The following is a 56673-nucleotide window of genomic DNA, read 5'->3' as shown; positions in this document are numbered from 1 at the left end:
GGCCGCGAAGAAGATCGTGCCGAAGCGGTGTGCCAATTCTGCGATACCGATTTCGTCGGCACGGACGGCGAGAACGGCGGCAAGTACCGCACGGCGGAAGATCTGGTGCAGATGATCGCGTCGCAATGGCCGCAAGGCGAGGGCGAGCGTTTCGTCGTGTGCACGGGCGGCGAACCGATGCTGCAGATCGATCAGCCGCTGGTCGACGCGCTGCATGCCGCCGGCTTTGAAATAGCGATTGAAACCAACGGCTCGCTGCCGGTGCTTGAGACGATCGACTGGATCTGCGTGAGCCCGAAGGCCGACGCGCCGCTCGTCGTGACGAAAGGCAACGAACTGAAGGTCGTGATCCCGCAGGACAACCAGCGCTTGTCCGAATATGCGAAGCTCGACTTCGAGTATTTCCTCGTCCAGCCCATGGACGGTCCGTCGCGCGACATCAACACCAAGCTCGCGATCGACTGGTGCAAACGCCATCCGCAATGGCGCCTGTCGATGCAGACCCACAAGTATCTGAACATTCCCTGATTTGCCGTGCTGACGATTACACGAAAACTCGAATTCGACGCGGGTCACCGCATTCCTGATCACCGCAGCCAGTGCCGTAATCTGCACGGTCATCGCTACGTGCTCGAAATCACGCTGCAAGGCGATCTGGTCGACACCGAAGGCGCGCCCGATCGCGGCATGGTGATGGACTTCGCCGACGTGAAGTCGCTCGCCGTCGAGCATCTGGTCGACAAGTGGGACCACGCGTTTCTCGTCTATGAAGGCGACGCGCAGGTGCGTGGTTTCCTGGAAACGATGGCTGGCCACAAGACGGTCGTGCTCGATCGCATTCCCACGGTCGAAAACCTTGCCGCCGTGGCGTTCGAGATTCTCGCGAACGTCTACGACGCGCACTACGGCGTGAATCTGCGTTTGCACAAGCTGCGTCTGTACGAGACGCCGAATTGCTGGGCCGACGTAGTCCGCGACTAAACCGAACGCCGCCGCGCGGCTCGCGAAAAGTCCCCTTGGGGACCGTCCAACCCTCGCGTTATTGTCACGGTATGATCGCTCCGATAACCACACGGAGCGAGACATGCCGGTCACCGCATTGCGTCGCAGCAGGCATCCAGGCCGCCTCGGCCAGAGCCAATCTCTTTGTCTTTTCCCCGCCCATCACGCCGGCATTGCGCACTGCGGTTCAGGCGATGCATTTCATCGCCGCCACGGAGCGCGGCGATGAGCAGCCTGACCAATCCCCTCAAGTCACGCCTCAAGGAACCCGATCCGCTGTTCGGCCTGTGGCTTTCGCTCGGCAGCGACGCTGCGGCCGAAGCGCTCGCGCACGCCGGCTACGACTGGCTGCTGATCGACATGGAGCACGCGCCGAACGATAGCGGCGACGTCGCATCGCAATTGCGCGCGATCGCCGCCGCGCATCTGCCGACCGAGCCGGTGGTGCGCGTGCCGGCTAGCGAGGCGTGGCTCGTCAAGCGCGTGCTGGATGCCGGCGCGCGTACGCTGATGTTCCCGAATATCGAGTCCGCGGAAGAGGCGGCGCGCGCCGTGCGTCTCACGCAATATCCGAGCGCCGGAGCGCTCGACGGTGAGCGCGGTGTCGCCGGCGTGGTGCGGGCCGCGGCCTACGGCATGCGGCGCGACTACGTGCAGACGGCCAACGCGCAGATCGCGACCATCGTGCAGATCGAGTCGGCGCGCGGCTTGCAGGAGGTGGAAAAGATCGCGGCGACGCCGGGTGTCGATTGCCTGTTCGTCGGGCCGGCCGACCTTGCCGCGAGCCTCGGTCATCTCGGCGATTCGAAACATGCCGACGTGCAGGCCGCGATGGCGCGCATCGTCAGCGCGGCGGACAAGGCGGGCATTGCCGCCGGTATTTTTGCCATGGATGTCGCGAGCGCCAAACAGCATCGCGACGCCGGATTTCGTTTTATCGCTCTGGCCGCGGACGTCATGTGGATGTTGCGCGCGACTCGCCAGGCGTTGCAGGAGGTGAGGTCATGAAAGGGATGGTGCAGTGCGTCGTGGTGCGTCTGGCGGTCACGGCGGCGTTGATGGCGAATGTGGCGGCGTATGCGCAGGACCGCGTGGCGAAGTCGAACGATCCGCAGACGCAAACCGCGGTCGCCGACTACAACGCCGGCAATCTCGGCGCGGCGCTGGCCGAGTTCCGCAAGGCCGCGGAGCGCGGCAGCCGGCTCGCCGAGTTCAACTACGCCATGATGCTGCTCAACGGCGAAGGCGGCCCGGCCAATGTGGATGAAGGCAAGAAATGGCTGCGCAAGGCCGCCGACGCCAACATGTCGCACGCGCAATACGTGTACGGCAAGATGTACGACGATGGCGAGTTCGTCGGGCGCGATCCGGTCGAAGCGCACCGCTGGTTCCTGAAAGCGGCGCAGCAAGGGCACGTGCAGGCGGAGTTGGCGCTCGCCAATCAGTTCCTCGACGGACGCGGCACCGAGCGCGACAACAAGCAGGCGTTCTTCTGGTACAAGAAGGCGGCGGAAGGCGGCGACATGACCGCGCAGTACGTGGCGGGCTCGTTTTACGAGCGCGGCGGTGACGGCGTAGACAGGAATCTCAACGTGGCGCGCGCTTATTACGCTGCCGCAGCGGCGCAGGGCGATCCGGCGGCGCGGCTCAAGTATCAGCAACTCAGCGCGCAGTTGCGGGATCAGAAGGAAGTGAAGCCGCAATAAATAAAGAAGGGGCGCTCCGTGATGATGGTGCGCCCCTTCTTCGATTTGCAGCCTTTGTTCTGCGGCCTTGTTCGCTGACAGCCTCGCCGCGCTAACTCTGCATCAACCGCTTTTGCCGCGCGACGCTCATGATGAGCCCAATGGCCACACCCAGCGTGGTCAGTGCGGTGCCGCCGTAGCTCATGAACGGCAACGGCACGCCGACCACCGGCAAGATGCCGCTCACCATGCCGATATTGACGAATGCGTAGGTGAAGAACGCCATGGTCAGCGAGCCGGCCAGCAAGCGTCCGAACAGCGTCGCACCATTGGCCGCGATATACAGCCCGCGCGCGATCAACAGCATGTATAGCGTGAGCAGCACGACGCCGCCAGCCAGTCCGAACTCTTCAGAGAACACCGCAAAAATGAAGTCGGTGTGCTTCTCGGGGATAAACTCCAGATGCGCCTGCGTGCCCTTCAGCCAGCCTTTGCCAAGCGGACCACCGGAGCCGATCGCGATGACCGCCTGGATCGTGTGGAAGCCCTTGCCGAGCGGATCGGAGGTCGGGTCGAGCAGCGTGCAGATACGGTGTTTCTGATAATCGTGCATCAGCGGCCATTGCACTTCGGGCTGACAGATCTTGTCCTGAAAGGCGGCGATCGAAGCGACCGCTATGACGCCTGCAATCAGCACCGGCACGATCAGCTTGAAACTCAGGCCCGCAAAGTAAATCACGAAGAAGCCGGCCGCGAACACCAGCACGGCCGTACCGAGGTCGGGCTGCTTGGCGATCAGGCCGACCGGCACTGCGAGAATCAGCAGACCGACCAGATAGTCGTACCAGCGCATCACGCCTTCGCGGCGCTGGTAGTACCACGCGAGCATGAGCGGCGTGGCGATCTTCAGGATTTCCGACGGCTGGATCACCACCCCGACATTGATCCAGCGCTTCGCGCCCTTGCGCGTGAGGCCGAATAGCGCCACCGCGACCAGTAACGCGATCCCGAACGTGTAGAGCGGGACCGCGAAGCGCATCAGCGTGGTGGGTGGAACATTGGCGAGCGCCCACATCAGCACGAACGTGAGCATGATGTTGCGCAACTGGTCTTCCACGCGGCCGGGGACGTCCAGACTCGCGCTGTACAGCGTGACGATGCCGACGCACAGCAGCAGAAACACGATCAGTGCGAGCGGGCGGTCGAAGCCCGCGAACATCCGCTTGATGCGGTCGAGCCAGGCGCGCTTGTCGAATTGCATGCCTTTCTCCTTACTCGTCGATGCCGCCGGAAACCGGCTGGCGTGGCGACGTGCCCTGAGTGCCGTCTTCGCGCGACGGTGCCGCGGCGGTCGGCACCGGCTCGCTAGCCGGGCGGGGTTTATGCGGGACGCCGGATTTACGCGACGCTGAATTCTTTGCGGCAGAAGTCGCGGACGTCGAGGCGGCCACCGGTGCCGATGCAGCCGCCGGCACGGAAGCCGCGGCCGCCGCAGATGCCGCCTTCGCGGCCGCCGCAGCGGAGGCCGCCGCTGCCGCCGAAGCCGCACCGGGAATCGGCAGGGCAGTGAAGCCCGCCGCGACCTTGACCGGCTGCGCCGCATCCTGTGGCGACGGTGCATCGCCGACTTCGGGCGCGGACGCATCCTGGGTCGCCGACGCCGCCGCTTCGATGGCCGCCGCCTGAGCGCCCGGCTTGTTCTTGCCGACGAGGTAGTAGTCGAGCACCTTCCGCGCGATCGGACCCGCCGATTCCGCACCCCAGCCGCCGTTTTCGACGATCAGCGCGAGCGCGATCTTCGGCTGCTCGACCGGCGCGAACGCGATGAAGAGCGCGTGGTCGCGCAAATGCTCGGCGATTGCGTGGCCCTTATAGTTCGCGCCTTGCAGCGAGTAGACCTGCGCTGTACCGGTTTTGCCGGCCGCCTGATAGGGGGCGCCGATGAACAGTTTCGACGCCGTCCCATTGGTCACGACGCCTTCCATTGCGCGCTTGATGATGTCGATATCCGATTGCTTGACCGCGATCTTGTCGCTCGGATCGCGCACGACCGCGCGAGTGTCTTTCGTGATCGGGTTTTCGATGTCACGCACGAGGTGCGGCTTCATCACGACGCCGTTGTTCGCGAGCGTGGCCGTAGCGTGAGCGAGCTGGAGAATCGTGAACGAGTTGTAGCCCTGGCCGATGCCGAGACTGATCGTTTCGCCCTCATACCAGCGCTGCTGTTCGGGCTTGCGGTATGCCTTGCGCTTCCATTCGGTGGACGGCAGGATGCCGCGCGCCTCGCCCGAGATGTCGATACCGGTGATCTGGCCGAAGCCCCACGGCTTCATGAAGTTGGCGATATTGTTGACGCCGAGATCGTGCGCGAGCATGTAGAAATACGTGTCGTTCGACACCACGATCGCGCGGTTCATGTCGACCCAGCCTTGGCCCGAACGCACGTCGTTGCGGAACGTGTGGCCGCCGAAGGTATACGAGCCCGGATCCTGGAAGCCCCAGCCCGGCGTGCGCTTATGCAGTGTGAGCGCGGCGAGCGCCATGAACGGCTTGTAGGTCGAGCCCGGCGGATAAGTGCCGTGCAGCGGCCGATTGAGCAGCGGGTGGTCGGGCGAATTGTTGAGATCGTCCCACGTCTGCTGATCGATACCGTCGACGAACGAATTCGGATCGAAACTCGGCGCGGACACGAACGCAAGCACGTCGCCCGACGATGGTTCGATCGCGACCAGCGCACCGCGGCGGCCGGCGAACGCCTGCTCGGCGACCTGCTGCAAGCCGATATCCAAAGACAGCACAAGGTTGTTGCCAGGCGTTGCCTGCGTACGCGACAAGGTGCGCACGGGGCGGCCGCCGGCCGTCACTTCCACTTCCTCGAAACCGGTCTGGCCATGCAGCTCGGTTTCGTAGCTCTGCTCGACGCCGATCTTGCCGATGTAGTCGGTGCCCTTGTAGTTGTTCGCGTCCAGCCGCGGATCGTAGTGGTCCGGATCGCTGTCGTTCTGGTCGCTGGCGTCGTCGATACGGTCCTGATCGCGCTGCGAAATCCGCCCGATGTAGCCGATCACGTGCGCCGCCGTCGGCCCGAGCGGATATTGGCGGAACAGGCGCGCGCGCACTTCCACGCCGGGAAAACGGAAGCGCTGCGCGGTGAAACGCGCGACTTCGTCGTCGGTCAGGCGGGTGCGGATCGGCAGGCTCTCGAAGTTCTTCGAGTCTTCCTGCAGCTTCTTGAAGCGGCGGCGGTCGCGCGCGTCGATCGAAACGACCGTGGCCAGGTTGTCGATCACGTTTTCGAGCGAGTCGTTCAGCTTCGAGGGCGTAATTTCGAGCGTGTAGGCGGAGTAGTTCTTCGCCAGCACGACGCCGTTGCGATCGGTGATGATGCCGCGGTTCGGCACGATCGGCGCGACGGAAATGCGGTTTTCATCGGCCTGCAGCGAATATTTGCTGTAGTGCCAGACCTGCAGGAACAGGAAGCGGAAACCGATCAGCCCGAAGCACACGAACACGAACAGACCCGCCGCCGCGACGCGCAGGCGGAACTTCGAGAGCTGTTGCTGAGTGTCCTTGAATTCGGTCATGCGATTCTGCAAAAGGCCGGTTGACGGCCATCATGAGTGTGCGCCTTTTCCGGCCGGAACCGGAAGGCATGAACAGCGATGCGCGTCGAGCGGGCCGGCAAAGCGGGTTCCATCAGAACGGCCGGCGGGCCCGATGCGTGATCAAATTGGCCGGGTATCGTCCGGGTCGGCCGGGCGGCGCTGCGGCATCAGCAGCAGCACGCTGGTGACCGGCCACAGCGCGGCTTCGACGAAACCGTCGATCAGATAACCCCAACCCGGAAACGCCGCGCCCGTCAGCAGACGGATCACGAACGGCACCAGTTGCGCGACCACCAGCAGCGGCATGACGGCGAAGGTCTGCACGCCGAGCGACATCCACAGCACGCGGCGATGGATGGTGATCGCGCCGTACGACAACAGCGTGTACGCCAGCGCGTGCTCGCCGAGCAGGCTGGCGTTGTGCACGTCCATCAGCAAACCGAGCGAAAACGCGATACCCATGCCGACTTTGCGCGGCTGGTGCACGTTCCAGAACAGCAGCACGAGCGCCACGAAATCCGGCACGCCGACAAGGCGCCCCCACGGCATCAGATTCAGCAGGAACGCTGCAGCGAGACTGAACGAGATGAAGTACGGGTTGACCGGCTGCAGAATGTATTGCGGACGGTTCATGGCTGTGCCCCCGGCGTGGCTTGCGGCTTCGCGTTCTTCTCAGCGGCCGGTTTCTTTTCGGTGGCGGACTTCTTGTCCGCGGCTGCCGGTTTGGCGGGCGCCTTTTCGGCGGGCTTGGCCGCTGCGGGCTTCTCGGCCGCGGGTTTTTCACCCGCGGATTTTTCCCCCACCTTTGCCGGCGATTTGTCCGCCGCAGCTTTACCGTCTGCCGGCTTGGCGCCCTTCTTCGCTTTCGCCTCCTTCGCGGCCGTGGCTGCGTCGGGTACTTCGGCGGGACGCGGCGGCACATTGTTCACGTAGTGCAGCACCAGCAACTGACGGGCGCCGCGCACCGGAGCGATCGGCAGGCAGATCACGCGCGCGAACGCCGTATCGGCCTGTTTGTCGACCCGCACCACCTTGGCGACCGGCAACCCCGGCGGATAGACGCCGTCGAGTCCGCTCGTGACGAGTTCGTCGCCGGACTGGATGTCGGCGCTGATCGGCACGAAGCGCAGATCGAGCGTGTCGCCCTTCGGCGTGCCGTAAATCACACTGCGCAAGCCGGTGCGCACGATCTGCACGGGCACCGCCTGGTCCTTGTCCGTGAGCAGCGTCACTTCGGCTTGCAGCGGAAAGACGCGCGTCACCTGACCGATCACGCCGTCTTCGTTGACGACCGGCGAACCATTCTGAATGCCTTGCTGTGCACCGCGGCCGATCACCACCTTCTGCGTGAAAGGATCGCGCGTGTCGTACTGGATCTCGGCGGGCAGCGATTCCGTGGTGGAACGCTGCGACAGTTGCAGCAGCGCGCGCAAATGCGCGTTTTCGGCGGCCAGCCCGGCTGCCGTATTGGCTTGCTGCGAAAGCTGCAGGTCTTTGGTGCGCAGCTTGTCGTTTTCGCTGCGCAGCGTGGCGCTGGTCACGGCCAGGTCGGCGGCGCCCACGAACATGTCGCGAGGCACGAGTGCCGCGCGTTGCAACGGATAAAGACCCGCGCCGAGCACGCCACGCACGATTTCGAGCGTTTTGAAGCGAGCGTCGGAGATCAGCAGGGCGAGCGCCAGCACGACGAAAAACACGAGTCGTGCGAGAGCGGACGGTCCTTGCTTGAACAGGGGCGGCGGACTGTATTCCATGGTCGGCGCCGGGGGCGTGAGCGGTTGGGTGAGACGGCGGCGCGCGAGGAACGCGCGTTCAGCGAGCGGAGGCTGGCAGGTCCAGCCAACGGCAAACCGGCCCGCAAGGGGCCGTTTGCCAGATCCGCGCTACTGACATGGAGACGGGCTCGCTTACTCGTACGAGAAGATGCTGCCCAGCTTGTCCATGCGTTCGAGCGCCATGCCCGAGCCGCGCACAACGCAGGTCAGCGGGTCTTCGGCGACGAGCACCGGCAGGCCGGTTTCTTCGGCGAGCAGGCGGTCCAGATCGCGCAGCAATGCGCCACCGCCCGTGAGCATCATGCCGCGCTCGGCGATGTCGGCGCCCAGTTCCGGCGGCGTTTGTTCGAGCGCGATCTTTACCGACGACACGATCTGGTTCAGCGGATCGGTGAGGGCTTCGAGAATTTCGTTGCTGGAGATCGTAAAGCTGCGCGGAATGCCTTCCGACAGATTACGGCCCTTCACTTCCATTTCCTTGACTTCGGAACCCGGGAAGGCGGAGCCGATTTCCTTCTTGATGGCTTCGGCGGTTTGCTCGCCGATCAGCATGCCGTAGTTGCGGCGGATGTAGTTGACGATGGCTTCGTCGAACTTGTCGCCGCCCACGCGCACCGAGCCTTTGTACACGATGCCGCCGAGCGAGATCACGCCGACTTCGGTCGTGCCGCCGCCGATGTCGACGACCATCGAGCCGGTCGCTTCCGACACCGGCAGGCCGGCGCCGATCGCAGCAGCCATGGGTTCTTCAATGAGGTAGACCTGCGAAGCGCCCGCACCGTGCGCGGCTTCCTTGATCGCGCGGCGTTCGACCTGGGTCGAACCACAGGGCACGCAGATGATGATGCGCGGCGACGGCGAGAACATGCGCGATTCGTGAGCAGTTTTGATGAACTGCTTGATCATCTGCTCGGTGACGGTGAAGTCGGCGATCACGCCGTCTTTCATGGGGCGGATCGCTTCGATGTTGCCCGGCACCTTGCCGAGCATCTGCTTGGCTTCCTTGCCGACTGCCTGGATGGTTTTCTTACCGTTGGGACCGCCTTCCTGGCGGATCGAGACCACCGACGGTTCATCAAGAACGATACCCTTGCCACGCATGTAGATGAGCGTGTTGGCCGTGCCGAGGTCAATGGCCAGATCGTTGGAGAAGTAGCTGCGCAAAAAACCGAACATTCAAAATCCTGTCTCGCTTGGGGCCGGGCCTCGCAACGTATGCGCAGGGCGGCAGCGGAAAAAATAACAGCTTCAACCGGGCGGAAGCGGCGCCACAGGAACTTGAAGCTGCGAGGGAGTCTACCGGAGGCCGGCGCAAAGCCAGGTCAGAAAAATCCGAACGATCTTGGGGAATAGTTCAGAAAGGCCTTGGTAAGTCGGTCCGGGTTTGGGTCGAACGCGTAATGATACCTTATAATTTTGGATGTTTTGAAGGAAACGGACGGCACTTTTTGCCGCCGCTGGCCCCTTTTTCGAGGGCTTCCTCCAGCGTCGTAACTCGCTGTCGCAGCGCTGTTTTTTTGGCGTGCTGCGGCGGTCCACCACATTTTCCGGTGACTGCATGGCTCTGACCCTGACCGATGTAAAACGTATCGCGCATCTTGCGCGGCTCGAACTGGCCGACGCCGACGCTGAGCACACGCTCGTTCAGCTCAACGATTTTTTCGGCCTCGTCGAGCAGATGCAGGCGGTCGATACCACCGGCATCGCCCCGCTTGCCCACCCGATCGAGCAGATCGAAGACGTCGCGCTGCGTTTGCGCGACGACGCGGTGACCGAAACGGTCGACCGCGAAGCTTTCCAGCGCCCGGCGCCGGCCGTGCAGGAAGGCCTGTACCTCGTGCCCAAGGTGATCGAGTAACACCCGCTTTGCGAGCTTGGCGCGGCGTGCGCGCCAGGCGGCTGCCGATATGCCGGCTTGCGGCATATCGACTCGTGGCCCCGGTGCTCGCACGACCGTCGTCGCCGGCTTTCTCGGCTCGGCTTGCCGGCGGGCAGCCGAATGCCTCCACGGCAGCGTGACTGCGCTGCCGCGCTCTTCAGGATAAAACGCAATGCATGAAAAAAGTTTGACCGAACTGCGCGCCGCATTGACGGCCAAGGAATGCTCCGCAGTCGAACTGGCTCAGCTCTATCTGAAGCGGATCGACGCGGCCAACAGCCTGAACGCATTCATCCAGGTCGACCCCGATCTGACGCTCGCGCAGGCAAAAGCCGCGGACGCGCTGCTTCATACCGGGCACGCCGGTCCGCTGGTCGGCCTGCCGATCGCGCACAAGGACGTGTTCGTCACCAAGGGCTGGCGCTCCACGGCCGGCTCGAAAATGCTGTCGAACTACGAGAGCCCGTTCGACGCGACCGTGGTCGCGCGTCTGCAGAACGCCGGCATGGTGTGCGTGGGCAAGACCAATATGGACGAGTTCGCGATGGGCTCGTCCAACGAGAATTCGTACTTTGGTCCCGTGCAGAATCCGTGGGACGTCAAGGCTGTGCCGGGTGGTTCGTCGGGCGGCTCGGCCGCGGCCGTGGCCGCGCGCCTCGCGCCCGCCGCGACCGGCACGGACACCGGCGGCTCGATCCGTCAGCCGGCGTCGTTCTCCGGCATCACGGGCATCAAGCCGACGTATGGCCGCGTGTCGCGTTACGGCATGATCGCGTTCGCCTCGTCGCTGGATCAGGGCGGTCCGATGGCGCAAAGCGCCGCCGATTGCGCCACGCTGCTCAACGCCATGGCGGGTTTCGACGAGCGCGATTCGACCAGCCTCGTGCGTGACGACGAAGACTACACGCGCTACCTCGGCAAGCCGTGGAAAGAAGACGGTGCAGACAAACCGCTCGCCGGCCTGCGCATCGGCCTGCCGAAAGAGTATTTCGGCGCCGGTCTCGCCGACGACGTGCGCGCCTCGATCGACGCCGCGCTCAAGCAATACGAAGCGCTCGGCGCCACGCTGGTCGAGGTCTCGCTGCCGAAAACCGAGTTGTCGATCCCGGTGTACTACGTGATCGCGCCGGCGGAAGCTTCGTCGAACCTGTCGCGTTTCGACGGCGTGCGCTTCGGCCATCGCGCCGCGGAGTATCGCGATCTCCTCGACATGTACAAGAAGTCGCGCGCCGAAGGTTTCGGTCCGGAAGTAAAGCGCCGCATTCTGGTCGGCGCTTATGTGCTGTCGCATGGCTATTACGACGCGTACTACCTGCAAGCGCAGAAGATCCGCCGCATCATCGCGCAGGACTTCCAGGAAGCGTTCAGGCAGTGCGACGTGATCATGGGACCGGTCGCGCCTTCAGTGGCATGGGATCTGGGCGCGAAGGGCGACGATCCGGTGCAGATGTATCTGGCCGACATCTACACGCTGTCGGTGAGCCTCGCCGGTTTGCCGGGCATGAGCGTGCCGTGCGGCTTCGGCGCGGGCGCGAATGCGCAGCGTCCGGTTGGTTTGCAGATCATCGGCAACTATTTCAATGAAGCCCGGATGCTGCAGGTGGCCGACGCGTTCCAGCGCGCGACCGAGTGGCACCGTCAGGCACCGGCAGGAGTGTGAGCACCATGACCAAGCAATGGGAAGTCGTGATCGGTCTGGAGACCCACGCGCAACTGTCGACCCAGTCGAAGATTTTTTCGGGCGCCTCGACGCAATTCGGCGCTGCGCCGAACACGCAAGCGTGCCCCGTCGATCTGGCCTTGCCGGGCACGTTGCCGGTAATGAACCGCGGCGCTGTGGAGCGCGCTATCCAGTTCGGTCTCGCGATCGGCGCGACGGTGGCGCCGCGCAGCATCTTCGCGCGCAAGAATTATTTCTACCCCGATCTGCCGAAGGGCTATCAGATCAGCCAGTACGAAATCCCCGTCGTGCAAGGCGGCCAGGTGACGATTCAGGTGCCGGCCAACGAAAAGGCGGGTAAGGAAGCGTACGAGAAGGTCGTCAACCTCACGCGCGCCCACCTCGAAGAAGACGCGGGCAAGTCGCTGCACGAAGACTTCGCGGGCATGACCGGCATCGACTTGAATCGCGCCGGCACGCCGCTGCTCGAAATCGTCACCGAGCCGGAAATGCGCAGCGCGGCGGAAGCGGTGGCCTACGCCAAGACGCTGCATACGCTCGTCACGTGGCTCGGCATCTGCGACGGCAACATGCAGGAAGGCTCGTTCCGTTGCGACGCGAACGTGTCGGTGCGCCCGGTCGGTCAGGCCGAATTCGGCACGCGCGCCGAGATCAAGAACCTGAACTCGTTCCGCTTCCTCGAAGAAGCGATCCAGTACGAAGTGCGCCGTCAGATCGAACTGATCGAAGACGGCGGCACGGTGGTGCAGGAAACGCGTCTGTACGATCCGGACAAGCGCGAAACGCGTTCCATGCGCAGTAAGGAAGACGCGCACGATTACCGCTATTTCCCCGATCCGGATCTGATGCCGCTCGTGATCGACGCGGCGTGGGTCGAGCGCGTAAAGAGCGAGATGCCGGAACTGCCGGTCGCGATTCAACAACGCTTCGTCACGCAATACGGTTTGACGCCTTACGACGCCAACGTGCTGACCTCGAGCAAGGCGATGGCGGCGTACTACGAAGCGGTGGTGAGCAAAGTCGGCTCGTCCAATGCGAAGGCTGCGGCTAACTGGCTGATGGGTGAAGTGTCGTCGCAGTTGAATCGCGAAGGCCTCGACTTTGCAGCAAGCCCGGTGTCGTCAGCGCAACTCGCATTGCTGCTGCAACGTATCGCCGACGGCACGATCTCCAACAAGATCGCCAAGGAAATTTTCCTCGCGATCTGGGAAGAGAAAGCCACCGACGAAGCCGCTGCCGATCGCATCATCGAAGCGAAGGGCCTGAAGCAGATTTCGGATACCGGCGCGCTCGAAGCGATCATCGACGAAGTGCTCGCTGCGAATCAGAAGTCGGTCGAGGAATTCCGCGCCGGCAAGGAAAAGGCGTTCAACGCGCTGATCGGTCAGGCAATGAAAGCGACCAAGGGCAAGGCGAATCCGGCGCAGGTAAACGAACTGCTCAAGAAAAAGCTGTCCTGAGTTGAAGCTGAGTTAAAAAAGCACGGCCGAAGCGTTCGCGCTTTGGCCACCGCGGGCTGTTGCCGGAAACGAAAGTGGGGCAGCGGCCCGTTTCATTTGCGGGACCGTTTAAACGCAGATCACGGAGTGTGTGGATGGCCAGGCAACCTGAACTCGACGACTTCCGCGTGCCGTATTTCGACGACGGCAAGAAGAAAAACAAATTCTCGCTCGACGGTTTCGATCCGGCTGCAAAACCCTTGTCGGCCGGTTCGAAAGACGCCGACAAAGCCCGCCTCCTGGAGATCGGCGAGAAGCTCGACTCCCAGCAGGAACGCCTGCATGCGCAGCAGACGCGCCGCGTCCTGCTGGTGCTGCAGGGCATGGACACGAGCGGCAAGGACGGCACGATCCGCGCGGTGTTTCACGACGTCGATCCGCTGGGTTTGCGCATCGTGCCGTTCAAGGCGCCGACGCCCGTCGAACTCGCGCACGACTTTCTCTGGCGCGTGCATGCACAAGCGCCTGCGGCGGGCGAACTGACGATCTTCAACCGCAGTCATTACGAAGATCTGCTGGTGCCCACGGTGCTCGGCAACCTGGACGCGCCAACCTTCGCGCAACGCTGCCGCCACATCCGCCAGTTCGAAGCATTGCTGGCAGATAGCGGCACGACCATCATCAAGTGCATGCTGCACATTTCGAAAGAAGAGCAACGTGTGCGTTTGCAGGCGCGTATCGACGATTCGACCAAGCATTGGAAATTCGACGTCGCGGATCTCGAAGCGCGCAAGCAGTGGGACAAATATCAGGTGGCCTATGGCGAGGCGCTCGCCGCGACATCGACCGAATACGCGCCGTGGTACGTGATTCCGGCGGACTCGAAGACGCATCGCAATGTGATGGTGGCTGAGTTGCTGTTGCGCGCATTCGAGACGCTGAAGCTCGAATTTCCGCCTGCCAAAGAATCGCTGAAGGGCATCAAGATCGCGTGAGCGTGCCCCTTTGCTTCAGAAACGAATCGACCATATAAGGAACGACATGTTGCGTGTGATTACCGCCAACCTGAACGGCATCCGTTCAGCGGCGAAGAAGGGCTTCTTCGACTGGTTCGGCGAACAGAAAGCCGACGTGCTGTGCGTGCAGGAAATCAAATGCTCGCAAGACGACATGACGCCGGAATTCATGGCGCCGCACAACTTCACCGGCTATTTCCAGCACGCCGTGAAGAAGGGGTATAGCGGCGCGGGCGTGTATACGCGTCACGAACCGGACGAAGTGGTAATCGGCTTCGGCAGCGAGGAGTTCGACCCGGAAGGGCGCTATGTCGAACTGCGTTTCGGCAAGCTGTCGGTGATTTCGGTGTACGTGCCGTCGGGCTCGAGCGGCGACGAACGCCAGCAGGCCAAATACCGTTTCATGGACGAGTTCATGCCGCATCTCGCGGAACTGGCTCAGGAGCGCGAAGTGATCGTGTGCGGCGACGTGAACATCGTCCACAAGGAAATCGACATCAAGAACTGGAAGAGCAATCAGAAGAACTCGGGTTGCCTGCCGGAAGAGCGCGCATGGCTCACCAAACTGTTCGACGAAGTGGGTTACGTCGACGTGTTCCGCACGCTCGACCAGCGGCCGGAGCAGTACACGTGGTGGAGCAATCGCGGTCAGGCGTATGCGAAGAACGTCGGGTGGCGGATCGATTATCAGATCGCGACGCAAGGTATCGCGAGCAAGGCGAAACGCACTGACGTGTTTCGCGATATCAAGTTCAGCGACCATGCGCCGTTGACGGTCGATTACGACCACAAGGTGAAGAAGTAAGCAGGGCCCGCGTTCTGGCAGAAGGCGAGGCCAAAGTAGCCTTCCTGCAGGGGCGCGCTTCGACGGACAAGAGCCGCGCCGCGCTCAGCCCACGCCGCTCAGTTGCGGGCCGGTGTGCGGCGCGGGCGGCCCATGCCGCCGTAGTCCGGCAGCGCATCCACCGTTTTGCCGATCGCTTTCGCGTAGAGCGGCAGCATGTCGGGCAGACGTTTGATGATGTCCTGGCGGCGCGCCGGCGTGTACGGATGCACGTAGATGAAGCCCTGATCGCGATTGCCGCGCGTGGCCTGCGCGAGCTTGTCCCAGAGCGTGACCGCCGCGCGCGGATCGAAGCCGGCGCGCGACGCGATATCACTGCCGATCACGTCGGCTTCGGTTTCATCGGTATTCTCGTATTTCATTTCCAGGAGGCGCGAGCCGATGCCGAGCGGCGCCGCACCGAGGTCGGCGAGTCCGAACAGTTGCGGGATCGTACCCGACGAGTCGAGCTGGCTCGCCTGCAGTTGGCCGAGCCGCTCGCGCGCATGTTCGCGAAGCGCGTGCGCGATCTCGTGGCCGATCAGCATGCCGAGTTCGTTGTCGTTCAAACGCGCGCGGTCGAGCAGCCCGCCATACACGACGATCTTGCCGCCCGGCAGACAGTACATGCGGATATCGGGCGAGCGCACCGCCGCCACATCCCACTTCCAGTTCTTGGCCCGCTCGTTCCATTTCAGCGAGTACGGGATCAGCTTGTCGACGATCGAGCGCACGCGCGTGACGTGCGCGTCCGCGTCGCCATACAGCCGGTTCGCGTGCTCGGCGCCGTAGGCGATCTGGTTGAACTCTTCGGCGGCTTGCGCCTCGAGCATCGGCGAAGGAATCAGGTTGCGGAACACCAGATAGCCGCCGTAGCGCAGCTGCGTGTTCGTCGGACTGTACGGTGCGGACGCCGCGGCAGGCATTGATGTGCCGGCGGGCGCTTTGGCGGCTGCGGACGGCGCCGGCGTCCTCGCCGTGACCGGAGCCGGCGGCGATGGCGTCGACGGCGCCGCCGAGGGCGGTGTGGCAATGGCGGGCGCACTGCCGGCGCCCACGGCGCTGCCGGCGTTGGTCGTGCCTTGCACCGCCGATGTCGCGCTTTCCGTGCTCGCGGCGGCCGCTGCGGCCTTCGCTGTTGGCGCGGCCGACGTGGCGGGTGCGGTCGCCGCTGCGGGTGCGGCCGTGCTGGTAGCAGTGGCCGGCATGGCGGTCGCGTAGGCGCTCAAGGGCGCGGCCAACGTCAGGCTCACACAGCCGAGCGACCATACCGTGTGCAGAGCCGCGCGTCTTGCGTTGCGCGCAGGACGCCTGGATGTAATCGGGCGCAGTACGGCCTTCGGGAGAAGCGCCTTCACGACTGCGTCCTCCACGGCGCGATACGCAGCAGAAGCACCATGCCGGGCAACGCCAGCGCGGTGCAAACGATGAAGTAATCGAACCAGCCGATCTGCGCGACCACATAGCCGCTTGCTGCCGAAGCCAGCGTGCGCGGCACGGAAGCGAGGCTCGTGAAGAGCGCGAACTGGGTGGCCGTGTAGCGGGGATCGGTGGTGCTGGCGATATAGGCGGTGAAAGCCGCCATCGTCAGGCCAGTGGCGAAGGTTTCGAAGCCGTAGACGAGCGCTAGCGCAACGGAGCGCGGTTCGAGCTGTACGGCCCAATCGATGCCCACCAGCGCCAGCAGCTTCGTCGTGCCTTGGCTCAGCCAGACGGCGATGTCGTAAATCGCCGCGAGACCGGGCGAAGCCGGCCCGAGATGCGCGAGCCACGCGAAGCCGAGCGTGGACACCATCTGCAGGATGCCGAAGATCCACAAGCCCCGGCCAATGCCGATTTTCATCAGCCAGATTCCGCCGACGATCCCGCCCGCCAGACTCGCGCCGAATGCAGTGGTCTTCGCGATCACGCCGATCTGCGTGCGCGAAAAACCGATGTCGAGAAAGAATGACGTGGACAGCGTGGTCGCCATCGTGTCGCCGAGCTTGTACAGAAAGATGAAGCCGAGCACGAACAGCGCGCCACGCCAGCCGTCGCGCTGAACGAATTCCTTGAACGGCTGCACGATCGCGTCGCGCAGGTTCTTGGGCGGCGTGCCGTGCACTTCGGGCTCGCGCACTACCAATGTCATCACCATGCCGGGCAGCATGAACGCGGCGGTGACGATAAAAACGGTGCTCCACGGCAAATGGTCGGACAGGATCAACGCGAGCGAACCGGGCACGAGCGCCGCGATCTTGTAGGCGTTCACATGCACCGCATTGCCGAGCCCCTGCTGCGTGTCGCTCAGCAACTCGCGCCGGTAGGCGTCGATCACGATGTCCTGACTCGCGCCGAAGAACGCGACCAGCGCCGTCAACGCCGCCACCGTCCAGATCGAGTCTTTCGGCGACACGAACCCCAACGTTCCGATCGCGCCGGCCACCAGAATCTGCGTGACCAGCATCCAGCCGCGCCGTCTGCCGGGACGCCAGCCCGGAAAACGCGGGACATAGCGGTCCATTAGCGGGGCCCAGATGAATTTCCAGGTGTACGGGAACTGGATCAGCGCAAAGAGGCCGATCTCCTTCAGATTGACGCCTTCTGAGCGTAACCACGCCTGCACCAGATAGACGAGCGTGAACAGCGGCAATCCCGACGTAAAGCCGAGAAAGACGCAGATCAGCATGCGCGTATTCAGGAACGCGCGCCAGCCGGGGTGTTCTTCGTGAGCGGTAAGTGCAGGCGCCTCGTGCGGCGGGTTCGACATGTGGATAACTTGCGTTAGCTTTTCTTGACGCGATAGACCGCAAGACTACCACGCCAGTTCACGCCCCAACGCACGACCTGGCCCTCGTGGAGCACGACCCGGTCGAGAATCTCGATGCCCACTTCCGGCGCGAGCGCCTCGAAATCCTTGATGGTCAGCACGCGCACGTTCGGCGTGTTGTGCCATTGATAAGGCAGCGACTTCGACACCGGCATGCGGCCCCGCAGCACCGAAAGCCGATGCGCCCAGTAGCCGAAGTTCGGGAACGACACGATGCATTCCTTGCCGACCCGCACGGTCTCGCGCAGGATCGCGGCCGTCTGGTGAATGGTTTGCAGCGTCTGCGACAGAATTGCGAAATCGAAACTGCCGTCTTCGAACAGGCGCAGGCCGTCTTCCAGATTCTGCTGGATCACGTTGACGCCGTTTTGCGTCGACGCCAGCACGCCCGCGTCGTTGATCTCGATGCCGTAGCCCAGCACGTCCAGTTCTTCGGTCAGGAGCGAGAGCAGCGAGCCGTCGCCACAGCCCAGATCCAGCACGGTGGCGCGTGGTTCGACCCAGCGGGCGATCGCGCGGAAGTCCGGGCGCAGCGCCAGATAATCGAGTGCTCGCTGGTTCATGCGTTCACCTCGTTCGCAATACGTTCGTAGTAGGCGCGCATCAGGTTGTGATAGCGCGCGTCGTCGAGCAGGAAGGCGTCGTGGCCGTGCGGCGCGTCGATTTCCGCGTAGGTGACCGTGCGCTTGTGATCGAGTAGCGCCTTCACCAGTTCGCGCGAGCGGGCCGGCGCGAAGCGCCAGTCGGTCGTGAAGCTGGCGATCAGATATTTCGCCGTGGTGTGCGCGACCGCCTTCGTCAGGTCGCCGTCGAAGGCCTTGGCCGGATCGAAATAGTCGAGCGCGCGGGTGATCAGCAGGTACGTGTTCGCATCGAAGTAGTCGGCGAATTTGTCTCCCTGGTAGCGCAGGTACGACTCCACCTCGAACTCCACGTCGAAGTTGAAGTTGTATGCATCCAGCGCGCCTTCCGCGCGACGCAGCGAGCGGCCGAATTTCTCGGCCATGTCGTCGTCCGACAGATACGTGATGTGGCCGATCATGCGCGCAACGCGCAAGCCGCGCTTGGGCTTCACGTTGTGCGCGTAGTAGTTGCCGCCGTGGAAGTCCGGGTCCGAGAGGATCGCCGAGCGCGCGACCTCGTTGAAGGCGATGTTCTGCGCCGACAGCTTCGGCGTGGACGCCACCACGATGCAATGCGCAACGCGCTCCGGGTACATCATGCTCCACGCGAGCGCCTGCATGCCGCCGAGGCTGCCGCCCATCACCGCCGCGAAGCGCGTAATGCCGAACTGATCGGCGACTCGCGCCTGGGCGTTGACCCAGTCTTCCACCGTCACGACGGGAAACGTCGCGCCGTACGGATTGCCGGTAGACGGATCGATACTCATCGGCCCGGTCGAGCCAAAACACGATCCCAGGTTGTTCACGCCGATCACGAAAAACCTGTCGGTGTCGAGCGGCTTGCCCGGGCCGACCATGTTGTCCCACCAGCCGATGTCCTTGGGATTGTCGGCGTACACGCCCGCCACGTGGTGCGAGGCGTTGAGCGCGTGGCACACCAGCACCGCATTGCTACGCGCGGCGTTGAGCGTGCCGTAGGTCTCGACCATCAGGTCGTAACCGGCCAGCGAGCTGCCGTTCTGCAACTGCAGCGGCTCGGTGAAATGCATTTTTTGGGGAGCGACGATACCGATCGATTCCATTCATTCCGCCATTTAACAAAACAGGGCGGCTAGATGGCGTCGGCGAAGCACGGGACTATGACTGTGTGCGCGGCTGACGACCTCTTTAGCCGCATTTATAGTGAACCGCGGGAGTCATTCCCGGCAGTTCGCGCGCCCGCAATCGAGTCAGCAAATCGGCGCGTAACAGGTTGTCAAGCAGGTGTTCGGGGTGTTGCGGACAGCGGTCCTTGATGGTTCGAGGTGCCGCGGTCAGGCGCAAAGTATAGCGGAAATTTTCGCGCGGCAACGTCGCGGGCGCATGCCGCGCGGACTACTGAAGAATCAGCAGCAATTGCGCGTCGGCCTGTTCGGCGGGCGGCCGCGCGAAGCCGCTACGCACATAACGGTGCCAGCGGCCGATGATATAGCTCAGCAGCAGACTCGCGCGGATCGCGGGATCGTAGCCGGCGGGCAGCGGGGCGGCGGCGTGCTGCTCGCTGGCGTTGTCGCCCGAACTCGCGCCAGTGTTGGCCTCCATTTGCGCGAGGCGCAGACATTGTTTCAGCGACACCTCGACGCGTTCCAGCATCTGATTCACGCGCTCGGTCAGCCGTTCATGTTCGCCGACCAGCGCCTCGCAGGTCAGCACGCGCGTCATGCCGGGGTTCTTCGCGGGAAAGTTGAGCAGCATCAACGCGATCAAACGCGCCTGCAGCACGCCATTGCTTTCCTTGTCGGCAATCTGGTTGATCAGCCCGAAGATGGTTTGCTCGATGAACTCGATAAGCCCTTCGAACATTTGCGCCTTGCTGGCGAAATGCCGGTACAGCGCGGCTTCCGATACGCCGAGCCGTGCTGCCAGCGCCGCGGTGGTGATCTTTTCGCTCTTGGGCGCTTCCAGCATCTCGGCGAGCGTCTGGAGGATGTGCACGCGGCGCTCGCCCGGTTTCAGGCGCGGCGCGCGCGGGGCGGCGAGCGTGGCGGTCGGTTCGTGTTCGGCTAAGACTTCGTCAGGCTTGTCGATCGGCTGCATGGCTGTCGTCCCGTCTGCTGTCTCTTCAATCGAACCGAGCGGGTGCTCAGTCGTAGCGATTTTAACGAACGAATGCTCCGGTCGACATAGTGCGGCCGGCCGGTGCCCGGCAGGCGCGTCGGCACGCCGTCCGCGTGCAACTTGCGCGGCAGATGGCCGGTGATCCACACCGTGCGGATGCCGAGACGCCGGTAGTTTTTCAGATGCGAGCGCGTGTCTTCGACGAGGATCACATCCTTGAGCGACACGTGAGCGTCGCGCATGGCTTTGCGCAGCATTGCGTGGTCGGGTTTGGCGCGCCAGTGGCGGCGATCGCGCATGTGTTCGATGGCGATCACCTGCTCGAACAGGCGCTCGATGCGCAGTTCGGCGAGCACCGCGCGCGCATAGGCTTCGGGCGCGTTGGTCAGCACGATCTTGCGGCCCGGCAGCGCGGCCACGAGGCGCGCGACACCGCGTTCATGACGGATCATCGAGCCGAGATCCGGGAAGGTGTGGACGACCTTCAGGAAGTCGTTCGGATCGAGCGGATGGTGGCGCGTGAGGCCGAGCAACGCCGCGCCGTAACGCTGCGTGTAGCCGGTGCGCAGCCGGTTTGCTTCGTCGATGTCCACTTGCAAGGCGTCGATGATGTACTGCGTCATGCCCTGATTGATCGCCGGAAAGATCGCGTGCGACGCGTGGTGCAGCGTGTTGTCGAGATCGAACAGCCAGACCGGACGGCCACCTGCGATATGCGGACGACGGCGTCGGGAAGTTGGGGTGCGCATGATGGAGAACGCCGTTCAGGCGCGAACAGTCGCCTCGCGCGGCGAACGCGAACGGTTCACGGTGCGGGCGGTGGGTGAAGAGGGGAGCGTGGGCTGGTGCGCCGAGGCGGCGCGTTGGCAGCCGTAGTTGGCGCTGTACGAACTGTGCTCGCTGGAAGAGCGGTATGGGCGGTACGAGGGGTACGAGCGGTACGACGGGGACAGGCAACTGCACGGCACACGCGGCACGCCATGCTGACGTGCCGTGGGTGCCGGGTTTGAGGCAGGAATCAATGCGAGCGGATCATCGTGCCGAACGGCTGCTCGGTGAGAATTTCCAGCAGGACCGAGTGCTCGATGCGGCCGTCGATGATGTGCACCGAACGCACGCCGCTCTTGGCCGCGTCCAGCGCCGACGAGATTTTCGGCAGCATGCCGCCGGAGATGGTGCCGTCGGCAAACAGGCCGTCGATTTCGCGCGCCGACAGATCGGTCAGCAGATTGCCTTCCTTGTCCATCACGCCGGGGATGTTGGTCATCATCACGAGCTTTTCGGCATTCAGCACAACCGCCAGCTTGCCCGCGACCAGATCCGCGTTGATGTTGTACGACAGGCCGTCTTCGCCGAAACCGATCGGCGAGATCACCGGAATGAACGCGTCGTCCTGCAACGCTTTCACGACTGCCGGGTTGATCGCCTCGACTTCGCCCACCTGGCCGATATCGACATACTGGCCGGGATTGTCGCGATCCGGCATCAGCATCTTGCGGGCGTGGATCAGGCCGCCGTCTTTGCCCGTCAGGCCGACCGCGTGGCCGCCGAAGTGGTTGATCAGCGTGACGATGTCCTGCTGCACTTCGCCGCCGAGCACCCATTCGACGACTTCCATCGTCTCTTCGTCGGTGACGCGCATGCCTTGGATGAAGGTGCCCTGTTTGCCGATCTTCTTCAGCGCCTGGTCGATTTGCGGACCACCGCCGTGCACGATGACCGGATTGATGCCGACCAGCTTCAGCAGGATCACGTCGCGCGCGAAGCCCTGCTTCAGGCGCTCTTCGGTCATGGCGTTGCCGCCGTATTTGATGACCACGGTCTTACCGTGATACTGGCGGATGTAGGGCAGCGCCTCGGCCAGGATTTCAGCCTTCAGGGTGGGCGCGATCTGCGAAAGGTCAGGAAGCTCGGACATGGCGGCAGGCTCAGGCACGGAACAGTTGAATCAGGGCGAATTGTACAGGACTGGCGCGCTGCAACAGGGTTTTCGATACCTGTGCGGGCGGCGGGCGCCGCAAGCTTTGCGCACCGCGCAATGACAGCCCGTGCCCACCAGTCAACGGCGAAGCGTAACGCGGTTCGGCGGCACCCGTAAATTAGCCGGATGGACGACTCACCGCGGCTCGCCAGTCGTGGCATCATTTCCTGATCCAGGCTGAAGCGAGACCATCCGGCCCGTCATGAAACCGTCCGTTTCCCGCTCCCAAAGCAGCGCGCGCTGCCCGCGCTGTGGCAGCGTGTTCGATTGCGGCATGCATACGCAACCGCTCGACTGCTGGTGCCGAAAAATGCCGGCGTTGCCGGCGGACAGGCTCGATCCGACAGGACGCTGCCTGTGTCCCGAATGTCTTGCTGCCGAGATTGCGCGGGCGGCTCAAGCGTCGCCTGCGCGTGATTGATGCGTGTGGTGACGAAAAGATCGCCGCAAGCATCGCTGTTTGACGGAATTGCCAGGGCGCGCCTACGCCGCGCGGTGCCCGGCCGCCAACGCCTTCAGATCACGCGCGACGGCCTCCAGCGCCGGCTCCCATTGACCAAACCGCGGCTGCCGGTACAGCGTGGCGCTCGGATACCACGGGCTGTCACGACGGTCGAGCAGCCAGACCCAGTGCGGGTTGACGTCGAGCAGTACCCAGGTGCGCTGGCCGAGCGCGCCGCTCAAATGCGCAGCCGATGTGCAAACGGTGATGACGAGATCGAGCGCGCCCACGAACGCGGCGGTATCGTCGAAGCTCGCGAATTCGGCGGTGTAGTCGGTCATTGGCAGGCCGGCCGCGCGTGCCGCCGCGACGTCTGCGTCCGCGCCTGGCTGCAACGAATAAAACGCCACGTCCTGCATGCCGCCGAAATGAGCCGCATAGCGTTCCCAACCCACGCGGCGAAATGGATTGCGCTGATGGCCGTGGCTGCCGGTCCATGTCAGGCCGACTTTAAGCCTGGCTTCGCCCGCAAGCCTTTTTTGCCACGACGCCGTGGCGGCCGGGTCGGCGTGCAAATAGGGCACTGCAGCCGGAATCGTTTCTTCCCGCGTCTCGAATCTCAGCGGCAGGCTGAGCAACGGAATCTCGTAGTCGAATGCGGGAAGCGATTCGACGCCGCCGCCGGCTGAAAACTCGTCCGCGTGAGCGCCCAGGCTGCGTGCGAGCAGCGCGCCCATTTGCGGGAACGAGTTCCAACTGAGCCGGCCGCCTTCGCGATGGACACGCTCGGCCAGCATCGGGATATAGCGGCAGAACTGCAAAACGTCGCCCATGCCTTGCTCGCCCCACACGAGCAAGGTTTTGCCGGCGAGCGATTCGCCGCGCCAAAGCGGTGCGGGCATGACCGGGCGGTTCCCGCCCAACTCCGCGGAGCCGTCCCAGCGCGCCTCGTGCGATGCCCAGCCGTGCGCATAATCGGCCCGAACCAGTTGCAGCATGGACAGATTGGAGCGCAGGGTGGCGTCGTCGGGTCCCAATGCGCAAGCGGTTTGGGCGGCTTGCTCCGCGTCGTCCCAGCGTTGCGCCTCACGCAGCGTCAGCGCATAGTTGTTGTGCGCCAGCGAGCTGTGCGGCGCACATTGCACGGCCCGGGCGCCGGCTTCGAGCGCTCGCGGCAGATCCATATTCGTGCGGTACGCGTTCGTCAAATTGGTCCAGCCGTCGCCCTCACCAGGCTCGTCCCGGACCGCGCTTTCCAGAAGCGCGATCTGCTCGTTCGCGTCGCCACCCGCACGCGCCAGTGCGCCGGCGAGATTGCTGCGCAGGCACGGCAATCCTGGATCGATGGCGAGTGCGCGTCGGTAGGGTGCAATGGCCTCGCCATGCCGGTTTGCTATCTGCAACGCATAGCCATGACGAAAGTGCGCAAGAGCGCGGTGCGGATCGAGTTGGGCAATAATGGCAGCGAGTTCGATCGCCTCGCCGACACGGTGTTGTTTGAGCAGTGCGGTAGTGAGCGATGCGAGTGACGCGTCGTCCAGTGGATGGAGTCGCGCCGCGGCGTCGAGGCAAACGGCCTCGGCTTGCGCCGTGCCATTGTGCCGGGCTGCTGAGGCTTGTCGCAAAAAAGTCAGGAAAGCTGAAGAGGCATCAGCCTCGCAGTCAGAAGTAGGTAGCATGGATAGGGGCGCGACTGAGGAACCGATGACGAGAGATCGGTTCGTGCGCGCTGTCGCAAAAAATTTCCATGTTACCGGCGCAAGGTCGCGAGGTAAGTCGGACGAGTCCGAACAGGTAAACTAAAGTCATGCATCGTATAACCAACACCGGCCGCGTCAATCTCGGGCATCTGTTCTGGCTGCGCAGTCTCGCGATCATCGGCCAGTTGATGACGATTGCATTCGTGCAGACCTTCATCGGCGTGCATCTGCCGTTGCCCGCCATGCTGCTCGTGATCGCGCTGGAAGTGATCTTCAACGGAATCACGTGGTGGCGCGTTTCGCAGCAGCGGCCCGAATCCAACATGGAATTGTTCGGTCAGATCTGGGTCGATCTGGGCGCGTTGTCCGCGTTGCTGTTTCTCTCCGGCGGCACCACCAATCCATTCGTTTCGCTCTACCTGCCTTCGCTCGCCATCGCCGCGGCCGTGCTGCCGTGGCATCTGATGGCCTGGCTCGCGGCGTTCGCGGTAGCCTGCTACGCAGTGCTGGGTTTCGATTCCGTGCCGCTGAATCTCGACAATCCCGCGAACCTGTTCGACTACTATCGCGCGGGCATGTGGGTGAACTTCATGGTCAGCGTCGGGCTCATTGCATGGTTCGTTGCACGCATGTCGAGAGCACTGCGGCTACGTGACGCAGCGCTCGGAGAAGCGCAGCAGCGCTTGCTTCACGATGAACGGGCAGTCGCGCTCGGTGTGCAGGCCGCCACCGTCGCTCACGAAATTGGTACGCCTCTGTCTACAATTGCGATGTTGTCCGAAGAATTGCGCGACGCCGCGCGTTCCGACAAGGGTCTCGCGCCCTATGCGGCCGACCTCGAACTGCTCGAACAGCAGATGACGCTATGTACATCGGCGCTTGCCCGTTTGCGCAGCCGGGCGTCGACCAGCGCCAGCCGCCAACCGGTCGGTGAGTGGCTCGAATCCTTCGCTGAGCAGTGGCGCTTGCGTCATCCGCATGTGAAGTTCGAGCGGATCGGCGTGCCGCCTGCGGATGTCAGTCTTGACGACACCGTGGCTGTGAGTCAGATTCTCACGATTCTGCTCGACAACGCCGCGCGTGCAAGCCGCGATCACGTCACGCTGTCCTGCGCGCTTGCGGCGCGTGGCGATCAGATCGTCTTCGAGGTCTGTGACGCAGGCCCTGGCATTCCGGCCGCGTTGCGCGGCTCGTTGGGCGCGATGCCGGTCGAGAGTACTCAAGGCGGGCACGGCGTGGGTCTCTATCTGGCTTTTTCGGCGGCGGCGCGTCTGAAAGGATCGATCGAGCTGACCGATGTCAGCACGATCAAGCCGCGTGGTACGCGTGCGGTCCTGAAACTGCCGCTCGCCGCGCGCAAATTTTTTGGCTCGGGCCGTCAAGGCGCCGCACCATCCAACACGGAGAAACAAGTATGAGCGAAATGAATTTTCTGGTGATCGACGACGACGAGGTGTTCTCCGGCATCCTCGCGCGTGGTCTCACCCGGCGCGGCTACACGGTGAGCGAAGCGCACAACGCGGATGAGGCAATCAAGCTGGCGAATCAGCAGAAGTTCAGCCAGATCACGGTGGATCTGCATCTCGGCAATGACTCCGGCCTCACGCTCGTCGCGCCATTGCGCGATCTGCAGCCCGACGCGCGCATGCTGGTGCTGACCGGTTACGCGAGTATCGCCACGGCGGTGCAGGCGGTGAAAGACGGCGCGGATAACTACCTGGCCAAGCCTGCCAATGTGGAGACGATCTTGTCGGCACTGCAAAGTGAAGCAAGCGCGTTGCAAGCGGAAGAGGCGATCGAGCATCCCACGCCGTTGTCGGTGGCGCGTCTGGAGTGGGAGCATATTCAACGCGTGCTGGCCGAACACGGCGGCAATATCTCGGCTACCGCGCGTGCGTTGAATATGCATCGGCGAACGCTGCAACGCAAACTGGCGAAGCGGCCGGTCAAGCAGTAGAACGGCAGACTTCGCACCGCTTTTGCCGTAAGCAAATGAAAACGGGCTGCCTTATCAAAAAGGCAACCCGTTTTTTATGCGCTCACATGTGATCTGATCTGTCTCAAGCGGCGAACATCACAGCTTGGGGCAATCTCAGTATCGACATCACAGCACGTAACGCGACAGATCTTCGTCTTCCGCCACTTCGTTCAGCGCGCGGTCTACATAAGCCGCGTCGATCTGCACCGCGCGGCCCGAGTGGTTGCCGGCCGCGAACGAGACTTCCTCGAGCAGTTTTTCGATCACCGTGTACAGGCGGCGCGCGCCGATGTTCTCGGTTTTCTCGTTCACCGAGTACGCGATTTCGGCCAGGCGGCGAATGCCGTCGTCCGCGAATTCGAGGTGCACATCTTCGGTGGCGAGCAGTGCCTGGTATTGCTTGACGAGGCTCGCGTCCGTGGACACCAGAATCGACTCGAAGTCGTTGACCGACAGCGAATCCAGTTCGACGCGAATCGGGAAGCGGCCTTGCAGTTCCGGAATCAGATCGCTCGGCTTGGCGAGGTGAAATGCACCGCTGGCAATGAACAGAATATGATCGGTTTTCACCATGCCGTACTTGGTGTTGATCGTGGTGCCTTCGACCAGCGGCAACAGATCGCGCTGCACACCTTGACGCGAGACTTCCCCGCCGCCGGCTTCGTTGCGCGACGCGATCTTGTCGATTTCGTCGAGGAACACAATGCCGTTCTGCTCGACGTTCTGCACCGCTTTGGCTTTCACCTCTTCGTCGTTCAGCATCTTGGCGGCTTCTTCGTCGGTCAGCGCCTTCAGCGCTTCCTTCACCTTCATCTTGCGACGCGTTTTCTTGCCGCCGCCGATGTTCGCGAACATCGAACGGATCTGCTCGGTCATGTCTTCCATGCCCGGCGGCCCCATGATGTCCATGCCGACTTGCGGCTGTTCCACGTCGAGTTCGACTTCCTTGTCGTCGAGCAGGCCCTCGCGCAGACGCTTGCGGAATGTCTGACGCGTGGTGCTGCCTTCGTCCACGGTATCAGCGGCGCTCGAGCTTGCGCCGAAGCCGACCGGGCGCGCGCTCGGCAGCAAAATGTCGAGGATGCGGTCTTCGGCCTGATCTTCGGCCTTGGTCCGCACTTTGCGCATTTCGGTTTCGCGGGTCTGCTTGACCGAGATTTCGATCAGGTCGCGCACGATGCTGTCCACATCGCGGCCTACGTAGCCGACCTCGGTGAACTTGGTCGCTTCGATCTTGATGAACGGCGCGTCGGCCAGTTTCGCCAGACGCCGCGCGATTTCGGTCTTGCCGACGCCGGTCGGTCCGATCATCAGAATGTTCTTCGGCGTGATTTCCTGGCGCAGCGGTTCTTCAACCTGCTGACGGCGCCAGCGATTGCGCAGCGCCACGGCCACCGCTTTTTTCGCGCGGCCTTGGCCAATGATGTGTTTGTCGAGTTCCGAGACGATCTCGGCAGGGGTCATGGTGCTCATCGTGGGTCCTTACTCGATCGTCTCGATGACGCGGTTATGGTTCGTGTAGATGCACATGTCGCCGGCAATCTCCAGCGACTTTTCCACGATTTCGCGGGGCGACATCTCGGTGTTGTCGGCGAGCGCTTTCGCCGCGGCTTGCGCATAGGCGCCGCCCGAACCGATTGCGCAGATGCCACCTTCCGGATCGAGCACGTCGCCGTTGCCGGTAATGACGAGCGTGGTGGTGGCGTCCGCGGCGATCAGCATGGCTTCGAGACGGCGCAGCATGCGGTCGGTGCGCCAGTCTTTGGCGAGTTCGACGGCGGCGCGCGTGAGATTGCCCTGATGTTTTTCCAGCTTGGCTTCGAAACGGTCGAGCAGCGAGAAAGCGTCGGCCGTGCCGCCGGCGAAGCCGACCAGCACCTTGCCGTTATAGATGCGCCGGACTTTCTTCGCACCGCCTTTCATGACGATATTGCCCAGCGTCACCTGGCCGTCGCCGCCGAGCGCGACCTTGTCGCCGCGCCGCACGGAGACGATCGTCGTGCCGTGAAATTGCTCCATATGCGTTCCTCTTTGCAAAACGGGTAGGACGCGGCAGCGCGATGCGCCACCGCATGAATCCTGAAAGCGGACGACGCGCGACGCTAAAACAGAACCGGCGGGCGCGCGCTCGTGCAGCGCATGTCCGGTTTATTTTAGGGCGTGCGCGGTCATATCAAGAGCCGGCAAATGGCATAGGACAAAAAACACGCGATTCGGTGCGGGGAACGCGCCCGCGCGGCATCGGACGGCGCGGGGCTGGGATGACGAGAATCCTGGTCCCTAGCCGGCAAATGGCATAGGGCAAATACAGACGGTTCGGAAGCGAACGCGGCGGTTACGCCGACAAGAGGGGCGAGGCGAGGTGAGTAGCAGCCTGCACCACGGCAATGCCTCAAATAGGCGTCACGCAAAAGAAAAAAGGCGCACGGACCACCGTGCGCCTCTCGACGAAGCAGCGTTTTCGGGCGCGGAGCCGAAGCCGCGCCGCAAGCGTTCAGTCGCCGAACAGCTTCTGGCGCAGTTCGCGGCGTTCCTGCGCTTCGAGCGACAGGGTGGCCGTGGGCCGTGCGAGCAGACGCGGAATGCCGATCGGCTCACCGGTTTCTTCGCACCAGCCGTAGTCGCCCGAGTCGATACGCGCGATCGACTGCTGAACCTTCTTCAGCAGCTTGCGCTCGCGGTCGCGCGTGCGCAGTTCGAGCGCATGCTCTTCCTCGATCGTTGCGCGGTCGGCCGGATCCGGCACGATTACGGTCTCGCGCAGGTTCTCGGTCGTCTGGCCGGCATTGCGGAGAATATCCGCCTGCAGCTGTTCGAGCTTGTTCTTGAAGAAGGCGAGCTGATCCTCATTCATGTAATCCTTGTCGCTCATCTTCAGGATTTCGGCTTCGGTCAAGAGTCGTTTCGTCGTCATCTGGCTAACTTCTTCAATGTGAGGCAAAACTCTTACGTCGTGCCCGCACTTTCGTATTGCCCGCAAAGGCACCTCGAGGACGCGGAGCGCCAAGGCGGGCACGGACGGTGGACTGTCGTGACGCCGAAGCGCCTGGCGCCCACACGCCGGGCGTCGCAACGCCAATGCGGGGCCGAACTCCTCTGGAAACCGATTCTCAAATGCTCCTGAGGCATTGCTTGCCGGCAGCGCGTCTTTTCAGACCGTGCCGGCCGGCATTGTCGGCGTATTGTCCGGATTAGATTTTCCGGCGCCGTTTCAGGCCCGGCGCGGATACGCGCTGACCGGGCAATTCGTTCTCATTCTCCAGTGGGCACGTATTGTAACTGAATCACAATCTAGCACCGCAACTGGTGAAAATCCCCCTGCGGTACGCCGATATCCCGAAAATATAACGCGCGCACGGCTAAAAAGCGATGGTCGTGCACGCTTTAATACAGCAGGGTTTTCACGCGCTTTTCATACGCGTGTCTTTTCAACCCGCTTACGGCGGCCGCCGGTAATATTCAGCAGATGTTTATCTCGGGGCGCGTCGCCGAATCGCGCATTGACGCGCAACAGCACGACGCTACCAGCAAAACCGGTGCCTGCCGGAAAGACAGGCAGCCCCGGCGAGGCCGGGGCGCGCCGCGCTTAGACGAGGCAGGCGTCCAGACCGTCGGTGATCAGGTCTTGCGGCAGTTCGATGCCGATAAACACCATCTTGTTGGTCTTTTTCTCGATCGGCTGCCATTTCGCGGCCAGATCGCTGCCCATCATCTGATGCACGCCCTGGAACACGACTTTGCGGTCGACGCCCTTCATATACAGCACGCCCTTGTAGCGCAGCAGGCGTTCGCCGTAAATCTGCAGAATGCCGCCGAGGAAGTCTTCGAGCTTGTTCGGATCGAACGGACGGTCGTTGCGGTAGACGAACGACTTGATCTTGTCGTCGTGGTGCGCGTGGTGGTGATGACCATGATCGTGGCCTTCGTGATCGCACTGGCCGTGGTCGTGATCGCAGTTGGCGTGATCGTCATGCGTATGGCCGTGCTCGTCATGCGCGTGAGCGTGGCTGTGCGCATGCTCGTCTTCCACGAGAAAATCCGGGTCGATCTCGAGCTTCGAATTCAGGTTGAAGCCGCGCAGGTCGAAGATTTCCTTGATGTCCGCTTCGCCGAAATTGACGACCTTGATCGCCGCCCGCGGGTTCATGTGCAGCAGGCGGTGGCGCAGATCGGCAAGGTGCTTTTCATCGACCAGGTCGGACTTGGTGATGAACAGGCGGTCGGCGAAACCGACCTGGCGCTGCACGACTTCGTGCTCGTCCAGTTGGTGGTTCGCGTGCTTCGCGTCGACCAGGGTGATGATGGCGTCCAGCAGGAATTCGCTGGCGATCTGGTCGTCCATGAAGAACGTCTGCGCGACGGGGCCCGGATTGGCCAGGCCCGTGGTTTCGATCACGACGCGGTCGAAGTCCAGCTTGCCGGACTGCTTCTGCGCCGCCAGATCGCCCAGCACGCGCGAGAGGTCGCCGCGGATCGTGCAGCAGATGCAGCCGTTGCTCATCTGGATGATCTGCTCGCCGGTGTCCTGCACGAGAATTTCGTTGTCGATGTTTTCTTCGCCGAACTCGTTCTCGATCACGGCGATCTTCATGCCGTGCTTTTCATTCAGGATGCGCTTGAGCAGGGTGGTTTTGCCGCTGCCGAGAAAGCCGGTCAGGATGGTGACTGGAATCATAGGGGTCGCCTGTATTGTCGTGAAACGGTGCGTACTCGAAGCCTGAAACGGGCGCGGCAGCCTCCTGGCGCGCTGCCCGGTCCAGCCGGTTATTGAAACATATTCGCCAGGCCGGCGCTGGCGCACGGGTTCGAGCCCGCTTTCGCCCGTGCCGGCGGCGCCGGGAAATAATCCCCAAATTATGGGCGATCAGGCGATTTGCAACAGCAGGCCCTTCAGATACTCGCCTTCCGGGAACGCCGTCAGCAACGGATGATCCACCCCGGCGCCAAGCCGCTTGAGAATCCGGGCGTCCACGCGCGCGTCGGCGGCCGCGCCGGAGACGATCTTCTGGAACAGTTCAGAGTCGATCGCGCCGGAGCACGAGTAGGTGAAGAGCAGGCCGCCTGGGCGCAGCAATTTCAGCCCGGTCAGGTTGATGTCCTTGTAAGCACGCGACGCGCGGTCCACATGTTCACGCGACGGCGCGAATTTCGGCGGGTCGAGCACGACCAGGTCGAAGCGCTCGCCCTCGTCGTAGAGACGGCGCAGCGTTTTGAAGGCGTCGGCGTCGAGCCAGGTCGCGCGTTCGGCGTCGAACCCGTTGGCCGCCACGTTCTGCTGGGCGATCGCGAGCGCGTCGCCCGACGAATCGATCGACACGACACGCTTGGCGCCGCCTTTCAAGGCTGCCAGCGAGAAACCGCCGGTGTAGCAGAAGCAGTTCAGCACGTCGCGATCCTGCGCGAGTTGCTGCACCAGCAGGCGGTTGTCGCGCTGGTCGACGTAGAAGCCGGTCTTGTGACCGTTGCGCACGTCGACGTGATAGCGCACGCCGTTTTCGCTCGCAATCAGTGTCTCCGACGGCGCTTCGCCCGCCAGCACGCCGGTGATCTGTTCGAGTCCTTCCTTCTGACGAATCGACACGTCCGAGCGTTCGTAGACATTCGGGCAGCCGGTCGCGCCGGTCAACGCCGCGACGATCGCTTCCTTCCACGCCTCGACGCCCGCCGCCATGAACTGGCAAACCAGCTGACTGCGCTGGCCTTCGTCCTCGGCGACGTAGTGATCGACGATCAAGCCCGGCAGGCCGTCCGCCTCGCCGAAGATCAGCCGCACTGCGCCGGTGTCGTGAACCATCGTTTGACGATGCGCGATCGCGCGCTGCACGCGGCGCTTGAAGAACGCGTGATCGATCGGCTCAGTTTCGTCGAAGCTCCACACGCGGGCGCGGATCTGCGAATGCGGGCTGTACGCCGCGCGCGCGAGGAAACGGCCGTCATGCGCGCGCACCAGCACGGTGGCGCCGGGTGCGGGATTGCCGTCGATCCGGTCGATCGCGTTGGCATAGACCCACGGATGGCGGCGCAGCAGCGATTTTTCTTTCGACGGTTTGAGCGTAACGGTATTCATCAGGTGTCAGAGAGAGCAATGGGCCGCGCGGCACAACGCACGCGGCGGGTAAAGCGAAGGCGGAGACTGCCTGCCGCGGGTCGCGGCGTCAGTCGCGTTTTTTAGCGCGCGGATGCGCCTGATCGTAGACGTGCGCGAGATGCTGGAAATCGAGCGCGGTGTAGACCTGCGTGGCGGTGATGCTGGCGTGGCCGAGCAGTTCCTGCACCGCGCGCAGATCGCCGCTCGACTGCAGCACGTGCGTGGCGAACGAATGCCGCAGCACGTGTGGATGCACGTTGGCGGGAATGCCGGCGACCAGCGCCGCGCGCTTCACGCGCTCACGCACCACGTTCGGCGACAGGCGATTGCCGCGCGCCGACAGAAAGAGCGGATGCGGATCGTGCCTCACCATCTGGTCGCGCACGGCGAGCCAGGCGTTCAAGGCCTCCAGCGCCTTGCTGCCGACCGGTACGACGCGGCGCCGGTTGCCCTTGCCGAGCACTTCGACTTCGGCCGAGTCGAGCTTGAGCCAGCCGGCCGAGCGGTAGCCGTCGGCATCGGCGAAACGGGCGTCGAGGCCGACCAGCTCGGCGAGGCGCAGCCCCGACGAGTAGAACAGTTCGAGCATGGCGTGATCGCGCAAACCTTCGGGCGATGCGGTGGGCGGACTTTCCATCAGTCGCGTGGCGTCGTCGACGGAAAGCGCTTTGGGCAGCGTTTTGGCCTGCTTCGGCGCGCGCACGGTCGCGACCGGATTGGCCGGCAGATCGACACGGCCGGCGAGCCAGCGGTAAAACGCACGCCATGCCGAGAGCCGGTGGCTGATCGAGCGCGCCGTCAGGCCGCCCGCGTGCGCGCGCGAAACGGCGCCGCGAATGTCCACGGCGGTGAGGCTTTCGAGCGGCCGGCCTTTGGCCAGCTGCTTGAGTTCTTCCAGTTCGTGGGTGTAGCCGCGCAGCGTATGTGCCGACAGCCGCCGCTCGTGTTCGAGATTCGACAGATAGGCGGCGATCGGGTCGGTGGCGGTCACGGTGATTTTCTGGCGGCTTTGGCAGCGCTCAGCGCGGCAGCAGACGGCTCAGCGCGGCGCTTGCGAGCGCGCCGATCTGCGTGAGGAAGTCGGTTGCCATGCCGTCGTGGAAGCGGCGCGCGTCGGGCGAACCCATCACGAGGAGGCCGAAGGTCGGCGCTTCTTCGTTGCCTTCCGGGTCGCGCAGCGCGAGCAAGGCGATCGATTCGGTGGCGTGCGCCGACTCGGACGCCGCGTGGCCCGCGCTGTCGTCGCTGACAGCCGCGACGGACGGCGCCAGCCACTGCGCGGCTTCGAAGCCGGTGTTCGCGCCGCAATACGGCGTGGTCAGGCTATTGGCGAAGATGCGTACTTCCTCGCCGACATGGCGCGCGAAGTCGGCCTGCGCATAAGGCTCGGCAATATCCCACACGCGCAGCGCCGCCTGCGGCACGTCGAAAATATCGCGCAGACCGGTGGCGATCGTGCGCGGCAGCGCATAGGGATCGCGTTCGGCCATCACGCGGATGGTCCAGCGGTTGAATTTCGACGCGATGCTGTCGTTCTCATGGCCGTAGCGCAGAAGTTCGGCGAGGCGGCGTTCGAGGTGTTTGTTCTTGTCGCGCAGCATTTCCATCTGCCGTTCCTGCAGCGACACCGCGGCTTTGCCGTGCGGATTCGCGAGCCGGATCGTCGCGAGCATTTCCGCGTGTTCGGCGAAGAATTCAGGGTTGGCGAGCAGGTATTCGGCGACTTCGCGATCGTTCATGGTTTCGGCTAATGGACTACGGGGCGACGCCTTGAGGCGGCGCATCGGTCAATGAGTTTATGCGGCCTGTGAATCCGCCAGGGCGTCGGCCAGTTCAATTTCGCCTTCGAAGACGGTCGCGGCAGGTCCGGCCATCAGCAGCGGCTCGTCGGCTTGCGTGCTGTTCCATGTGATGGTCAGTTTGCCGCCGTGCGTGTGCACCAGCACCGGCGCGTCGAGCAACCCGCGCCGGATGCCGGCCGCGACCGCCGCGCATGCGCCCGTGCCGCACGCGAGCGTTTCGCCCGCGCCGCGCTCGTACACGCGCAGCTTGATCTCGCTGCGACCGACGATCTGCATGAAGCCTGCGTTCACCCGCTGCGGAAAACGCGCATGGCGCTCGATCACCGGGCCTTCGACCAGCACCGGGAACGCTTCGACGTCGTCGACCACCTGCACGGCGTGCGGATTGCCCATCGACACCACGGAAATCCAGCGCGTCGTGCCGTTCACGTCGAGCGGCCAAAGCGTATCCGCGCCTTCGCGGCGGCCTTCGAGGCCTTTGGTGGCGAACGGCACGCGCTCCGGGTCGAACACGGGCGTGCCCATGTCGACCAGCACTTCGCCGTTTTCCTGCATGGTCAGCGTGATGGTGCCCTTTTGCACCTGCACGCGCACGCTGCGTTGATCCGTGAGGCCGCTATCGCGCACGAACTTGACGAAGCAGCGCGCGCCGTTGCCGCAATGCTCGACTTCGCCGCCGTCGCAATTGAAGATGCGATATCTGAAATCGACGCCGTCGACGGTGGGCTTTTCGACCAGCAGCAACTGATCCGCGCCGACGCCGAAATGCCGGTCCGCGAGCGCGCGCACCTGCGCCGGTGTCAGGTTGACCGGCTGGGTGTAGCCGTCGAGCACGACGAAGTCGTTGCCCGCGCCGTGCATTTTGGTGAATTTCAGTTTCATCACGCTATTGTAAGTGACGCGCCCGCAGGTGAGCCGAACCCCGCGTCATTTCCACATTCGGGCGCTTTTTTGCGGACCGCGTGGGCGGCGGTTCAATACACGCTCGGATCGCCCGGCGGCCGGGTCTTGAAACGCTTGTGCACCCAGTAGTACTGCTCCGGCATCAACGGAATCTGTTCTTCGAGGAACGCGTTCATGCGGCGGGCGTCTGCGTCGTCGTCGCCGGTCGGGTAGTTCTCCCACGGCTTGAATACCTTGAGCCGGTAGCCCTTATAGTTCGGCAGCACCTCGCCGATGAACGGCACCACTTGCGCGTGGCCGACCTTGGCGAGACGCCCCACCGCGGTCAGCGTACAGGTCGGCACGCCGAAAAACGGTACGAAGGTCGAATTGCGCGCGCCGTAGTCCATGTCGGCGCCGAGCATGACCGGTTTGCGCTCGCGCAGCCAGCGCAGCACGATGCGCGCACTGTCGGCGCGGCTCGCCATGTCCGCGCCGAAACGCGCGCGTGCCGCTTTGGCGACCTCTTCCAGCTCCGGGTTCGACATTGGCTGATAGAGCGAGCCGCAGCGGCGCTTGAGCGAATAGTTCAGGAAGATCGAGCCCGCCTCGATGCCGACGAAGTGAAAGCCGAGAAACAGCGTGGGCGGGAGGTTCGGGTCCGTCAGATCGATCGCGCTGTCGAGCTGGATCAATTTTTCGAGTTTCTTCGCCGAGCCGAACCATTGCACGCTGCGCTCCAGGTAGCTCCGGATCGCGTGGCGGAAATGCTTCTGCGCGACGTCTTCGCGGCGTTCGTCGCTCCATTCGGGGAAGCACAGCTTCAGGTTGATATGGACGATGCGCTTGCGACGGCTCGGGATCTGATACAGCAACCAGCCCAGCCCGTCGCCGAGACGCGCGATCAGGCCATACGGCAACAGTGCAAACAGTTTCAGCAGCCCGATCGCGAGTTTGGCGCCATAGCGGCTCAGCATGCCGCCTCCTGAAAAGAGGCGCTGCACGGGACGGGCTTCAGGAAAGCGGAAGAATTGACGTAATACCGCACTCGTAGACACTCTGTGACAATCAAAGGAAGTCGCTATAATAAGGGCTTCGCCGAGTTAATAGACAACTTGCGGGGCGAAGCCGGTGGCTGCAAACCATGTGATTTGCGCCTGTCGGTAAGGTAATCCGCTAAAGCGTCGCCGCTTCAAGGCTCCCGAAGCTGGCTACGTGAAACTCAACCGTAACCACAAAACAGGAGTCTGCAACGTGGCAAACGACTATCTCTTCACTTCCGAATCCGTCTCCGAAGGCCATCCCGACAAGGTCGCGGATCAGATTTCGGACGCCATTCTCGACGCCATTCTGGCGCAGGACAAATACTCGCGTGTCGCCGCGGAAACGCTGTGCAACACGGGTCTCGTCGTGCTCGCCGGTGAAATCACCACCACGGCGAACGTCGATTACATTCAGGTTGCGCGCAACACGATCAAGCGTATCGGCTACGACAATACCGACTACGGTATCGACTATCGCGGCTGCGCGGTGCTCGTCGCTTACGACAAACAATCGCCGGACATCGCGCAAGGTGTGGACCGCGCGCACGACAACAACCTCGATCAAGGCGCCGGCGACCAGGGCCTGATGTTCGGTTACGCGTGCGAAGAAACGCCGGAACTGATGCCGCTGCCGATTCACCTGTCGCACCGTCTGGTGGAGCGTCAGGCAAATCTGCGCCGTGACGGCCGTCTGCCGTGGCTGCGTCCGGACGCGAAGTCGCAAGTCACCGTGCGTTATGTCGACGGCAAGCCGCATTCCATCGACACCGTGGTGCTGTCCACGCAGCATTCGCCGGACATCGATCTGGGCACGCTGCGCGAAGCGGTGATCGAAGAAGTCATCAAGCCGACGCTGCCGGCCGAGCTGATCAAGGGCGACATCAAGTTCCTCGTGAACCCGACCGGCCGTTTCGTGATCGGCGGTCCGCAAGGCGATTGCGGTTTGACCGGCCGCAAGATCATCGTCGATACGTACGGCGGTGCTGCACCGCACGGCGGTGGCGCGTTCTCGGGCAAGGACCCGTCGAAGGTTGACCGTTCGGCGGCCTACGCCGGCCGTTATGTCGCGAAGAATATCGTGGCCGCGGGTCTCGCTTCGCGCTGCCTGATTCAGGTGTCGTACGCGATTGGCGTTGCCCAGCCGACTTCGGTGATGGTCAACACGTTCGGCACGGGCCGCGTGTCGGATGCGACCATCACGCGTCTAGTGCAGGAGCATTTCGACCTGCGTCCGAAGGGCATCATCCAGATGCTCGACCTGCTGCGCCCGATCTACGAGAAGAGCGCGGCCTACGGTCACTTCGGCCGCGAAGAGCCGGAATTCACGTGGGAATCCACGGACAAGGCTCTGGCGCTTGCCGAAGCCGCCGGCACGGAACCGGTTGCCGCGCTCGCCGAATAAGCGCGCGCCGTCCGTATCAGCAAAAAACCCCGCCAGCGCGAGCCTGCGGGGTTTTTTATTGCCTTTGCCAATCGATAAACCGCGTTGCCACGCGATCGGCCGAAGGCTTCACCGGCGACGAAGCCTTCGTGTCGTCAATGCGGCGCATGAGTCGCGCCGGTTCAGCAAAGCGTTCTGAATCGCCTCAACGGCTCGCAAACGCGAACGCGAACCAGGCGGTGCTGCCGTTCGTCGACATGCGACGCGGACGGCGGCTCGTGTTCTGCGGCACGGCGACCGCTGCGCGCGGCGCGGCGAGGCGCAGCGGCGTCGGTTTGCGCAGCAGCGTACGCAGCGAGAAGCGGCGCGAGCTGCCTTGCAGGCGCAGCGCGGAGAAGAACGTATTGAACCAGGTGCGAATGCCGTCGACGGCTTTGGCATCGCGCCATTGTTCGCCCAGCGCGCGAGTGCGCGTGGCATGGTGACGCAGCGCGCGCACGACATGGCGACGCGCCGGACGTGCCGCCTTGAGTGCGGCGCGGGTAAGACGGGTGCTCAGGAGAGTATGCATGGCTTCACTGGTAGGCAACGTGTCGCGCGACGGAATGTGCGCCATGAGGAGCACCAAATGTGCCAATGGCGGCGTCGCAATGAACGGCGCGAAAGCCTGGAATTCGATGGAAAAGTGCACGGAATACAGCGGAGTCGGCCTTGGCGGCCTCGACGCGGCGCAATAGTGCGGGAATGACGATCAACATGCAGCGCAGGTTACACGCGATTCATGACGTCAGAAAGTCGGTTTTTACCCTGCGAATAGGGGTTTTTACGGAGCAAATCCCGATTTGCCGCAGCGCCGGTCGCGCCCTTTGAGGGCGATTATCGTGCGTGCTTGCCCATTCAATGTGCCGCTCGGTTGCGCACCCGCATGAAAGTAGTGCGTAAGACTGCCGCTTCCGGATAGTGAAACAGCACACTGCGCGATCGCGCCCGTTTTACAATCGAGCATCAGCTAGTCGACAGTAACGGAACACCATGTCATTCCATTCCAAGAAAGAGCAGATTCAAACGTTGCGGGAGCAGGGTTTTGTCGTGGTGCCCGGATTGGTGTCGCCCGAGCGCTGCGAAGAACTGAAACAGATCGCGCAGCGTCAGTTGGATGAAGCGGCTGCTCCGATCGAGTTCGAAGCGGATCTGCAGTATCCCGGCGCGCCCACGTCCAAGCAGGCACCTGGCGGCCATACGGTGCGGCGGCTGCTGGATGCGTACGGACGCGATCCAAGCTTTGCGCAGTGGGCGACCGCGCCGGAAATTCGCGGCTGGATGGAATTGTATTTCGGCGAAGAGCCGCGCCTGTCGCGCGCGCACCATAACTGCATGATGACCAAGCATCCTGCGTACGGCAGTTTGACCGGCTGGCATCGCGACGTGCGGTATTGGTCGTTCGAGCGCGACGATCTGGTTTCGGTGTGGCTCGCGGTCGGTTCGGAGACGGTGGATAACGGCGCGCTGTGGATGGTGCCGAAGTCGCACAGCGCCGCATTCACATCCGACCGGTTCGATCAGGCCAAATTCTTCCGCTCCGATCTGGAAGAGAATCAGGAATGGATTCGCACTGCGGTCTCACCTGAACTCAAAGCCGGCGACGTGGTGTTCTTCCACTGCAATACGCTTCATTCGGCCGGCAAGAACATCACCGATCAGGTGAAGTTCTCGCTGGTGTACACCTATCACGGTGCGAGCAATGTACCGTTGCCGGGAACCCGTTCGGCAGCGAAGCCCGAGGTAGCGTTCTAGTTTTTTGGGTTCCTGACGGCGCCTTGGGTTTTCGTTCGCGAAACCCGAAGCGCCGCGTGGCCGCGCAGGCGGTTATCGCTTGCGGCCCGACAAAGCCATGCCGGTCAATCCGGCGATCGTGGCGATAACGCCGCCCACGATCAGCATGATCGCCTTGTTGCTCGGCGAACCGGTAAAGACGCGCGAGACGTCGCTGCTCACCGAATTGAACGCCTGCCCGCCGAAATACAGCAGCACGATACCGCCGACAATCAACGCGATGGAAATCGCCTTTGTCATCTACCTCTCCCATGAGCCTGAATCGGGCAAAGTGTAGGGGAGCCGCAAGCAATCGTCCATCCCGCATACTGGGCGTCTGCATGCTTCACTTCGATTCGCTACCATAGCGGTCTGGCCGCATCCCCACTTACAAAAACAGAGCGGCACGCCTCCCGCAGCATGCAATTGCCCATGCCCGCACTGGTCGGGCGCCTTCAACATCAAGGACACTAGCAATGGCTTACGAAGCAGCTTCAGAACGCTATTCGGACATGCAGTACCGCGTCTGCGGCAAGTCGGGTCTCAAACTGCCGGCGCTGTCGCTCGGTTTGTGGCACAACTTCGGCGACACTACGCCGATCTCCACGCAGCGCGACATCCTGCGCACGGCTTTCGACCTGGGTATCACGCACTTTGACCTCGCCAACAACTACGGGCCGCCGTACGGTAGCGCCGAGACCAATTTCGGCCGCCTCTTCAAGGACGACTTCAAGCCGTATCGCGATGAACTGCTGATTTCGTCGAAGGCCGGTTGGGACATGTGGCCGGGTCCGTATGGGCAAGGCGGCGGTTCGCGCAAGTACGTGCTCGCGAGTCTCGATCAGAGCCTGCAACGCATGGGCCTCGATTACGTCGATATTTTCTACTCGCATCGTTTCGATGCCGATACGCCGCTCGAAGAAACCGCGGGTGCGTTGGCGAGCGCCGTGCAGCAGGGCAAGGCGCTGTACATCGGTATCTCGTCGTACTCGGCCAGCAAGACGCTTGAAATGACGAAGCTGCTCGCCGAATACAAGGTGCCGCTGCTGATTCATCAGCCCGCGTACAACATGCTCAACCGCTGGATCGAACACGAGCTGCTGGATACGCTGGAGAAGGTCGGCGCGGGCTCGATCGCGTTCACGCCGTTGGCTCAGGGTCTGCTCACCGGTAAATACCTGAACGGCGTGCCGGAAGACGCGCGCGTCAACAAGCCGGGCGGCGGCTCATTGAAGCAGGAGCATTTGAGCGCGCAGAACATCGAGCACGTGCGCAAGCTCAACGACATCGCGCAACGTCGCGGTCAGAGCCTCGCTCAGATGGCGCTCGCGTGGGCATTGCGCGATCCGCGCGTGACTTCCGTGCTGATCGGCGCGAGCCGCGCGGAGCAGGTGCGTGAGAACGTAGGCGCATTGAAGAACCTCGCGTTCTCGAAGGACGAGCTCGCTGAGATCGACCGCTACGCGACCGAAGGTGGCATCAACTTGTGGGAAAAGCCCTCCACGGATCAGGCGATCTGATCCCCGCGCCTTTGTCGTTCACGCCATAGAAACAGTCAAGCCGCCCACGGGCGGCTTTCTTCATCTAGACGAGCGCCGGCAAACCTTCGACCAGCACGACCGCGAACACCACGCCGAGCAGCGCGCCAAGCACGCGCAGCGCGTTGTGCCGGAATTCCGTCTTGCAGGGAAGCGCACCGACAAACAAAGCCCCGGCCAACGCCATCGGAATGACCAGGATGAAATCGCCGATCGTGAAGTAGGTCGTCATTCTCGTCTCCTTATAATTACCGGCGAAGACGGCGGCTCGATTTATGGAGTCATGCACCGCCCACGCTCGATTTGAGTATAGGAGACAGTCAGGTCGCCGTAGCGATGCTTTGCGGCGCTGCAGCGGCTATTCGCAAGCCGCTGAACCCTGTGCCGCTTAGGCCGCGACGATTGCCGCGTCGCAGCAAATACGCTGAAAAAAATGAAGTGTTTGCTTACGACGGCCTTACTTTTCGGCGTCTTTCAATGCGAGTCGGGTCACCAAGCGGTCATGCGCGAGCTTGTTCGTGTGCGCGCAAACGTGCCGCTGCAACGAGGCCGACGACGAGCAAAGCGCCGACCAATCCGACGACGCCGTTCCATCCGTAATTTGCCCACACGTGGCCGCCATACGAGCCGACCACGCTCGAACCGATGTAATACGCGAGCAGATACAGCGCGGCGGCCTGGCCTTTGGCCTCTTTGGCAAGACGTCCGACCCACCCGCTCGCCACCGAGTGTCCGGCGAAAAAGCCGAACGTCACACACGCGATGCCGGCCGCAATCGCCGTCAGCGGATGCAGCATGGTGAGCGCGACACCGAGCGCCATCAACAGCAAGCTGCCGGTGAGCACGCGCGCGCGGCCGAAGGCGTCGGCCATGCGTCCCGACCACGGCGAGGCGACCACGCCCGTCAGATACACGATAAAGATCGCGCCGATCTCCGTCTGATCCAGCCGGTAGGGCGGCGCCAGCAAGCGGTAACCAAGGTAGTTGTAGAGCGTGACGAAGCTGCCCATCAGCACGAAGCCGAGCAGGAACAGCAAAGGCAAGCCGGGTCGCCTGAATTGCTTGAAGAGGGCGGTTCGGTGGTGCGTGAAACCGAGTCCGCGCCGCGGCACGAAATGACGCGACGGCGGCAACAGCGTGCGAAACGCGAGCATCGACAGAAGGCCGAGTACGCCGATCGTGCCGATCGCGACGCGCCACGAAAACAGATCCGCGACGACGCCGGTAATCACACGCCCGGCCATCCCGCCGATCGCCGTGCCGCCGACGTAGAGCCCCATCGCGAGGCCGAGACCGTCGGGGTGCACTTCTTCCGCGAGATAGGCCATCGCGACGGCGGGCACACCGCCGAGCGCGAGACCTTCGAGCGTGCGCAGCACGAGCAATTGATGCCAATGCGGCGCGATCGACACGCCGATAGTCGCGAGCGCGGAAAGGGTGAGCGACAGCGTCATCAGTTTGTGACGGCTCCAGCCTTCCGAAATGAAGCCGGCCGCGAACACGGCGACCGCGAGCGCCGCCGTGGTCAGCGAAAGCGACAGGCTGCTCTGTGCCGGCGTCACGTTGAACGCCGTCGAAAATGACGGCAGCAGGGGCTGCACGCAATAAAGGAGTGAGAAGGTCGCGTAGCCGGCGAACAGCAGCGCGATGCTGGCGCGCCAGTACGCGCGTGTGCCGCGTTCGAGGTAGGGGATGTTGGACAAAGCGGAAGCGGTTGAAGAAATGGACGAAGCGGAAGCCGCCGAAGCAGAGGTGTGGGGAGAGTCCGGAAGCGGAGTCACGAAACAATCTCCTCAGGCATGCAGCTGACACAAAAGAGTTAAGGATACGCTGAAAAATCCGTGCGCGTCGCGTCGCCGTGTTCGAGCAACTGCTCGCGCGCGAAGCTGATGACGAGAATCGAGTTGGCGGTCGTGATGCCGATACACGGTCTGCACCTGACCGCGCACTTCGATGGTCGAGCTCTTCGGCAGATTGGCCTTGACGTCGTCGATGATCTTGCTCATGTCGTTGGACACGCCGCCGAGATCGCGGCCGTCGGCGGTGCCGAAAATATCGATGGTGGTCTGCGCGTTGTAGCGCGTGAGCGTCGCGTTGCCCGCTTCGCGCTTCATGGTGGCAAGCGAACCGAGACCATTGTTGCGTCCGTTCGCGGTCAGTGGAATGTTCGCGAGCGATTGCAGCGAATCGATCGTGTATTGCGGCGCTTCGATGATCACGTTATCGCTCCCGCCGTTGCGCGGATTGAGCCAGAACGTCGGCGTGCTTTGCTGGCTGCCGGACAACGTGATCAGCAGATTGCTCGCGACGTCGCGTTGCGAGAAGCCGGCTTGCTGTGCACGCGTGCGGTCTTGATGCCTGAAACCAGCAAGCCGATGCTGTCGATGATCGACTGCAACTCGCCGGCCGCTATCAACCGACGGATGCGCGTATCGACACGCGAGGAACACCAGAATGCGCACCGAGCGCAAGGCCGCCGAGCGTCGTGATGTTGATGGTTTCGCCGAGCATGGAGAGCGCGATGATCGACGTGATCATCGACAGCGGAATCGACACGGTGATGATCGGCGTGGCGCGCCAATTGCCGAGAAGCAGCAGAATCATCAGACCTGTCAGGCATGCTGCAATTAGCGCCTCGCGCAGCACGCCTTGCACCGAAGCGCGCACGAATACCTATCGACCATGATCGGCCGCTACCTGCCGCCATATGGAGCGGCGCGTGGCGGGCGTGACGTGTGCCGCCGTGGCCCGAGCCGGCTGGCTCGGCGGGCCGATCGAACAAATGGTCCAGTTGGTGCACGATTTTGATATCTCACCCCAGCAGGGTTTATGATGGTCTCGTTGCGACGCGTTACGCTCCGAATCATCGGTCGGTCGCGCCGTAATGGGAATAGGGCGAAACGACGGCTAAAGACCCTCGAGTTCGCGCTTTCCCCGGCCCCGCAAAACGGGAACAATGACTCGAACCTCTCACGCGTATCACGCGCAGCAGATTGGGTGCGTACGCAACGTTATCGGCGGAGCGACGCTTTTATCATCACCTTGACCGGCATGGAAACCATAAAGCCGGCTATGGGAGAAACGGGGAAACATCATGCAAATCGGTTCCATTGTCCGATCGGTGCATATCGCCGTGCCGCAAGGCGCGCGCGGGATCGTCATGCGCATTCTCGGCGACATGGCCATGGTGGCGTGGTATGCCGGCGAGCCCGGCGCTTCGCTGCAACTGAACACTGAACCCTTTTTCCTTGAAGACCTGATCGATACGGGCGAGTTGGTGCGACCGTCGAGCGCGCAGATGCATTGAAGGCAGTTTGAGTGCACGCCGTGTGCAAGTTGTAAGCCGCGGGTGGTTCCGCGTTGTGTGCTGTCGCTCTCGTCTTTGACGGCGGCGCGGCGCACAATGCGGGCATGAACGACGACATCCTCGATCCACAGGACAGCGCTAGCAGCGCTGTACCTTTCGCCCGGCTCAAGCCGGAAATCGTGCTCGACGCGCTCGACAGCGTGCTCAGCACGGTCGGTGTGCGCACCGACGGTCGCATGCTGCCGCTCAACAGCTACGAGAACCGCGTGTACCAAGTCGGCGTGGAAGACGGCCCGCCCGTGGTCGCGAAGTTCTACCGCCCCGAGCGCTGGAGCGACGCCGCCATTCTCGAAGAACATGCCTTTGTTGCCGATCTCGCCGCGCGCGAGATTCCGGCAGTGCCCGCGCGCGCTTTCGAGGGCCGCACACTGCATACCTTCGACGGTTTTCGCTTCTCCATCTTCGAGCGTCGCGGCGGCCGCGCACCGGATCTCGACAGGCCCGACACGCTCGAATGGCTCGGGCGGTTCATCGGCCGCATTCATGCGGTCGGCCAGACGCAGAACTATATCGAGCGACCTACGCTCGATATCAACACGTTTGGTTACGAGCCGCGCGACTTCCTGCTCGCCCACCGTTTCGTGCCGGACGACGTGCGCACTGCGTGGGAAACCGTGGTGAATCTCGCGCTCGAAGGTGTCGAGCGTGCGTTCGAACGAGCGGGCGACATCCGCATGTTGCGAATGCATGGCGACTGCCATCCGAGCAATGTGCTGTGGACCGACGCGGGGCCGCATTTCGTCGACTTCGACGACAGTCGCATGGGACCGGCGGTGCAGGATTTGTGGCTGTTGCTGCCGGGCGAGCGCGCCGAAGCGTCGCGCGCGCTGGCGGATCTGCTCGCCGGCTATGAAGACTTCTGTGACTTCGAGCCGCGCGAACTCTATCTCGTCGAAGCGTTGCGCACGCTGCGGCTGATTCACTATCAGGCCTGGCTCGCGCGGCGCTGGGACGACCCGGCATTCCCCGCGGCGTTTCCGTGGTTCAACACGCAGCGTTACTGGGAAGAGCGCATCCTCGAGTTGCGCGAGCAACTCGGTGCGATGCAGGAAGGGCCGCTCTGGCCCGTTTGAACGCAGCGCCGCTTCATGGCATGCGCTAGCTGTCGCGGGCGCTCAGGGCGCCTGCGACGCAACGCTCGACGACTCCACCAGCGTCGATCTGACAATCACTTCCGCCCGCACGTCGCGCCCGATTGCTTCGATCGCGGGGCGCATCTGCGCAAAGTCGTCGGGCGTGCAGACGTCGCTATCGAAATGCGTGGCGCCGTCGCGCGTCATCGTGACGACGTTGCTGGGCTGATCGAATGTGTACTGCGACTGGAAATCGACAAAGCGGCCTTGGGTGCGTTTTGCTTCCGGCATGTCGAGCACGCGAAAATTGGCGGGTAACTCGATGCGCGCGCGTTCATGCAACGCCAGGTTATGGCAAACGAACGGCTGCGTGCGCTGGCGCTCGCCGAGCCAGTAACGCGTATCCGCCGCGAAGCCGCCTGCGAGACTCGTCAGCGCCGGAATCGATGCCGCCGCGCCAGGCACCACGAGATTTTCCAGCGTGCCTTTCATCGTGATGATGAGCGGGCCGTCGGCGACGGTGAGGTCGTTCGTGGTGAGCGTGGCGGCGCCGCGCAGATTGGCGCCGCGCAATTCGGCCTGGATCGACTCCTCGCGTTGCGCGGGCGTCTGCGTGCGCAACATGGCGCGCGTCTGTTCGGTGGAAGCGCCGGCCGCTTTCAGCCGATAGATGAAGCTCGCCGAGCCATCCGGTTCGACCTTGATCGATAGATCGGTGCTGCGCGTCATGGTTGCGGTGGCGGGCGTACGCGAGAGCACGCCCTCGCCGACGAGCACGGTCGGCCGGTTCATATCGGACGACGGCAGGAAACCGAACTCGACATTCGACGCGGTCGAGTCCGCGTATTGCTGCAAATCCGGCAGCCACGTGATGACGTGATTGATGACGCCGTAGCCCGGCACGCTCGGCAGCGTGTAGATCGTGCCGCTGCTGATCAAGGCCGGTTCGTTGCGCACGCCGGCCGCGTCGAGCAGCGCGCCGTAGAGCGCCACGTGATCCTTGCAATCGCCGTAGCGGTTCGCGAGCACCGCGCTCGCGCTGTGCGGCACCACCGCGCCGCGTCCGACGTTGATCGCCACGTAGCGCACATTGCGGCGTACCCAGTCATACAGCGTCTTGGCCTTGTCGCGCGGCGCGCGGTCGTGCGCGGTGAGCTGCTGCGCGAGACGCACGACGGCGGCGTCTCGCGCGCCCGCGTCCGTCGCCGATTCGCGGTAGGTTGCGGCGAACGCGGCATAGTCCGGGAAGGTCGAGACCATCAGCCGGTCGCCATACGACACGTAGGCAACCGAGCCGCGTTCCAGTCGGCTGAAATGGGCTCTGTCGTAGCGATATTCGTAGCGCGTGCGGCCGTCGCGCGTCACGGGTTGCACAACGGTGAAGCCGCGCGCGTCCGCGTAAAGCGGCTTGCCGGCCGGGAGATCGTAGATCAGGCGGAAGTTGAGAGTTGGCGCGAGATCGGGCGGTGTGAAGTCGCTGAATTCGCCGGGCACGATCGGCTGCTTCTGCGTCTTGCGATAGGTGAGATGCACGCGCGCGCCTGGCTCCACCGCGGGAAACACGATCACTTTTTCCTGGATGTCCTGAAACATCGGCGCGTCGAACGAGCGGGCTTCCTGCACGTCGCGGATCTGCTCAGGCTGCACGTCGTGACGTACGCCGTCGACGGTGGTCGTGTAGGCCTCGAGGATCTGTACGTCCGCCATGTTGCGGTTGAACCAGACATATTGCTGCGCCACCCGCGCGACGCCCGCTTCGGTATTCACGTGCAGCGTCATCGAATCGAGCTTCGAGTAGGAGCCGTCGGCGTTCACGGTGAAGGTCTGCGTCTCGCCTTCGTTGGTATAGGGATCGTCCAGCCTCGCCTGGACGCTCGCGCTCGCGCCGGGGATGCCGACGAGCCAGCCGACAGAGACAAGAAAGACAAGAGAAGAGAGGCGCATGGCAGGCAGGTATCCGAACGAGGCGTTGACGGGATCGCCAGTTAGAGTCGGTTTGCGCCGCGCCAATGTCAAGCGGATGTCGCGCGTCGGGATTGAGCAAATACCCTGTTTATGTAATGATATCCATTCTCAACTAAAAGGCGTCGCCAGCTTCCTGTCACATTTCTCCTCTGTGACTGCCAGCCAGCCTCTCGGCCGGAGCACCTGGCCCGCAAGCCGGGTTGTCCGGTCCTTCCTTTTCGACACCTCTTTGACCGCTGCCGGTGAGCGGGCGCTTTGTCGCCGCGTGCCCGCGACGGATCATCTTGCTGCGCCTGGAGCCTGGATTTGAACGCGCCTGAATCAATCGATATGCAACCCGCCGCTGGTCAGGGCACGCAATACACCGCTCACACGCCGCAACGCGGCCATCATCTGATGGACGACGCCGAGCAGGCCGCGCGGCGTCAGCGTTCGCGCCGCGCGAATTTCATCAAGTGGCTGCGCAAGGTGCATGGCTGGGTCGGTCTGTGGGGCGCGGTGCTGGGCCTGCTGTTCGGCGCGACCGGGTTCCTCCTGAACCACCGAGGTGGCCCGTTGAAGGTGTCGTCGGGTGAGCCGCAGGTGGAAGAAATGCAGATTCCCGTGCCGCACGAACCGCTGCGTTCGCCGATGGAACTGGCGAAGTGGCTCAAAGCCGAACTGAAGATCGACGGCAAGCCGGGCAGAACCAGGCGCGAGCCGGCGCATCCGGTGGCGTGGGGCGATCGCAGCACGATGCAGCCGGAATTCTGGCAAGTCGGCATCATGGGACCTGCACAGAGCGTGCAGGCCGAATACTGGGTGGGCAACGGCTTCGTCGCGGTGAAACGCACGCACAACTCGTTTCTCTCGACGATGAACAACCTGCACAAAGGCGTGGGGCTAAGCGTCGGCTGGGTGCTGCTGATCGACACGATCGCCGGCAGCATGATTCTGCTTTCGCTGACCGGTGTCCTGCTGTGGACCGAGTTGAACAAGCGCCGCGTGGTGGGCGTCGTGCTGGTGGGCGGGTCGGTGATCGCCGCAGTGGTGTGCGGCTTGATGTAAGCGGGTTGTTGCGCCGCGCGGCGTCGCGGTGCGCGGATAGGCGCAGCGGCGGCTGAAGGCAGCGCCGCGCGCAGACAGTATTCCCGTTAAACGCTACAGGCCGTTCCGCCGGAAGCCGCAATCTCACGCGCAGCCTTGGCGCCTTCGACCTGAAGCAAGGTGGGCAGAGAAACACCGTTCTTGGCCGCCGTCACTTCGGCAAGAATCGAAACCGCGATCTCAGGCGGCGTTCTGCTGCCGATATAAATTCCCACCGGTCCATGCAAGCGGGCCAACTCGGTATCGTTCAGATCGAACTCCTTGAGGCGTTCGCGCCGCGCCTGGTTGTTCCTGCGCGAACCCAACGCGCCGACGTAAAACGCCGGCGTCTTCAACGCTTCCATCAGCGCGAGATCGTCGAGCTTCGGGTCGTGCGTCAGCGCGATCACCGCGCAGCGCTCGTCGAGCTTCATCTCGATCACCGTATCGTCGGGCATGGTCCGCACGATCTTCGTGCCGGGGATGTCCCACTCCTCGGTGTATTCCTCACGCGGGTCGCACACGGTGACCTGATAATCGAGCCCGACTGCGATATGGCACAGATAGCGCGACAACTGCCCCGCGCCGATCACCAGCATGCGGTAACGCGGTCCGTGAATCGTCAGCAGACGTTCGCCGTCGAAATGCACGCCGTCCGTTGCCTGCGCGTTTTCCAGCCGCACCGCGCCGCTCGCCATGGTCACTTCGCGGGCGACGAGGCGGCCGTTCTCCACGGCGCTGCACAGTTCGGCAATGCCGCTTTGCGCCGTTATCGGTTCGAGCACCAACTGAATCGTGCCGCCGCACGGCAGGCCGAAGCGGTGCGCTTCCTCCGCGGTGATGCCGTACTTGACCGCTTCGGGTAGCACCTGCTCGATACCGCGTTGCCGCACCCGGTCGATCAGATCGTCTTCAATGCAACCGCCCGACACCGAGCCGACCACCAGCCCATCGTCGCGCACTGCGAGCATCGCGCCCTCGGGACGCGGCGACGAGCCCCATGTCTTCACCACCGTGACCAGTAGCGCGCGATGTCCTTCTTCCAGCCAACGTGCGCTGGACTTCAGGACTTCGAGATCCACGCTGTCCATGATTTCTTCCTTTTCGTTGCGTCGCCGCCGGACTCGCCGTCCGCGGCTTCATTCGATGCTGTATTGTGCGGCGCCGTTTGATCGGCTGCATTTTCATCGCCGTCCGGGGGCGCCGTGCCTTCGCCGTCGGCGCCTAGCCGCGCGCCGAAGCGCTTGAAGAATTCACCCGCGATTTTACGCGCGGCGCCGTCGACGAGCCGCGAGCCGATCTGCGCGAGCTTGCCCCCGACCTGTGCGCTCGCCGTATAGGTGAGCTTCGTGACGGCCTCGCCGTCGGCTTGGAGCGAAACGTGCGCGTTGCCCTTGGCAAACCCCGCTGCGCCGCCCTGGCCTTCGAACACGATGCTGTACGAATTGGGCGCCTCGATGTCGGTGAGTTGCATGCGTCCCTTGAAACGCGCCTTGACCGGGCCGACCGCGGCGCTCAGCGCCACCAGGTAGGCGTTCTCACCGTCCGGATCGATGCTCTCGCAGCCGGGAATGCAGCCGCGCAGAATCTCCGTGTCGTTCAGCGCTTCCCATGCGCGTTGCTGCGAAACGGGAAGCGTATGGGTTTCGGTCAATTCCATGGTGTCGCTCCTGCGGCAGCCCTGACGCCGGCGCTGCGACGAGGCGCGCGCGTGAGTTGCGCGAGGTCGCGGCCGAACGCCGTCAGGCTGTCTAGATTATGAACCGGACGATGCGCGTCGACATACGGCAGGATTGCCTGTACGCCGCGCGCCTTCGGAGAAAAGCCGCTGAAACGCAGCAGCGGATTGAGCCACACGATACGGTGTGCGAAGCGGTGCAGGCGGGCCATCTCGGTGTCGAGCACATCGATCGCTTCGTGATCGAGGCCGTCGGTGACGAGCAGCACCGTGGCACGACCGGTCAGCACGCGCCGTGCCCAGCGGCGGTTGAATTCGGCGAGCGCCGCGCCGATCCGCGTGCCGCCTGACCAGTCGACCACCTGCTCGGTGAGCGTCGCGATCGCCACATCGGGGTCGCGCTCGCGCAGCGCGCGCGTGGCGTTGGTGAGGCGCGTGCCGAACAGAAACACCTGCAGCCGTTCGCGCGACTGCAGGAGCGCATGGCAGAAATACAGCACCGCGCGCGAATAGCTGCTCATGGAGCCGGAGATGTCGAGCAGCAACACGAGCGGCGGTTTGCGCTCGACCACCGCGCGATACTTCCACACCGTCCAGTCGCCGCCCGCGCGCACGGCGTGCCGGGCGCTCGCGCGCAAGTCCGCATGCGTGCCGTGCGAAGAGGCTTTCAGGCGGCGCGTCGGCTCGGTTGCGAGCGGCAGACGCTGGCCGCGGATCAGATGACGCAAAGTGCGCCATTCGTCGGCGGAAAGCGTGTCGAAATCGCGATGACGCAGGCGCTCTTCCGCGCTGAAGGTGACGTGCGCACGCAGTTCGTGTTGTTCGGTTTCCTGTGGCGCCTTGCTGTGCGGTGACGGCGGCGCGCGCACGGCCAGCGCGTCGGCGAGACGGTTGTTGCGTTTGGGCGGCGGCAGACCGTCCCGCACTTTCGGCAGTAGCAGCGCGCGCAGCTTGCCTTCCCAATCGGGATCGCGCCAGAAGAGGTCGAACGCGGCGTTGAACAGATCGCGTTCGTCCGGCGCCGAGACCAGTGACGCGGCCAGCGCGGCGCGCACGTCGTCGCGGCGGCCCAGATCGATCCAGTGCAGCGCGGCGAGCGCGTCGACGGCTTGGGCGGGCGACATCGGCAAGCCGGCACCGCGTAGCAGCCGTACAAAATGGACCACGTTGCGCGCGAGCGTGGGTGTGTCGTCGAGCGGTGTGCTATGGCCCGAGGCGCCGCTGTTACCTGCGTCGAATGAGTTCGTCATGCTGGCTATCCAGGCGCGGCGAGACACTGCGCGATTTGCGCGGCATCGACGCGCGCCAGATCGTCCTGATACTTGAGCAGCACGCCGAGCGTGTTGTGCACGGATTGCGGATCGAGCTCGGTGACCGATAGCGCCTCCAACGCGCGGCACCAGTCGATCGTTTCGGCAATGCCGGGCGCCTTGAACAGATCCATGCCGCGCAGCTGATGAACGAAATCGACCGCCCGCCGCTGCAATTCCGCCGAAGTCTGCGGCGCGCGAGCGGCGACGATCTCCAGTTCACGATCGCGCTCCGGATAGCCGATCCATTGATACAGGCAACGGCGCTTCAACGCGTCGTGCACTTCGCGCGTGCGGTTCGAGGTCATCACGACGAGCGGCGGCTGCTCCGCGCGGACCGTCCCGTATTCGGGAATCGATACCTGGAAGTCCGAAAGCAATTCCAGCAGAAAGGCTTCGAACGGCTCGTCGGCACGGTCGATCTCGTCGATCAGCAATACACGCCGTGCGCCGGGATGATTTTCATCGGGCATTAGCGCTTGCAGCAGCGGGCGCTTCAGCAGGAATTCGCCGCGATACAGGGTGTCGTTGTCGGGACGCTCGCCAGCGGCTTCGGCAAGACGCAGCGCCATGATTTGCCGCGGATAGTCCCATTCGTAGAGCGCGCTCGCCGTGTCGAGACCTTCATAACATTGCAGCCGCAACATCGAGGTGCCGAGCATGCCCGCCGCTGCCTTGGCGAGTTCGGTCTTGCCGACGCCCGGCTCGCCTTCGACGAACAACGGCCGTTCCATGCGCAGCGCGAGATACAGCGCGGTCGCCAGCTCGCGGCTGGCGAAATAGCTCTGGGCGGCGAGTTGGGCGAGGGTGTCGTCGATTGAAGCGGGCTGCATGGAGTTCCTGAATCTGCGCAAGGAAGGGTGGCTGGAGAAACGTGGCCGATGAAGCGAAGCCAACGAAGCGAAGCCAACGAAACGAAGCCAACGAAACGAAGCCAACGAAACGAAGCCAACGAAACGAAGCCGCCGAAGCGAAGCCGATCAAGCGAAGTAACGAAGCGACGCGACGCGCCGTCGGCGCACCTGAGCGAATGCGGCTGACGTGCCCGTGCGAGCGCAGGCACGTCAGCCGCGAGCAGCGAAGAACAGCTAAGCGTTCGCCTTCGTCACCGCGCGCGCGGCCAGCACCGGAATCAGATGCGCGCGGTATTCGGCGCTCGCGTGCATGTCGGTGTTCAGGTCGGCGGCCGACACAGTCACCGCGCGTGCAGCCTCGGGCGTGAAGTTCGCCGACAGCGCGCTTTCCAGTTCAGGCACACGAAACACCGAAGACGCCGCGCCCGTCACCGCGACGCGCACACCGCTCGCAAACTTCGCGACGAATACGCCGACCAACGCGAAGTGCGAAGCGGGATTGCGGAATTTCTCGTACGCCGCGCGCTCCGGCACTGGAAACTCCACGGCGACGATCAGCTCGTCGGGCGCCAACGCCGTCTCATACATGCCGACGAAGAAATCGCTCGACGCAATGCGCCGCCGGTCCGTCACAATCGTCGCGTCCAACGCCATGGCAGCGGCCGGATAACAGGCGGCCGGATCGTTGTTGGCGAGCGAGCCGCCTATCGTGCCGAGCGCGCGCACCTGGCGATCGCCGATATGCGCGGCGAGATCCGCGAGCGCCGGGGATACGCGCCGCAGTTCCGCGTGATCCGCGACGTCCGCATGGCATACGGCGGCGCCGATCGTCACCGTTTTTCCGTCGACGGTAAACGACTTGAGCGCGGGAATGCGTGTCACGTCGATCAATTGTGACGGCTGCGCGAGACGCAGACGCATGGTGGGCAGCAGGCTTTGGCCGCCGGCCAGAAACTTCGCGTCGCTGTCGGCGGTGAGGAGGGCGGCGGCCGCTTTGGGATCCGTCGCGCGTTGATACTCGAATGAATACATGTCGAATGCTCCGCTCAGGATCTCAATGGGGTTGCTTGGCCGCGTGAATCGCGGACCACACGCGATGCGGCGTCGCCGGCATTTGCAGGTCGGTCACGCCGAGCGGCGCGAGCGCGTCCAGGATCGCGTTGATCACCGCCGGCGGTGAGCCGATCGCGCCCGCTTCGCCGCAGCCTTTCACGCCGAGCGGATTGTGCGTGCACGGTGTGCCCTTGGCGGTTTCGACGGTGAAGTTCGGCAGATCGGACGCATGCGGCATTGCGTAGTCCATGTACGAGCCGGACAGCAACTGGCCGCTCTCGTTGTCGTATACGCAGCGCTCCAGCATCGCCTGGCCGATGCCCTGAGCGAGCCCGCCATGCACCTGGCCTTCGACGATCATCGGATTGATCACGTTGCCGAAGTCGTCCACTGCGGTGAACTGCTGGATGCGGCACACGCCTGTTTCCGGATCGACTTCGATCTCGCAGATGTACGCGCCCGACGGATAGGTGAAGTTGGTCGGATCGTAGAACGCGCTTTCTTCAAGGCCTGGTTCGAGCACGTCGAGCGGATAGTTGTGCGGCACGTACGCGGCGAGCGAAATCTCGGCAAACGCCTTGGTGCGATCCGTGCCCGCGACGCGGAATACGCCGTCCTTGAATTCGATATCTTCCGCCGCGGCTTCGAGCAGGTGTGCGGCGATCATCTTCGCTTTGGTTTCGATCTTGTCGAGCGCCTTCATGATCGCCGAGCCGCCGACCGCGATCGAGCGCGAGCCGTATGTGCCCATGCCGAACGGAATGCGGCCGGTGTCGCCGTGGACGATCTCGACACTTTCCAGCGCAATGCCGAGCCGGTCGGCCACCACTTGCGCGAAGGTCGTTTCGTGTCCCTGGCCGTGGCTATGCGAACCCGTGAACACGGTGACCGAACCGGTGGGATGGACGCGAATCTGACCGACTTCGAACAGGCCGGCTCGCGCGCCCAATGCGCCCGCGATATTCGACGGTGCGAGACCGCAGGCTTCGATGTAGCACGAATAGCCGAGGCCACGCAGCTTGCCGTTCTTTTCGGATTCCTGTTTGCGCGCGGCGAAGCCTTTGACGTCCGCGAGTTCGAGCGAACGCGCGAGAATCGTCTCGTAGTCGCCGGTGTCGTAGGTGAGGCCGACGGGCGTCGCGTACGGAAACTCGCGGATGAAATTGCGGCGGCGAATCTCCGCCGGATCGAGCTTCATTTCGCGCGCGGCGGTTTCGACGAGGCGCTCCACGACATATGTCGCTTCGGGGCGGCCCGCGCCGCGATAGGCATCCACGGGAACGGTGTTGGTAAACACCGCTTTCACTTCCGCGTAGATCGCGGGCGTGGTGTACTGACCCGCGAGCAGCGTCGCATACAGAATGGTCGGCACGCTCGACGCGAACGTGGACAGATACGCGCCCATGTTGGCGGTCGTATGGATGCGCATGCCGAGGAACCTGCCGTCCGCGTCCAGCGCCAGTTCGGCTTTGGTCACGTGATCGCGGCCGTGCGCGTCGGAGACGAACGCTTCCGAGCGCTCGGCCGTCCACTTGACCGGACGGCGGATTTTCTTTGACGCCCAGGTGAGCGCGACGTCTTCGGCATACAGGAAGATCTTCGATCCGAAGCCGCCGCCCACGTCCGGCGCGATCACACGCAGTTTCGATTCCGGTAGCGAGAGCACGAATGCGGCCATCAGCAGGCGTTCCACGTGCGGATTCTGATTCGCGACGTAGAGCGTGTAGCTGTCGTCCTGCACCGAATAGCTCGCGTTGACCGCGCGCGGTTCGATTGCGTTCGGAATGAGCCGGTTGTTGACGATGTCGAGCGTGGTGACGTGCGCGGCTTTGGCGAAGGCGGCGTCGGTTGCGGCTTTGTCGCCGTGGCCCCAGTTGTAGCAGACGTTGTCCGGGACTTCGTCGTGAACCGCGGGCTGGCCGGCGTCTGCTGCATGCGCGGTGTCCACCACGGCGGGCAGCACGTCGTAGTCGACTTCGATCAATTCGGCGGCGTCTTTCGCGGCCTTGATCGAATCGGCGATCACGAGTGCGACCTGGTCGCCGACGTGACGCACTTTCGTATGCGCGATGATCGGATGCGGCGGCTCGTTCATCGGTTTGCCGTCGGTGCTGTGAATCAGCCAGCCGCACGGCAGCCCGCCGACGTTGTCGGCCGCCATGTCCGCGCCGGTGAAGATCGCGACCACGCCGGGCGACTGTTTGGCCGCGGCGGTATCGATGCTGTTGATCTTCGCGTGCGCGTAGGGCGAGCGCAGGAACACGGCGTAGGTTTGCTGGGGCAGGACGATGTCGTCGGTGTACTGACCGTTGCCGGTCAGGAACCGATAGTCTTCCTTACGTTCGACGGAAGCGCCGATCAGATGGGTTTCGGGTGCGTTCATCGTCGGCTCCTCAGGCAGTGGCCGGTGCATTGGCTTGCGCGTTCGCGGCGGCGTTGGCCGTGCCGGCGGACTTCATGCCCTCGGCGCCTTCGAGCACTGCCTTGACGATGTTGTGATACCCCGTACAGCGGCACAGATTGCCGTCGAGTTGGGCGCGCACGTCGTCGCCGGTGAGATTCGGCTGGCGCTGCACGAGCGAAACCGCGCTCATCACCATGCCGGGGGTGCAGAAGCCGCATTGCAGTCCGTGGCAGTGTTTGAAGGCTGCCTGCATGGGATGCAGCGCGCCGTCTTTGGCGAGTCCTTCGATGGTGGTGATCTCCGCGCCTTCGGCTTGCACTGCGAGGATGTTGCAGGCTTTGATCGCGCGTCCGTTCAGATGGACAGTGCATGCGCCGCACTGGGCCGTATCGCAGCCGACGTGCGTGCCGGTGAGCCGGAGTTGATCGCGAAGGAACTGGACTAGCAGTGTGCCAGGGTCGATTGAGGCGCTGATGGGCGCGCCATTCACCGTCAGACTGATGCTGATCGCCATGAAGTTGTCTCCTTATGGGGTGAGACCGGACCTTCCGTTTTGTTGTTCGCCTTCAGCTGCCTGTTCGTGGGTCCGATGAGGGTGCTGCGGTTTTTTTATGGGGCTGCCGAAAAGTAAAGCACAAATTGGGCTGGGGCGCTATGAGGGGTTTTTTGTTTGCTCGGCGGGTTGTGGCTTTGTTCTTTCGGGTTTTGGCCTTTCCTTGAATTCCTGGTGGTCTATTGGCGTTGCCCCTGTGCGGGGCGGCACTCACTTTCTTTGCCTGCCGCAAAGAAAGTAAGCAAAGAAAGCGGCTTCACACCGCCAGCC

53 protein-coding genes and 2 pseudogenes (1 of these 55 only partly in view) are annotated in these 56673 nt (G+C 63.4%); 19 read left to right on the top strand and 36 right to left on the bottom strand.

Annotated features, from left to right (window positions below):
• The 4 genes from queE to P0D70_RS07870 form a co-directional block, all read left to right on the top strand.
• Positions 1-528, top strand: partial view of a 7-carboxy-7-deazaguanine synthase gene (queE, locus tag P0D70_RS07885; RefSeq protein ID WP_091797286.1) — the 3' portion only. 105 nt of this gene lie to the left of the window's left edge; the window shows 528 of its 633 coding nt (coding positions 106-633); its start codon lies beyond the left edge, outside the window; the stop codon is at positions 526-528.
• Between the two features lie 9 nt (positions 529-537).
• The gene (gene queD / locus P0D70_RS07880) at positions 538-981 is read left to right on the top strand and encodes a 6-carboxytetrahydropterin synthase QueD (protein WP_091800899.1); all 444 of its coding nucleotides are present in this window, start codon (positions 538-540) and stop codon (positions 979-981) included.
• Between the two features lie 246 nt (positions 982-1227).
• On the top strand, positions 1228-2010 hold the full coding sequence (locus P0D70_RS07875; RefSeq protein WP_408183995.1) for an HpcH/HpaI aldolase family protein: 783 nt from the start codon (positions 1228-1230) through the stop codon (positions 2008-2010).
• On the top strand, positions 2007-2708 hold the full coding sequence (locus P0D70_RS07870; protein WP_091797279.1) for a tetratricopeptide repeat protein: 702 nt from the start codon (positions 2007-2009) through the stop codon (positions 2706-2708). The genes P0D70_RS07875 and P0D70_RS07870 overlap by 4 nt, the downstream gene beginning before the upstream one ends.
• Positions 2709-2799: 91 nt before the next feature.
• Here P0D70_RS07870 and rodA read toward each other — a convergent pair whose 3' ends face one another.
• From rodA to P0D70_RS07845, 5 genes are all read right to left on the bottom strand, one after another.
• Positions 2800-3948, bottom strand: a complete 1149-nt coding sequence (rodA, locus tag P0D70_RS07865) for a rod shape-determining protein RodA (RefSeq protein WP_091797276.1) — start codon at positions 3946-3948, stop codon at positions 2800-2802.
• Positions 3949-3958: 10 nt separating this feature from the next.
• Positions 3959-6271, bottom strand: a complete 2313-nt coding sequence (mrdA, locus tag P0D70_RS07860; protein WP_408183994.1) for a penicillin-binding protein 2 — start codon at positions 6269-6271, stop codon at positions 3959-3961.
• A 141-nt stretch (positions 6272-6412) separates the two neighbouring features.
• A complete protein-coding gene (mreD, locus tag P0D70_RS07855) occupies positions 6413-6925 on the bottom strand; it encodes a rod shape-determining protein MreD (protein WP_408183993.1) in 513 nt (170 codons plus the stop codon).
• On the bottom strand, positions 6922-8046 hold the full coding sequence (gene mreC / locus P0D70_RS07850) for a rod shape-determining protein MreC (RefSeq protein WP_091797266.1): 1125 nt from the start codon (positions 8044-8046) through the stop codon (positions 6922-6924). Before mreC ends, mreD begins: the two co-directional genes overlap by 4 nt.
• A gap of 153 nt (positions 8047-8199) precedes the next feature.
• On the bottom strand, positions 8200-9243 hold the full coding sequence (locus P0D70_RS07845; RefSeq protein WP_004189550.1) for a rod shape-determining protein: 1044 nt from the start codon (positions 9241-9243) through the stop codon (positions 8200-8202).
• 382 nt (positions 9244-9625) lie between these two features.
• Here P0D70_RS07845 and gatC point away from each other — a divergent pair, with 382 nt between their 5' ends.
• The 5 genes from gatC (at position 9626) to P0D70_RS07820 (ending at position 14887) form a co-directional block, all read left to right on the top strand.
• On the top strand, positions 9626-9925 hold the full coding sequence (gene gatC, locus P0D70_RS07840) for an Asp-tRNA(Asn)/Glu-tRNA(Gln) amidotransferase subunit GatC (protein ID WP_091797263.1): 300 nt from the start codon (positions 9626-9628) through the stop codon (positions 9923-9925).
• A gap of 193 nt (positions 9926-10118) precedes the next feature.
• Positions 10119-11606, top strand: a complete 1488-nt coding sequence (gene gatA / locus P0D70_RS07835; protein WP_408183992.1) for an Asp-tRNA(Asn)/Glu-tRNA(Gln) amidotransferase subunit GatA — start codon at positions 10119-10121, stop codon at positions 11604-11606.
• Positions 11607-11611: 5 nt separating this feature from the next.
• Complete coding sequence (gene gatB, locus P0D70_RS07830) at positions 11612-13087, top strand: Asp-tRNA(Asn)/Glu-tRNA(Gln) amidotransferase subunit GatB (protein ID WP_091797257.1); 1476 nt, start codon at positions 11612-11614, stop codon at positions 13085-13087.
• A 134-nt stretch (positions 13088-13221) separates the two neighbouring features.
• Complete coding sequence (locus P0D70_RS07825) at positions 13222-14061, top strand: PPK2 family polyphosphate kinase (RefSeq protein WP_408183991.1); 840 nt, start codon at positions 13222-13224, stop codon at positions 14059-14061.
• 46 nt (positions 14062-14107) lie between these two features.
• A complete protein-coding gene (locus tag P0D70_RS07820) occupies positions 14108-14887 on the top strand; it encodes an exodeoxyribonuclease III (RefSeq protein ID WP_091797249.1) in 780 nt (259 codons plus the stop codon).
• A gap of 98 nt (positions 14888-14985) precedes the next feature.
• Here P0D70_RS07820 and P0D70_RS07815 read toward each other — a convergent pair whose 3' ends face one another.
• The 7 genes from P0D70_RS07815 to argB all read right to left on the bottom strand — a co-directional run bounded on the left by P0D70_RS07815 (position 14986) and on the right by argB (position 22352).
• The gene (locus P0D70_RS07815; RefSeq protein WP_408183990.1) at positions 14986-16263 is read right to left on the bottom strand and encodes a M48 family metallopeptidase; all 1278 of its coding nucleotides are present in this window, start codon (positions 16261-16263) and stop codon (positions 14986-14988) included.
• Entirely contained in the window at positions 16260-17654 is a 1395-nt protein-coding gene (locus P0D70_RS07810; RefSeq protein WP_408183989.1) for an AmpG family muropeptide MFS transporter, read from the bottom strand. The genes P0D70_RS07815 and P0D70_RS07810 overlap by 4 nt, the downstream gene beginning before the upstream one ends.
• Positions 17655-17668: 14 nt before the next feature.
• On the bottom strand, positions 17669-18277 hold the full coding sequence (gene metW / locus P0D70_RS07805; RefSeq protein WP_007179691.1) for a methionine biosynthesis protein MetW: 609 nt from the start codon (positions 18275-18277) through the stop codon (positions 17669-17671).
• Complete coding sequence (gene metX / locus P0D70_RS07800) at positions 18274-19419, bottom strand: homoserine O-succinyltransferase MetX (protein WP_408183988.1); 1146 nt, start codon at positions 19417-19419, stop codon at positions 18274-18276. The genes metW and metX overlap by 4 nt, the downstream gene beginning before the upstream one ends.
• A gap of 292 nt (positions 19420-19711) precedes the next feature.
• The gene (gene slmA / locus P0D70_RS07795) at positions 19712-20413 is read right to left on the bottom strand and encodes a nucleoid occlusion factor SlmA (protein WP_408183987.1); all 702 of its coding nucleotides are present in this window, start codon (positions 20411-20413) and stop codon (positions 19712-19714) included.
• Complete coding sequence (locus P0D70_RS07790) at positions 20380-21183, bottom strand: pyrimidine 5'-nucleotidase (protein WP_408183986.1); 804 nt, start codon at positions 21181-21183, stop codon at positions 20380-20382. Before P0D70_RS07790 ends, slmA begins: the two co-directional genes overlap by 34 nt.
• 269 nt (positions 21184-21452) lie before the next feature.
• Complete coding sequence (gene argB, locus P0D70_RS07785; protein ID WP_007179687.1) at positions 21453-22352, bottom strand: acetylglutamate kinase; 900 nt, start codon at positions 22350-22352, stop codon at positions 21453-21455.
• A gap of 265 nt (positions 22353-22617) precedes the next feature.
• On the opposite strand from argB, the gene P0D70_RS07780 reads away from it, so the two are divergent.
• A complete protein-coding gene (locus P0D70_RS07780) occupies positions 22618-22836 on the top strand; it encodes a cysteine-rich CWC family protein (RefSeq protein WP_408183985.1) in 219 nt (72 codons plus the stop codon).
• A gap of 62 nt (positions 22837-22898) precedes the next feature.
• On the opposite strand, the gene P0D70_RS07775 is transcribed toward P0D70_RS07780, so the two are convergent.
• A complete protein-coding gene (locus tag P0D70_RS07775) occupies positions 22899-24536 on the bottom strand; it encodes a tetratricopeptide repeat protein (protein ID WP_408183984.1) in 1638 nt (545 codons plus the stop codon).
• Between the two features lie 128 nt (positions 24537-24664).
• On the opposite strand from P0D70_RS07775, the gene P0D70_RS07770 reads away from it, so the two are divergent.
• Together P0D70_RS07770 and P0D70_RS07765 are read left to right on the top strand one after the other, a co-directional pair.
• Positions 24665-25975, top strand: a complete 1311-nt coding sequence (locus P0D70_RS07770) for an ATP-binding protein (RefSeq protein ID WP_091797227.1) — start codon at positions 24665-24667, stop codon at positions 25973-25975.
• Positions 25972-26514: a response regulator transcription factor gene (locus P0D70_RS07765; protein ID WP_007179684.1), complete on the top strand. Its 543-nt coding sequence runs from the start codon at positions 25972-25974 to the stop codon at positions 26512-26514. Before P0D70_RS07770 ends, P0D70_RS07765 begins: the two co-directional genes overlap by 4 nt.
• A gap of 147 nt (positions 26515-26661) precedes the next feature.
• Here the strand turns inward: P0D70_RS07765 and hslU are convergent, their stop codons facing one another.
• The 9 genes from hslU to P0D70_RS07720 form a co-directional block, all read right to left on the bottom strand.
• Positions 26662-28008 carry an ATP-dependent protease ATPase subunit HslU gene (gene hslU / locus P0D70_RS07760; RefSeq protein WP_408183983.1) on the bottom strand — a complete coding sequence of 449 codons (1347 nt, stop codon included), beginning with the start codon at positions 28006-28008 and terminating at the stop codon, positions 26662-26664.
• Between the two features lie 9 nt (positions 28009-28017).
• Positions 28018-28554 (bottom strand): ATP-dependent protease subunit HslV, encoded by a 537-nt coding sequence (hslV, locus tag P0D70_RS07755; protein WP_091797221.1) that lies wholly within the window; start codon positions 28552-28554, stop codon positions 28018-28020.
• A 475-nt stretch (positions 28555-29029) separates the two neighbouring features.
• Positions 29030-29449 carry an RNA polymerase-binding protein DksA gene (gene dksA / locus P0D70_RS07750; protein ID WP_012431412.1) on the bottom strand — a complete coding sequence of 140 codons (420 nt, stop codon included), beginning with the start codon at positions 29447-29449 and terminating at the stop codon, positions 29030-29032.
• A gap of 672 nt (positions 29450-30121) precedes the next feature.
• A complete protein-coding gene (locus tag P0D70_RS07745) occupies positions 30122-31210 on the bottom strand; it encodes a CobW family GTP-binding protein (protein WP_091797218.1) in 1089 nt (362 codons plus the stop codon).
• A gap of 189 nt (positions 31211-31399) precedes the next feature.
• Positions 31400-32602: a class I SAM-dependent rRNA methyltransferase gene (locus P0D70_RS07740; protein ID WP_091797216.1), complete on the bottom strand. Its 1203-nt coding sequence runs from the start codon at positions 32600-32602 to the stop codon at positions 31400-31402.
• Positions 32603-32690: 88 nt separating this feature from the next.
• Positions 32691-33614: a tyrosine recombinase XerC gene (xerC, locus tag P0D70_RS07735; RefSeq protein ID WP_408183982.1), complete on the bottom strand. Its 924-nt coding sequence runs from the start codon at positions 33612-33614 to the stop codon at positions 32691-32693.
• Between the two features lie 28 nt (positions 33615-33642).
• The gene (locus P0D70_RS07730) at positions 33643-34362 is read right to left on the bottom strand and encodes a DUF484 family protein (protein ID WP_408183981.1); all 720 of its coding nucleotides are present in this window, start codon (positions 34360-34362) and stop codon (positions 33643-33645) included.
• 57 nt (positions 34363-34419) lie between these two features.
• Positions 34420-35307 (bottom strand): diaminopimelate epimerase, encoded by an 888-nt coding sequence (dapF, locus tag P0D70_RS07725; protein ID WP_091797210.1) that lies wholly within the window; start codon positions 35305-35307, stop codon positions 34420-34422.
• Positions 35308-35399: 92 nt separating this feature from the next.
• Complete coding sequence (locus tag P0D70_RS07720) at positions 35400-36284, bottom strand: lipid A biosynthesis lauroyl acyltransferase (RefSeq protein ID WP_091797208.1); 885 nt, start codon at positions 36282-36284, stop codon at positions 35400-35402.
• Positions 36285-36561: 277 nt separating this feature from the next.
• On the opposite strand from P0D70_RS07720, the gene metK reads away from it, so the two are divergent.
• Positions 36562-37752: a methionine adenosyltransferase gene (gene metK / locus P0D70_RS07715; protein WP_132376386.1), complete on the top strand. Its 1191-nt coding sequence runs from the start codon at positions 36562-36564 to the stop codon at positions 37750-37752.
• Positions 37753-37936: 184 nt separating this feature from the next.
• On the opposite strand, the gene P0D70_RS07710 is transcribed toward metK, so the two are convergent.
• Positions 37937-38302: a hypothetical protein gene (locus tag P0D70_RS07710; protein ID WP_408184059.1), complete on the bottom strand. Its 366-nt coding sequence runs from the start codon at positions 38300-38302 to the stop codon at positions 37937-37939.
• 43 nt (positions 38303-38345) lie between these two features.
• Here P0D70_RS07710 and P0D70_RS07705 point away from each other — a divergent pair, with 43 nt between their 5' ends.
• Positions 38346-38468, top strand: a complete 123-nt coding sequence (locus tag P0D70_RS07705) for a hypothetical protein (RefSeq protein ID WP_408183980.1) — start codon at positions 38346-38348, stop codon at positions 38466-38468.
• A gap of 295 nt (positions 38469-38763) precedes the next feature.
• Positions 38764-39525: a phytanoyl-CoA dioxygenase family protein gene (locus P0D70_RS07700; RefSeq protein WP_408183979.1), complete on the top strand. Its 762-nt coding sequence runs from the start codon at positions 38764-38766 to the stop codon at positions 39523-39525.
• 72 nt (positions 39526-39597) lie between these two features.
• On the opposite strand, the gene P0D70_RS07695 is transcribed toward P0D70_RS07700, so the two are convergent.
• Positions 39598-39804: a DUF3185 family protein gene (locus P0D70_RS07695; RefSeq protein ID WP_091797202.1), complete on the bottom strand. Its 207-nt coding sequence runs from the start codon at positions 39802-39804 to the stop codon at positions 39598-39600.
• 215 nt (positions 39805-40019) lie between these two features.
• On the opposite strand from P0D70_RS07695, the gene mgrA reads away from it, so the two are divergent.
• Positions 40020-41063: an L-glyceraldehyde 3-phosphate reductase gene (gene mgrA / locus P0D70_RS07690; RefSeq protein ID WP_091797200.1), complete on the top strand. Its 1044-nt coding sequence runs from the start codon at positions 40020-40022 to the stop codon at positions 41061-41063.
• 64 nt (positions 41064-41127) lie between these two features.
• On the opposite strand, the gene P0D70_RS07685 is transcribed toward mgrA, so the two are convergent.
• From P0D70_RS07685 to P0D70_RS37095, 4 genes and pseudogenes are all read right to left on the bottom strand, one after another.
• On the bottom strand, positions 41128-41313 hold the full coding sequence (locus P0D70_RS07685) for a hypothetical protein (RefSeq protein WP_091797197.1): 186 nt from the start codon (positions 41311-41313) through the stop codon (positions 41128-41130).
• A 268-nt stretch (positions 41314-41581) separates the two neighbouring features.
• Complete coding sequence (locus tag P0D70_RS07680; RefSeq protein ID WP_408184058.1) at positions 41582-42805, bottom strand: MFS transporter; 1224 nt, start codon at positions 42803-42805, stop codon at positions 41582-41584.
• 104 nt (positions 42806-42909) lie between these two features.
• Positions 42910-43432, bottom strand: a pseudogene (locus tag P0D70_RS37100) (efflux RND transporter permease subunit); the annotation flags it as partial.
• Positions 43433-43544: 112 nt separating this feature from the next.
• A pseudogene (locus P0D70_RS37095) lies at positions 43545-43754 on the bottom strand (efflux RND transporter permease subunit); the annotation flags it as partial.
• Positions 43755-44175: 421 nt separating this feature from the next.
• Here P0D70_RS37095 and P0D70_RS07670 point away from each other — a divergent pair.
• Entirely contained in the window at positions 44176-44388 is a 213-nt protein-coding gene (locus tag P0D70_RS07670; RefSeq protein WP_007179664.1) for a hypothetical protein, read from the top strand.
• Positions 44389-44492: 104 nt separating this feature from the next.
• The gene (locus P0D70_RS07665; RefSeq protein ID WP_091800889.1) at positions 44493-45521 is read left to right on the top strand and encodes a serine/threonine protein kinase; all 1029 of its coding nucleotides are present in this window, start codon (positions 44493-44495) and stop codon (positions 45519-45521) included.
• A gap of 42 nt (positions 45522-45563) precedes the next feature.
• On the opposite strand, the gene P0D70_RS07660 is transcribed toward P0D70_RS07665, so the two are convergent.
• Entirely contained in the window at positions 45564-47465 is a 1902-nt protein-coding gene (locus P0D70_RS07660) for a DUF3857 domain-containing transglutaminase family protein (protein ID WP_408183978.1), read from the bottom strand.
• A 327-nt stretch (positions 47466-47792) separates the two neighbouring features.
• On the opposite strand from P0D70_RS07660, the gene P0D70_RS07655 reads away from it, so the two are divergent.
• Positions 47793-48533, top strand: a complete 741-nt coding sequence (locus tag P0D70_RS07655) for a PepSY-associated TM helix domain-containing protein (protein ID WP_408183977.1) — start codon at positions 47793-47795, stop codon at positions 48531-48533.
• 86 nt (positions 48534-48619) lie between these two features.
• Here P0D70_RS07655 and P0D70_RS07650 read toward each other — a convergent pair whose 3' ends face one another.
• The 7 genes from P0D70_RS07650 to P0D70_RS07620 all read right to left on the bottom strand — a co-directional run bounded on the left by P0D70_RS07650 (position 48620) and on the right by P0D70_RS07620 (position 56364).
• Positions 48620-49642 (bottom strand): XdhC family protein, encoded by a 1023-nt coding sequence (locus tag P0D70_RS07650; RefSeq protein ID WP_408183976.1) that lies wholly within the window; start codon positions 49640-49642, stop codon positions 48620-48622.
• Positions 49615-50211, bottom strand: a complete 597-nt coding sequence (locus P0D70_RS07645) for an SRPBCC family protein (RefSeq protein WP_408183975.1) — start codon at positions 50209-50211, stop codon at positions 49615-49617. Before P0D70_RS07645 ends, P0D70_RS07650 begins: the two co-directional genes overlap by 28 nt.
• Complete coding sequence (locus tag P0D70_RS07640) at positions 50202-51479, bottom strand: vWA domain-containing protein (protein WP_408183974.1); 1278 nt, start codon at positions 51477-51479, stop codon at positions 50202-50204. Before P0D70_RS07640 ends, P0D70_RS07645 begins: the two co-directional genes overlap by 10 nt.
• A 5-nt stretch (positions 51480-51484) precedes the next feature.
• A complete protein-coding gene (locus P0D70_RS07635) occupies positions 51485-52372 on the bottom strand; it encodes an AAA family ATPase (RefSeq protein ID WP_091797183.1) in 888 nt (295 codons plus the stop codon).
• Between the two features lie 255 nt (positions 52373-52627).
• Entirely contained in the window at positions 52628-53425 is a 798-nt protein-coding gene (locus P0D70_RS07630) for an FAD binding domain-containing protein (protein ID WP_408183973.1), read from the bottom strand.
• Positions 53426-53447: 22 nt separating this feature from the next.
• Positions 53448-55829 carry a xanthine dehydrogenase family protein molybdopterin-binding subunit gene (locus P0D70_RS07625; protein WP_408183972.1) on the bottom strand — a complete coding sequence of 794 codons (2382 nt, stop codon included), beginning with the start codon at positions 55827-55829 and terminating at the stop codon, positions 53448-53450.
• Between the two features lie 10 nt (positions 55830-55839).
• Complete coding sequence (locus P0D70_RS07620) at positions 55840-56364, bottom strand: (2Fe-2S)-binding protein (protein WP_408183971.1); 525 nt, start codon at positions 56362-56364, stop codon at positions 55840-55842.
• Between the last annotated feature and the right edge of the window lie 309 nt (positions 56365-56673).

Source organism: Paraburkholderia sp. RL17-381-BIF-C, from assembly GCF_046026435.1.
Taxonomy (GTDB): domain Bacteria; phylum Pseudomonadota; class Gammaproteobacteria; order Burkholderiales; family Burkholderiaceae; genus Paraburkholderia.
The sequence above is the reverse complement of the archived record's forward strand: the minus strand, read 5'-3'. Positions and strand labels throughout refer to the sequence as shown.

Bases quoted from the DNA above. Each gene is read 5' to 3' on its own strand.
- P0D70_RS07875 (WP_408183995.1), top strand. From the start codon at position 1,228: ATGAGCAGCCTGACCAATCCCCTCAAGTCACGCCTCAAGGAACCCGAT.
- P0D70_RS07870 (WP_091797279.1), top strand. From the start codon at position 2,007: ATGAAAGGGATGGTGCAGTGCGTCGTGGTGCGTCTGGCGGTCACGGCG.
- rodA (WP_091797276.1), bottom strand. From the start codon at position 3,948: ATGCAATTCGACAAGCGCGCCTGGCTCGACCGCATCAAGCGGATGTTC.
- mrdA (WP_408183994.1), bottom strand. From the start codon at position 6,271: ATGACCGAATTCAAGGACACTCAGCAACAGCTCTCGAAGTTCCGCCTG.
- mreD (WP_408183993.1), bottom strand. From the start codon at position 6,925: ATGAACCGTCCGCAATACATTCTGCAGCCGGTCAACCCGTACTTCATC.
- mreC (WP_091797266.1), bottom strand. From the start codon at position 8,046: ATGGAATACAGTCCGCCGCCCCTGTTCAAGCAAGGACCGTCCGCTCTC.
- P0D70_RS07845 (WP_004189550.1), bottom strand. From the start codon at position 9,243: ATGTTCGGTTTTTTGCGCAGCTACTTCTCCAACGATCTGGCCATTGAC.
- gatC (WP_091797263.1), top strand. From the start codon at position 9,626: ATGGCTCTGACCCTGACCGATGTAAAACGTATCGCGCATCTTGCGCGG.
- gatA (WP_408183992.1), top strand. From the start codon at position 10,119: ATGCATGAAAAAAGTTTGACCGAACTGCGCGCCGCATTGACGGCCAAG.
- gatB (WP_091797257.1), top strand. From the start codon at position 11,612: ATGACCAAGCAATGGGAAGTCGTGATCGGTCTGGAGACCCACGCGCAA.
- P0D70_RS07825 (WP_408183991.1), top strand. From the start codon at position 13,222: ATGGCCAGGCAACCTGAACTCGACGACTTCCGCGTGCCGTATTTCGAC.
- P0D70_RS07820 (WP_091797249.1), top strand. From the start codon at position 14,108: ATGTTGCGTGTGATTACCGCCAACCTGAACGGCATCCGTTCAGCGGCG.
- P0D70_RS07810 (WP_408183989.1), bottom strand. From the start codon at position 17,654: ATGTCGAACCCGCCGCACGAGGCGCCTGCACTTACCGCTCACGAAGAA.
- metW (WP_007179691.1), bottom strand. From the start codon at position 18,277: ATGAACCAGCGAGCACTCGATTATCTGGCGCTGCGCCCGGACTTCCGC.
- metX (WP_408183988.1), bottom strand. From the start codon at position 19,419: ATGGAATCGATCGGTATCGTCGCTCCCCAAAAAATGCATTTCACCGAG.
- slmA (WP_408183987.1), bottom strand. From the start codon at position 20,413: ATGCAGCCGATCGACAAGCCTGACGAAGTCTTAGCCGAACACGAACCG.
- P0D70_RS07790 (WP_408183986.1), bottom strand. From the start codon at position 21,183: ATGCGCACCCCAACTTCCCGACGCCGTCGTCCGCATATCGCAGGTGGC.
- argB (WP_007179687.1), bottom strand. From the start codon at position 22,352: ATGTCCGAGCTTCCTGACCTTTCGCAGATCGCGCCCACCCTGAAGGCT.
- P0D70_RS07780 (WP_408183985.1), top strand. From the start codon at position 22,618: ATGAAACCGTCCGTTTCCCGCTCCCAAAGCAGCGCGCGCTGCCCGCGC.
- P0D70_RS07775 (WP_408183984.1), bottom strand. From the start codon at position 24,536: ATGCTACCTACTTCTGACTGCGAGGCTGATGCCTCTTCAGCTTTCCTG.
- P0D70_RS07770 (WP_091797227.1), top strand. From the start codon at position 24,665: ATGCATCGTATAACCAACACCGGCCGCGTCAATCTCGGGCATCTGTTC.
- P0D70_RS07765 (WP_007179684.1), top strand. From the start codon at position 25,972: ATGAGCGAAATGAATTTTCTGGTGATCGACGACGACGAGGTGTTCTCC.
- hslU (WP_408183983.1), bottom strand. From the start codon at position 28,008: ATGAGCACCATGACCCCTGCCGAGATCGTCTCGGAACTCGACAAACAC.
- hslV (WP_091797221.1), bottom strand. From the start codon at position 28,554: ATGGAGCAATTTCACGGCACGACGATCGTCTCCGTGCGGCGCGGCGAC.
- dksA (WP_012431412.1), bottom strand. From the start codon at position 29,449: ATGACGACGAAACGACTCTTGACCGAAGCCGAAATCCTGAAGATGAGC.
- P0D70_RS07745 (WP_091797218.1), bottom strand. From the start codon at position 31,210: ATGATTCCAGTCACCATCCTGACCGGCTTTCTCGGCAGCGGCAAAACC.
- P0D70_RS07740 (WP_091797216.1), bottom strand. From the start codon at position 32,602: ATGAATACCGTTACGCTCAAACCGTCGAAAGAAAAATCGCTGCTGCGC.
- P0D70_RS07730 (WP_408183981.1), bottom strand. From the start codon at position 34,362: ATGAACGATCGCGAAGTCGCCGAATACCTGCTCGCCAACCCTGAATTC.
- dapF (WP_091797210.1), bottom strand. From the start codon at position 35,307: ATGAAACTGAAATTCACCAAAATGCACGGCGCGGGCAACGACTTCGTC.
- P0D70_RS07720 (WP_091797208.1), bottom strand. From the start codon at position 36,284: ATGCTGAGCCGCTATGGCGCCAAACTCGCGATCGGGCTGCTGAAACTG.
- P0D70_RS07710 (WP_408184059.1), bottom strand. From the start codon at position 38,302: ATGCATACTCTCCTGAGCACCCGTCTTACCCGCGCCGCACTCAAGGCG.
- P0D70_RS07705 (WP_408183980.1), top strand. From the start codon at position 38,346: ATGAGGAGCACCAAATGTGCCAATGGCGGCGTCGCAATGAACGGCGCG.
- P0D70_RS07700 (WP_408183979.1), top strand. From the start codon at position 38,764: ATGTCATTCCATTCCAAGAAAGAGCAGATTCAAACGTTGCGGGAGCAG.
- P0D70_RS07695 (WP_091797202.1), bottom strand. From the start codon at position 39,804: ATGACAAAGGCGATTTCCATCGCGTTGATTGTCGGCGGTATCGTGCTG.
- mgrA (WP_091797200.1), top strand. From the start codon at position 40,020: ATGGCTTACGAAGCAGCTTCAGAACGCTATTCGGACATGCAGTACCGC.
- P0D70_RS07685 (WP_091797197.1), bottom strand. From the start codon at position 41,313: ATGACGACCTACTTCACGATCGGCGATTTCATCCTGGTCATTCCGATG.
- P0D70_RS07670 (WP_007179664.1), top strand. From the start codon at position 44,176: ATGCAAATCGGTTCCATTGTCCGATCGGTGCATATCGCCGTGCCGCAA.
- P0D70_RS07665 (WP_091800889.1), top strand. From the start codon at position 44,493: ATGAACGACGACATCCTCGATCCACAGGACAGCGCTAGCAGCGCTGTA.
- P0D70_RS07660 (WP_408183978.1), bottom strand. From the start codon at position 47,465: ATGCGCCTCTCTTCTCTTGTCTTTCTTGTCTCTGTCGGCTGGCTCGTC.
- P0D70_RS07650 (WP_408183976.1), bottom strand. From the start codon at position 49,642: ATGGACAGCGTGGATCTCGAAGTCCTGAAGTCCAGCGCACGTTGGCTG.
- P0D70_RS07645 (WP_408183975.1), bottom strand. From the start codon at position 50,211: ATGGAATTGACCGAAACCCATACGCTTCCCGTTTCGCAGCAACGCGCA.
- P0D70_RS07640 (WP_408183974.1), bottom strand. From the start codon at position 51,479: ATGACGAACTCATTCGACGCAGGTAACAGCGGCGCCTCGGGCCATAGC.
- P0D70_RS07635 (WP_091797183.1), bottom strand. From the start codon at position 52,372: ATGCAGCCCGCTTCAATCGACGACACCCTCGCCCAACTCGCCGCCCAG.
- P0D70_RS07630 (WP_408183973.1), bottom strand. From the start codon at position 53,425: ATGTATTCATTCGAGTATCAACGCGCGACGGATCCCAAAGCGGCCGCC.
- P0D70_RS07625 (WP_408183972.1), bottom strand. From the start codon at position 55,829: ATGAACGCACCCGAAACCCATCTGATCGGCGCTTCCGTCGAACGTAAG.
- P0D70_RS07620 (WP_408183971.1), bottom strand. From the start codon at position 56,364: ATGGCGATCAGCATCAGTCTGACGGTGAATGGCGCGCCCATCAGCGCC.